This window comes from Streptomyces hokutonensis (assembly GCF_000376565.1).
GTDB classification, from domain to species: domain Bacteria; phylum Actinomycetota; class Actinomycetes; order Streptomycetales; family Streptomycetaceae; genus Streptomyces; species Streptomyces hokutonensis.
The window spans coordinates 55,933-110,485 of sequence record NZ_BARG01000027.1 but is presented as its reverse complement, the minus strand read 5'-3'; the positions used below and the strand labels follow the sequence as shown (position 1 = coordinate 110,485).

General features: G+C 71.2%; 54 protein-coding genes (2 of these 54 running past the window's edge). 30 read left to right on the top strand and 24 right to left on the bottom strand.

The genetic code is table 11. The features are described 5' to 3' along the window. Positions 1-141 carry the 3' end of a TetR/AcrR family transcriptional regulator gene (locus tag SSP08S_RS55355; RefSeq protein ID WP_019068569.1) on the top strand. It extends 537 nt beyond the left edge of the window, so only the last 141 of its 678 coding nucleotides appear in the window; the start codon falls outside the window, past its left edge; the stop codon is at positions 139-141. Here SSP08S_RS55355 and SSP08S_RS15675 read toward each other — a convergent pair. Further along, positions 135-977 (bottom strand): alpha/beta fold hydrolase, encoded by an 843-nt coding sequence (locus SSP08S_RS15675; RefSeq protein ID WP_019068568.1) that lies wholly within the window; start codon positions 975-977, stop codon positions 135-137. The genes SSP08S_RS55355 and SSP08S_RS15675 overlap by 7 nt on opposite strands. Positions 978-1,101: 124 nt before the next feature. On the opposite strand from SSP08S_RS15675, the gene SSP08S_RS15670 reads away from it, so the two are divergent. From SSP08S_RS15670 to SSP08S_RS15660, 3 genes are all read left to right on the top strand, one after another. Further along, positions 1,102-2,604 (top strand): MFS transporter, encoded by a 1,503-nt coding sequence (locus SSP08S_RS15670; protein WP_019068567.1) that lies wholly within the window; start codon positions 1,102-1,104, stop codon positions 2,602-2,604. Between the two features lie 104 nt (positions 2,605-2,708). Next, on the top strand, positions 2,709-3,215 hold the full coding sequence (locus SSP08S_RS15665; protein ID WP_019068566.1) for a methyltransferase family protein: 507 nt from the start codon (positions 2,709-2,711) through the stop codon (positions 3,213-3,215). A 136-nt stretch (positions 3,216-3,351) separates the two neighbouring features. After that, the gene (locus tag SSP08S_RS15660) at positions 3,352-3,729 is read left to right on the top strand and encodes an STAS domain-containing protein (RefSeq protein ID WP_019068565.1); all 378 of its coding nucleotides are present in this window, start codon (positions 3,352-3,354) and stop codon (positions 3,727-3,729) included. Positions 3,730-3,867: 138 nt separating this feature from the next. Here SSP08S_RS15660 and SSP08S_RS15655 read toward each other — a convergent pair whose 3' ends face one another. Next, a complete protein-coding gene (locus SSP08S_RS15655) occupies positions 3,868-4,305 on the bottom strand; it encodes a protease inhibitor (protein WP_019068564.1) in 438 nt (145 codons plus the stop codon). A 359-nt stretch (positions 4,306-4,664) separates the two neighbouring features. Here SSP08S_RS15655 and abmR point away from each other — a divergent pair, with 359 nt between their 5' ends. The 5 genes from abmR (at position 4,665) to SSP08S_RS15630 (ending at position 9,453) form a co-directional block, all read left to right on the top strand. Then, positions 4,665-5,216: an ATP-binding transcription factor AbmR gene (abmR, locus tag SSP08S_RS15650; protein WP_019068563.1), complete on the top strand. Its 552-nt coding sequence runs from the start codon at positions 4,665-4,667 to the stop codon at positions 5,214-5,216. Positions 5,217-5,425: 209 nt separating this feature from the next. Continuing rightward, positions 5,426-7,015, top strand: a complete 1,590-nt coding sequence (locus SSP08S_RS15645) for a purine-cytosine permease family protein (protein WP_019068562.1) — start codon at positions 5,426-5,428, stop codon at positions 7,013-7,015. After that, a complete protein-coding gene (locus tag SSP08S_RS15640; RefSeq protein ID WP_019068561.1) occupies positions 7,015-7,686 on the top strand; it encodes a cyclase family protein in 672 nt (223 codons plus the stop codon). Before SSP08S_RS15645 ends, SSP08S_RS15640 begins: the two co-directional genes overlap by 1 nt. Before the next feature lie 67 nt (positions 7,687-7,753). After that, entirely contained in the window at positions 7,754-8,449 is a 696-nt protein-coding gene (locus SSP08S_RS15635; RefSeq protein ID WP_026178520.1) for an alpha/beta fold hydrolase, read from the top strand. A 26-nt stretch (positions 8,450-8,475) separates the two neighbouring features. Continuing rightward, the gene (locus SSP08S_RS15630) at positions 8,476-9,453 is read left to right on the top strand and encodes a 2-hydroxyacid dehydrogenase (protein WP_019068559.1); all 978 of its coding nucleotides are present in this window, start codon (positions 8,476-8,478) and stop codon (positions 9,451-9,453) included. Here the strand turns inward: SSP08S_RS15630 and SSP08S_RS15625 are convergent. After that, on the bottom strand, positions 9,446-11,077 hold the full coding sequence (locus tag SSP08S_RS15625) for an RICIN domain-containing protein (protein WP_102133346.1): 1,632 nt from the start codon (positions 11,075-11,077) through the stop codon (positions 9,446-9,448). The genes SSP08S_RS15630 and SSP08S_RS15625 overlap by 8 nt on opposite strands. A 388-nt stretch (positions 11,078-11,465) precedes the next feature. Beyond that, complete coding sequence (locus SSP08S_RS15620) at positions 11,466-12,353, bottom strand: oxidoreductase (protein WP_019068557.1); 888 nt, start codon at positions 12,351-12,353, stop codon at positions 11,466-11,468. A gap of 134 nt (positions 12,354-12,487) precedes the next feature. Here SSP08S_RS15620 and SSP08S_RS15615 point away from each other — a divergent pair, with 134 nt between their 5' ends. Further along, the gene (locus tag SSP08S_RS15615; protein ID WP_019068556.1) at positions 12,488-13,360 is read left to right on the top strand and encodes a helix-turn-helix transcriptional regulator; all 873 of its coding nucleotides are present in this window, start codon (positions 12,488-12,490) and stop codon (positions 13,358-13,360) included. Between the two features lie 3 nt (positions 13,361-13,363). Here SSP08S_RS15615 and SSP08S_RS15610 read toward each other — a convergent pair whose 3' ends face one another. Further along, positions 13,364-13,738: a hypothetical protein gene (locus SSP08S_RS15610; RefSeq protein ID WP_019068555.1), complete on the bottom strand. Its 375-nt coding sequence runs from the start codon at positions 13,736-13,738 to the stop codon at positions 13,364-13,366. Positions 13,739-13,741: 3 nt separating this feature from the next. Beyond that, complete coding sequence (locus SSP08S_RS15605; RefSeq protein ID WP_019068554.1) at positions 13,742-13,987, bottom strand: hypothetical protein; 246 nt, start codon at positions 13,985-13,987, stop codon at positions 13,742-13,744. Between the two features lie 137 nt (positions 13,988-14,124). Here SSP08S_RS15605 and SSP08S_RS15600 point away from each other — a divergent pair, with 137 nt between their 5' ends. Both SSP08S_RS15600 and SSP08S_RS15595 read left to right on the top strand, forming a co-directional pair. Continuing rightward, complete coding sequence (locus tag SSP08S_RS15600) at positions 14,125-14,622, top strand: methylated-DNA--[protein]-cysteine S-methyltransferase (protein WP_026178518.1); 498 nt, start codon at positions 14,125-14,127, stop codon at positions 14,620-14,622. A gap of 17 nt (positions 14,623-14,639) precedes the next feature. Further along, positions 14,640-15,329: a 2OG-Fe(II) oxygenase gene (locus SSP08S_RS15595; protein WP_019068552.1), complete on the top strand. Its 690-nt coding sequence runs from the start codon at positions 14,640-14,642 to the stop codon at positions 15,327-15,329. Between the two features lie 71 nt (positions 15,330-15,400). Here SSP08S_RS15595 and SSP08S_RS55350 read toward each other — a convergent pair whose 3' ends face one another. Beyond that, the gene (locus SSP08S_RS55350; RefSeq protein ID WP_019068551.1) at positions 15,401-16,009 is read right to left on the bottom strand and encodes a hemerythrin domain-containing protein; all 609 of its coding nucleotides are present in this window, start codon (positions 16,007-16,009) and stop codon (positions 15,401-15,403) included. Continuing rightward, entirely contained in the window at positions 16,006-17,619 is a 1,614-nt protein-coding gene (locus SSP08S_RS15585; RefSeq protein WP_019068550.1) for a DHA2 family efflux MFS transporter permease subunit, read from the bottom strand. Before SSP08S_RS15585 ends, SSP08S_RS55350 begins: the two co-directional genes overlap by 4 nt. Before the next feature lie 167 nt (positions 17,620-17,786). On the opposite strand from SSP08S_RS15585, the gene sigJ reads away from it, so the two are divergent. Beyond that, on the top strand, positions 17,787-18,710 hold the full coding sequence (gene sigJ, locus SSP08S_RS15580; RefSeq protein ID WP_019068549.1) for an RNA polymerase sigma factor SigJ: 924 nt from the start codon (positions 17,787-17,789) through the stop codon (positions 18,708-18,710). Continuing rightward, positions 18,707-20,182: a cytochrome bc1 complex cytochrome b subunit gene (qcrB, locus tag SSP08S_RS15575; RefSeq protein WP_019068548.1), complete on the top strand. Its 1,476-nt coding sequence runs from the start codon at positions 18,707-18,709 to the stop codon at positions 20,180-20,182. Before sigJ ends, qcrB begins: the two co-directional genes overlap by 4 nt. A gap of 9 nt (positions 20,183-20,191) precedes the next feature. Here the strand turns inward: qcrB and SSP08S_RS15570 are convergent, their stop codons facing one another. From SSP08S_RS15570 to SSP08S_RS15560, 3 genes are all read right to left on the bottom strand, one after another. Then, positions 20,192-20,647, bottom strand: a complete 456-nt coding sequence (locus SSP08S_RS15570; protein ID WP_019068547.1) for a hypothetical protein — start codon at positions 20,645-20,647, stop codon at positions 20,192-20,194. Between the two features lie 7 nt (positions 20,648-20,654). Beyond that, positions 20,655-22,898 carry a glycoside hydrolase family 9 protein gene (locus tag SSP08S_RS15565; RefSeq protein WP_019068546.1) on the bottom strand — a complete coding sequence of 748 codons (2,244 nt, stop codon included), beginning with the start codon at positions 22,896-22,898 and terminating at the stop codon, positions 20,655-20,657. A 156-nt stretch (positions 22,899-23,054) separates the two neighbouring features. Then, entirely contained in the window at positions 23,055-26,153 is a 3,099-nt protein-coding gene (locus SSP08S_RS15560; protein WP_026178516.1) for a glycoside hydrolase family 2 TIM barrel-domain containing protein, read from the bottom strand. Between the two features lie 256 nt (positions 26,154-26,409). On the opposite strand from SSP08S_RS15560, the gene SSP08S_RS15555 reads away from it, so the two are divergent. Further along, positions 26,410-28,785, top strand: a complete 2,376-nt coding sequence (locus SSP08S_RS15555; protein ID WP_019068544.1) for a SpoIIE family protein phosphatase — start codon at positions 26,410-26,412, stop codon at positions 28,783-28,785. A gap of 6 nt (positions 28,786-28,791) precedes the next feature. On the opposite strand, the gene SSP08S_RS15550 is transcribed toward SSP08S_RS15555, so the two are convergent. Then, positions 28,792-29,343: an RNA polymerase sigma factor gene (locus tag SSP08S_RS15550; RefSeq protein ID WP_019068543.1), complete on the bottom strand. Its 552-nt coding sequence runs from the start codon at positions 29,341-29,343 to the stop codon at positions 28,792-28,794. Positions 29,344-29,389: 46 nt separating this feature from the next. Between SSP08S_RS15550 and SSP08S_RS15545 the strand changes: the two genes are divergently transcribed. The 4 genes from SSP08S_RS15545 (at position 29,390) to SSP08S_RS15530 (ending at position 33,420) form a co-directional block, all read left to right on the top strand. After that, the gene (locus SSP08S_RS15545; RefSeq protein ID WP_019068542.1) at positions 29,390-30,763 is read left to right on the top strand and encodes a serine/threonine-protein kinase; all 1,374 of its coding nucleotides are present in this window, start codon (positions 29,390-29,392) and stop codon (positions 30,761-30,763) included. Between the two features lie 123 nt (positions 30,764-30,886). Then, positions 30,887-31,588, top strand: coding sequence for a DUF4232 domain-containing protein (locus SSP08S_RS15540; RefSeq protein ID WP_019068541.1), 702 nt, complete (start codon positions 30,887-30,889; stop codon positions 31,586-31,588). Between the two features lie 166 nt (positions 31,589-31,754). Continuing rightward, a complete protein-coding gene (locus tag SSP08S_RS15535) occupies positions 31,755-32,909 on the top strand; it encodes an SLC13 family permease (protein WP_019068540.1) in 1,155 nt (384 codons plus the stop codon). A 16-nt stretch (positions 32,910-32,925) separates the two neighbouring features. Then, entirely contained in the window at positions 32,926-33,420 is a 495-nt protein-coding gene (locus SSP08S_RS15530) for a universal stress protein (RefSeq protein WP_019068539.1), read from the top strand. Positions 33,421-33,423: 3 nt separating this feature from the next. On the opposite strand, the gene SSP08S_RS15525 is transcribed toward SSP08S_RS15530, so the two are convergent. After that, positions 33,424-35,223, bottom strand: a complete 1,800-nt coding sequence (locus tag SSP08S_RS15525) for a ricin-type beta-trefoil lectin domain protein (RefSeq protein WP_043259472.1) — start codon at positions 35,221-35,223, stop codon at positions 33,424-33,426. Between the two features lie 576 nt (positions 35,224-35,799). On the opposite strand from SSP08S_RS15525, the gene SSP08S_RS15520 reads away from it, so the two are divergent. Further along, positions 35,800-36,579 carry a phytanoyl-CoA dioxygenase family protein gene (locus tag SSP08S_RS15520; RefSeq protein ID WP_019068537.1) on the top strand — a complete coding sequence of 260 codons (780 nt, stop codon included), beginning with the start codon at positions 35,800-35,802 and terminating at the stop codon, positions 36,577-36,579. A 45-nt stretch (positions 36,580-36,624) separates the two neighbouring features. Here SSP08S_RS15520 and SSP08S_RS15515 read toward each other — a convergent pair whose 3' ends face one another. After that, the gene (locus SSP08S_RS15515; RefSeq protein ID WP_019068536.1) at positions 36,625-37,596 is read right to left on the bottom strand and encodes an aldo/keto reductase; all 972 of its coding nucleotides are present in this window, start codon (positions 37,594-37,596) and stop codon (positions 36,625-36,627) included. A gap of 658 nt (positions 37,597-38,254) precedes the next feature. Here SSP08S_RS15515 and SSP08S_RS15510 point away from each other — a divergent pair. Next, positions 38,255-39,109, top strand: a complete 855-nt coding sequence (locus SSP08S_RS15510) for a hypothetical protein (protein WP_245607889.1) — start codon at positions 38,255-38,257, stop codon at positions 39,107-39,109. Here SSP08S_RS15510 and SSP08S_RS15505 read toward each other — a convergent pair. Then, positions 39,106-39,630, bottom strand: a complete 525-nt coding sequence (locus tag SSP08S_RS15505) for a flavoprotein (RefSeq protein WP_019068534.1) — start codon at positions 39,628-39,630, stop codon at positions 39,106-39,108. The genes SSP08S_RS15510 and SSP08S_RS15505 overlap by 4 nt on opposite strands. A gap of 9 nt (positions 39,631-39,639) precedes the next feature. Next, positions 39,640-40,098: a nuclear transport factor 2 family protein gene (locus SSP08S_RS15500; protein ID WP_019068533.1), complete on the bottom strand. Its 459-nt coding sequence runs from the start codon at positions 40,096-40,098 to the stop codon at positions 39,640-39,642. Positions 40,099-40,196: 98 nt separating this feature from the next. Between SSP08S_RS15500 and SSP08S_RS15495 the strand changes: the two genes are divergently transcribed. Continuing rightward, entirely contained in the window at positions 40,197-40,748 is a 552-nt protein-coding gene (locus tag SSP08S_RS15495; RefSeq protein WP_019068532.1) for a TetR/AcrR family transcriptional regulator, read from the top strand. A 2-nt stretch (positions 40,749-40,750) separates the two neighbouring features. On the opposite strand, the gene SSP08S_RS15490 is transcribed toward SSP08S_RS15495, so the two are convergent. Beyond that, a complete protein-coding gene (locus SSP08S_RS15490; RefSeq protein WP_019068531.1) occupies positions 40,751-41,413 on the bottom strand; it encodes an FMN-dependent NADH-azoreductase in 663 nt (220 codons plus the stop codon). 68 nt (positions 41,414-41,481) lie between these two features. Here SSP08S_RS15490 and SSP08S_RS15485 point away from each other — a divergent pair, with 68 nt between their 5' ends. After that, positions 41,482-42,360 (top strand): sigma-70 family RNA polymerase sigma factor, encoded by an 879-nt coding sequence (locus tag SSP08S_RS15485; protein WP_019068530.1) that lies wholly within the window; start codon positions 41,482-41,484, stop codon positions 42,358-42,360. A 60-nt stretch (positions 42,361-42,420) separates the two neighbouring features. Here SSP08S_RS15485 and SSP08S_RS15480 read toward each other — a convergent pair whose 3' ends face one another. Then, positions 42,421-42,630 carry a ferredoxin gene (locus SSP08S_RS15480; protein ID WP_019068529.1) on the bottom strand — a complete coding sequence of 70 codons (210 nt, stop codon included), beginning with the start codon at positions 42,628-42,630 and terminating at the stop codon, positions 42,421-42,423. 13 nt (positions 42,631-42,643) lie between these two features. After that, positions 42,644-43,867 carry a cytochrome P450 gene (locus SSP08S_RS15475; RefSeq protein WP_019068528.1) on the bottom strand — a complete coding sequence of 408 codons (1,224 nt, stop codon included), beginning with the start codon at positions 43,865-43,867 and terminating at the stop codon, positions 42,644-42,646. Positions 43,868-44,225: 358 nt separating this feature from the next. Here SSP08S_RS15475 and SSP08S_RS15470 point away from each other — a divergent pair, with 358 nt between their 5' ends. After that, positions 44,226-44,675 carry a nitroreductase family deazaflavin-dependent oxidoreductase gene (locus SSP08S_RS15470; protein WP_019068527.1) on the top strand — a complete coding sequence of 150 codons (450 nt, stop codon included), beginning with the start codon at positions 44,226-44,228 and terminating at the stop codon, positions 44,673-44,675. 79 nt (positions 44,676-44,754) lie between these two features. Here SSP08S_RS15470 and SSP08S_RS15465 read toward each other — a convergent pair whose 3' ends face one another. Then, entirely contained in the window at positions 44,755-45,750 is a 996-nt protein-coding gene (locus SSP08S_RS15465; RefSeq protein ID WP_019068526.1) for a cation diffusion facilitator family transporter, read from the bottom strand. 105 nt (positions 45,751-45,855) lie between these two features. On the opposite strand from SSP08S_RS15465, the gene SSP08S_RS15460 reads away from it, so the two are divergent. Next, positions 45,856-46,158, top strand: a complete 303-nt coding sequence (locus tag SSP08S_RS15460) for a DUF4235 domain-containing protein (protein ID WP_019068525.1) — start codon at positions 45,856-45,858, stop codon at positions 46,156-46,158. A 21-nt stretch (positions 46,159-46,179) separates the two neighbouring features. On the opposite strand, the gene SSP08S_RS15455 is transcribed toward SSP08S_RS15460, so the two are convergent. Next, positions 46,180-46,566, bottom strand: a complete 387-nt coding sequence (locus SSP08S_RS15455; protein WP_019068524.1) for a VOC family protein — start codon at positions 46,564-46,566, stop codon at positions 46,180-46,182. A 177-nt stretch (positions 46,567-46,743) separates the two neighbouring features. On the opposite strand from SSP08S_RS15455, the gene SSP08S_RS15450 reads away from it, so the two are divergent. Continuing rightward, positions 46,744-48,186 carry an FG-GAP repeat domain-containing protein gene (locus SSP08S_RS15450; protein WP_019068523.1) on the top strand — a complete coding sequence of 481 codons (1,443 nt, stop codon included), beginning with the start codon at positions 46,744-46,746 and terminating at the stop codon, positions 48,184-48,186. On the opposite strand, the gene SSP08S_RS15445 is transcribed toward SSP08S_RS15450, so the two are convergent. Continuing rightward, on the bottom strand, positions 48,152-48,907 hold the full coding sequence (locus SSP08S_RS15445; RefSeq protein WP_019068522.1) for a TetR/AcrR family transcriptional regulator: 756 nt from the start codon (positions 48,905-48,907) through the stop codon (positions 48,152-48,154). The genes SSP08S_RS15450 and SSP08S_RS15445 overlap by 35 nt on opposite strands. Before the next feature lie 134 nt (positions 48,908-49,041). Here SSP08S_RS15445 and SSP08S_RS15440 point away from each other — a divergent pair, with 134 nt between their 5' ends. The 4 genes from SSP08S_RS15440 to SSP08S_RS15425 all read left to right on the top strand — a co-directional run bounded on the left by SSP08S_RS15440 (position 49,042) and on the right by SSP08S_RS15425 (position 53,168). After that, entirely contained in the window at positions 49,042-50,532 is a 1,491-nt protein-coding gene (locus tag SSP08S_RS15440; RefSeq protein WP_019068521.1) for an APC family permease, read from the top strand. Positions 50,533-50,552: 20 nt separating this feature from the next. Continuing rightward, positions 50,553-52,175: an amidohydrolase gene (locus tag SSP08S_RS15435; RefSeq protein ID WP_019068520.1), complete on the top strand. Its 1,623-nt coding sequence runs from the start codon at positions 50,553-50,555 to the stop codon at positions 52,173-52,175. A 70-nt stretch (positions 52,176-52,245) separates the two neighbouring features. After that, positions 52,246-52,608, top strand: a complete 363-nt coding sequence (locus tag SSP08S_RS15430) for a DUF1304 domain-containing protein (protein WP_019068519.1) — start codon at positions 52,246-52,248, stop codon at positions 52,606-52,608. Beyond that, positions 52,605-53,168 carry a TetR/AcrR family transcriptional regulator gene (locus tag SSP08S_RS15425; protein WP_019068518.1) on the top strand — a complete coding sequence of 188 codons (564 nt, stop codon included), beginning with the start codon at positions 52,605-52,607 and terminating at the stop codon, positions 53,166-53,168. The genes SSP08S_RS15430 and SSP08S_RS15425 overlap by 4 nt, the downstream gene beginning before the upstream one ends. Before the next feature lie 7 nt (positions 53,169-53,175). Here SSP08S_RS15425 and SSP08S_RS15420 read toward each other — a convergent pair whose 3' ends face one another. Beyond that, positions 53,176-54,006, bottom strand: coding sequence for a hypothetical protein (locus SSP08S_RS15420; RefSeq protein ID WP_019068517.1), 831 nt, complete (start codon positions 54,004-54,006; stop codon positions 53,176-53,178). A 58-nt stretch (positions 54,007-54,064) separates the two neighbouring features. Further along, positions 54,065-54,553 carry the 3' portion of a GlxA family transcriptional regulator gene (locus tag SSP08S_RS15415; protein ID WP_019068516.1) on the bottom strand. The gene runs 459 nt beyond the window's last position, so only the last 489 of its 948 coding nucleotides appear in the window; the start codon falls outside the window, past its right edge; its stop codon occupies positions 54,065-54,067.

Sequence of the window (54,553 nt, the reverse complement as noted above, 5' to 3'; positions counted from 1 at the left end):
CGCACCGCCGCCGACACGCTCTACGCGCTCGCGTCACCGCACATGCATCAACTCCTGCGCAGACACCGGGGTTGGACGCGGGAGGCCTACCAGGCGTGGCTGCGGCGGCTGTTGGTCGCGGAGCTGCTCGGGTCTCACTGAGCCGCGCCCTTCCAGAGCGCGGGGACGTCGCCGTCGCGGCTGTGCAGCTGTGTCGCCAACACCCTTAGCGCCGCCGCGAATCGGGCCGGGTGGCGCAGGAACTCCATGTGGATGCCGGGGAATTCGGCCCACGGCGCCCCGATCCGACGGGCGATCTCGATCGACGGGCGGGCGTAGTACGTGCCCCGGTCCTCGGCTCCCGCGCCCAACACGATGGGAAACGGGGCCGACTTGAGGGCGGTCTCGTCGGGCCGGAAGCCGGCGAAGCCGGACCACTCCGTGCCGAAGAGGTGGTCCTGGTTTCCCAGGAACCGCTTCCAGAGGTCATCGGGCCAGCGGTACGTGCCCTCGCCGCGGGTGGTCTCGGCGAACCGGCGTCCCGCCGCCGGTGCCCCGCCCTGCGCGTACAGCGCGGCGAGTTCGGCGAAGAAGCCGCGCCCGGGGTCGCCGTCGGGCAGGACGTTCACGGCGGGCGGCTCATGGGCGATCAGGCCCGTCATCACCTCCGGGTGCAGTGCGGCCAGCGTGAGTCCGATGATCGCGCCCCCGCTGTTGCCGAACACCAGCGCCCGCCCGCCGGCCGGCCCGTCGATGAGCGCGCGGGCGTCGGCGGCCTGGACGGCGAGGTCCATCGGTGCCGCGGACCGGCCGGTGCTGCGCGAGTTGCCGCGCCGGTCGTAGGAGATCACCATGAATGCGTCGGAAAGGATCTCCGCGACGCCGTCGTAGTAGCCGGCGTCTCCCCCGGCCCCGCTGATCATCAACAGCGCCGGGCCGCTGCCGCGCACCTCGTAGTACAGCCCGGCCCCGTCGGCCTCGAACCTGCCCTTGCGCATGCCCGGATCCCCGTCCCCAGCGAAACGTTGCCGTTTCGCTGAAAGTGCTCTAGTGTCGATGTGTACGAAACCGTTTCGTTTACGTTTTGGTAAACCCCGAACGACTTCCCTGGAGTGGTTCCCGATGTCCCAGAAGACACTGACCGAAGACACCCAGTCGGGTGTCACGGAGGCGCAGCCCGCGTCCTCCTCGAAGCGGTGGTGGATCCTCGCGATCGTCGCCGTGGCTCAGCTGATGGTCGTCCTCGACGCCACCATCGTGAACATCGCCCTGCCGTCGGCCCAGAAGGACCTCGGCTTCTCCGACGGCAACCGGCAGTGGATCGTCACCGCGTACGCCCTGGCGTTCGCCTCCCTGCTCCTGCTCGGCGGCCGGATCGCCGACCTCTTCGGCCGCAAGACCGCCTTCCTCGTCGGCGTCGTCGGATTCGCCGGCGCCTCCGCCCTCGGCGGTGCCGCCAACAGCTTCGGCATGCTGGTCACCGCACGCGCCCTCCAGGGTGTCGCGGGCGCGCTGCTCGCACCGGCCGCCCTCTCCCTGCTGAACACGACGTTCACGGACGCCCGTGAGCGCGCCCGGGCCTTCAGCGTGTACGGCGCCATCGCGGGCGCCGGCGGTGCGGTGGGCCTGCTGCTCGGCGGTGTGCTGACCGACGCCTTCGACTGGCGCTGGACGCTCTACGTCAATGTCGCCATCGCCTTCGTCGCCTTCGCGGGCGGCTGGATGCTGCTCTCCAACCACCGCGACGCGGCGGGCTCCAAGCTGGACGTGCCCGGCACGGTACTGGTCGCGGGCGGTCTGTTCTCCCTCGTCTACGGCTTCTCCAACGCCGAGACGCACGACTGGAGTTCGCCGCAGACCTGGGGCTTCCTGATCGTGGGTGTCGTCCTGCTGGCGGCCTTCGTCTGGTGGCAGAACCGCGCCGAGCACCCGCTGCTGCCGCTGCGCATCCTGCTCGACCGCAACCGGGGCGCCTCGTTCCTCGCCGTGCTGATCACCGGTGCGGGCATGTTCGGTGTGTTCCTCTTCCTCACCTACTACCTCCAGCTGAACCTGGGCTTCAGCCCCACCAAGACCGGTGTCGCGTTCCTGCCGATGATCGGCGCGCTGATGGTGATGGCACAGGTGGGCACCACGGTCCTCGTGCCACGCCTGGGCCCGAAGGTCGTCATCCCGCTGGGCTTCGCCATCGCCATGGTCGGCATGGCCTGGCTGACCGGCATCGGGGTCGGCTCGTCCTACGCGACCCACGTGCTGCCTCAGCTGATCGTGATCGGCGCGGGCCTCGGCATGGTGATGCCGCCGGCGATGCAGCTCGCCACGGGCGGTGTGGCCGCCGAGGACGCGGGCGTCGCCTCGGCGACGGTCAACGCCATGCAGCAGGTGGGCGGTTCGATCGGTACGGCGCTGCTGAACACGCTGGCCGCGAGCGCCGCGACGGACTACCTGGCCGGGAAGGACGCGACCAGCAAGCTGGTCCAGGCGCAGGCCACGATCGAGAGCTACACCACCGCGTTCTGGTGGTCGGCGGGCCTGTTCGGCGCGGGCACGCTGATCGCGCTCGCGCTCTACCGCCGCGGGGTTCCGCACCAGGACGCGGACGCCGCACCGGTCGTCCACATGTGATCGGCTCCGCCGAGAGGTGAGCCGCAAGGACCGAGGGGTCGCCGTCCGCAGGGAGACGGCGGCCCCTCTTCTCTTCGGCTCCGCTTCGGCGGGATGGTGGCGGTATGCGTAAATCGGCGGCCGCCTACGGCAGTTCGCTCTTCCTGGCGCTAGCCCCGGGCACCGTGGCCGTCGCGCTGCCGTGGTGGCTGACCGGGTGGCGGGCCGGCGACTGGTGGCAGCCGCTACGGCTGCTGGGCCTCGTACCGCTCGCGGCCGGCGCGGCCGTACTGCTCATGGCCTTCGCACGGTTCGTGACCGAGGGGCTCGGCACTCCGGCACCGGTCGCGCCGACGGAGCGGCTGGTCGTGGGCGGCCTCTACCGCTACGTCCGCAACCCGATGTACGTGGCGGTGGACGCGACGATCGCCGGCCAGGCCCTGCTGCTCGCACGACCTGTGCTGTTCGTGTACGGCGGCTGCGCGGGGCTGTTGATGTGGGCGTTCGCGCGCTGGTACGAGGAGCCCGACCTGGGGCGCAGATTCGGCGCCGAGTACGACCGTTATCGCGAGGCGGTGCCCGGATGGTGGCCGCGATTGCGGCCTTGGGACCCCGACTCGGCCGCCTACTGACAGAAAGTCAACCTTTTCGACCGAAGTTCACCATGTCGAGTGAACCAGATCTTGCGGGCGGCGTGTCATGGATGCTGAGGGCCTCTCCGGGGTAACTACCGAGACCGAATGCGCCCCGTGCCGAGGTGGAGCGGCCATGACAGCGGAAGCGGACGAACGCGACAGTCCCGCGGCCAACTCCTGCGCCCTCACGCGGTCGTACGGCCCCTTCACGGTGGTCGAGGTCTCGGGGGAGATCGACATGGCGACCGCCGGTCTGGTCGTCGAGCACCTGGACGCCGCGACGGCGGTCGCGGAGCCCGACGTACTGGTGGATCTGCGGCCCGTCGAGTTCCTGGACTGTTCGGGGCTGCGCGTCCTGTGCCGGGCCGAGGGACGGGCGAGGGAACGCGGCGGGCGGCTGCGGATCGTCTCCGACGGGCCGCGCATCGACCGGCTGTTGCGCGCCTCGGGTCTGCTCGGCCGCTTTCCGCCGCTGCGCGCCATGCCCTCCGAGACGGAGAAGCCGCAATGAAAGCAGGGGCCGGCTCGGGCGACCCCACACCGCCCGGCCGACCCCTGGTGCGGGATCGCTGCACTCCGCGACAGGGGTGCGCACTCCCCAGCTACGGACCCTTCCTGATGCTCACGGAGACCGTGCGACCCCGGTCTCTCAGAACGTGAAGACACCTCCGTACCCGTAGGAGTCCTTCACGCACTCGTTGGAGAAGACGCGCTCGTAGGAGACGCGCTTGCCCTGCCAGACACCCTCGACGGTGACGACGACGGGACGGTAGAGCTTGTTGCAGAGCACATCGCTCCGGGCCGCCAGGGCGTCGAAGTCGCCCCCGATTCCGCGCAGTTCGGCGCAGGCCGCAGCAGCGGACGGGTGGGTGCCGGAGGAGGTGGGCGCGCAGGTGAGGGTCACTGCGCGTTCCGGTGTCGCGAGGGCGGCGTCGTCCCCGTGGCCCATGGTCAGCACGAGGGCCGACGGGGCGTAGAGCGCGGACGGGCCGGTGCCGTGGGCCGCGAGGGCGGTCCCGGTGAGGGGCCCGCAGACGGCGGTGGCCGTCAGGCCCAGAGTCGCTGCCCAGCGCGCGGTGTTCCGCATTGTGTGCATCCTTCCGCTCGATACGAACCGATCACGAACGGATCGGTTCGAAGAGATGCCGGTCCCGCTCGGTCGGTGCCGAACCGGCGGGCGCCACTCTGCCGAGTCCGCCGCGGGAACACACATCCGACCCACAGGTTTCAGTAACCTTGCGTGTTGAATCAGTGGCGTGAAGTCACAGAATTCGAACGCGCGAACCCCGGAACCATGGGCTTCGCGAGCGCCGAATCGGGCCGGTTGGCCGGTTTACCCGCCCTCGCCAATCGTCCTGAAACAGTCCCGAAACATTCCGCTTCAGCTCTCGGCGCACTCCCCCGCAGCCCCTTGCGTTCGCGATGGTCGCGAGTAATCGTCATTACATGATTACGACAGAGCAGCAGGAAAAGCTTCGCGGCTGGTTCACCGGTCGTCTGCCCGACGACCTCTTCGAGGAGCTGGTCGAGGTCACGGTCGACCGCGAGGAGGTCACGGTCATCGGCCGCATCCCCGCGCCACGGCTCGCCGAGGGCGTCTCGGGCGCCGAGAAGGAGGCGGCGGTCCAGGGCCGCGTCCAGGAGTTCCGCGAGCGCACCCGGGAGACCCGGATCGCGGTCGCCCGCGAGGCCGAGCACCGGTTCCGCAGGAAGGTCTCGTGGGGTGTCGAGTGCGCCGGGGAACGCTCCCTGTTCACCCACATCTCCGCACCCGTCATGACCCGGCTGCGCCAGCCCGAGCGCCAGGTGCTCGACACCCTCATCGCCGCCGGCGTGGCCCGCAGCCGCAGCGACGCCCTCGCCTGGTGCGTGCGCCTCGTCCAGCGCCACACCGACGACTGGCTCACCGAACTGCGCGACTCCCTCGAACACGTCCAGCGGGTCCGCGCCCAGGGCCCCGACACCGAACCGGAGAACACCCCGACCGACAGCGAGTGACATCAGGGTCCGAGGGTGGACGATTCCTCCACCCACGGCACGGAAGATGGATGAACCGTCCTCTGGCGCGGGTATCGCGGCCGACCGTAGCGTCGGCGGACACCCTGAGGACGGCATCCGCTCACCCCGCCCACCCCGCGCGCGTGAACCGCCGTCCCACCGCCACCGCGCCACCCCGCGCTCCACCGCCGTCCCCCGCTGGAGCCCCCTTGTCCTCGCAGCAGCCCGCCCCCTCCCCCGCCGCGCCGAGCCAGTCCCTGACCGAGGTCGAGACCTACGGCGTGGAGCGCATCCCCGACGCGGACCGCACCGCCACCCCGCTCGACCTGTTCCGGGTCGCGTTCGGTGGCGCCAACACCTTCTCCACCTGCGTCCTCGGCGCCTTCCCCATCCTGTTCGGCCTCTCCTTCTGGCAGGGCCTCGCGGCCACGCTCCTCGGAGTCGTCGTAGGCGCCCTGATCCTGTGCCCGATGGCGGTGTTCGGCCCGGTCAACGGCACGAACAACGCGGTCGCCTCCTCCGCGCACCTGGGCGTGCACGGCCGGGTCGTCGGCTCGTTCCTCTCCCTGCTCACCGCCGTCGCGTTCTTCTCCATCTCGGTGTGGAGCTCCGGCGACGCCCTGGTCGGCGGCGCGCACCGGCTGTTCGGCCTGGAGCAGAGCACGCTGTCGTACGTCGTCGCCTACGCGCTGTTCGCCGGACTGGTCCTCGCGGTCTGTGTCTACGGCTTCCGGTTCATGCTGTTCGTCAACAAGATCGCCGTAACGTCCGCGACGGTCCTGTTCCTGCTCGGCGCGATCGCGTTCGCCGGTGACTTCGACCCGTCGTACGCCGGAGTCTTCACGTCCTCGGCGGACGCGGCGACCCAGTCGCTGTTCTGGCCGTCGTTCATCGGCGCGGCGCTGATCGTGCTCTCCAACCCGGTGTCGTTCGGCGCGTTCCTCGGCGACTGGTCGCGCTACATCCCGGCTAACACCCCGCGCCGCAAGGTGATCGGTGCCGCGTTCCTGTCCCAGATCGCGACGCTGCTGCCGTTCGTCTTCGGTCTGGCGACCGCGAGCATCATCGCCACGAAGGCCCCCAAGTACGTCGACCCGTCCGCCCCCGACTTCGTGGGCGGACTGCTCGCGATCTCGCCGAGCTGGTTCTTCCTGCCGGTGTGCCTGCTGGCCCTGATCGGCGGCATGTCGACGGGCACGACCTCGCTCTACGGAACCGGACTCGACTTCTCGTCGGTGTTCCCCCGGCTGTCGCGGGTGCAGGCGACGCTGCTGGTCGGCGTGCTGTCCATCGCGTTCATCTTCATCGGGCGCTTCGGCCTCGACCTCGTGCAGTCGATCTCCACCTTCGCCACGATGATCATCACGTGCACCACGCCGTGGATGGTCGTGATGATGCTGGGCTTCTACACCCGGCGCGGCTGGTACGACCCGGACGCGCTCCAGGTCTTCAACCGCCGTCAGCGCGGCGGGCGTTACTGGTTCGCGCACGGCTGGAACTGGCGCGGCATGACCGCCTGGTGGGTGGCCGCCGTGGTGGGTGTGCTGTTCACCAACATCCCGGGACAGTTCGTCGGCCCGCTCGGCGACCTGGCCAACGGCGTCGACATCAGCCTGCCGCTGTCGCTGGCCGTGGCCGCCGTGCTGTTCCTGTCGCTGCTCCGGCTGTTCCCCGAACCCCGCGCGGTGTACGGGCCGGAGGGGGCGCGGCTGGCCCGCACGGTCGAGGTACCGGTGCCGCCGATCACCGGCCCCGGAGCGTCGGCCGTGGCGCCCGCACTGGCCACCGAGGGCAGCTGATGCCGGCCTGGATCGACCTGTCGGTGCCCGTCGTCACCGGGATGCCCGTGTATCCGGGTGACCCGGCCGTCGAGGTCTCCCCCGCCCTGACCACGGCCCGCGACGGAGTCAACGTCCTTGACCTGCACCTGGGTTCGCAGTCGGGCACCCATGTCGACGCCCCCTACCACGTGGACGACAGCTGGCCACGCCTCGACGCACTGCCCCTGGAACGCTTCGCCGGGCACGCGGTGGTGGCGGACGTACGGGGGCTGCCGGCCAGGGCACCGATCACACCCGCCCTGCTGACACCCGCGCTCAACCAGCTGCGCCTGCGGCCCGGTTCGCTGCTGTTGCTCGCCACCGGCTGGTCGGCACACTGGGGCACCGACCACTACCTCGCCCACCCGTGGGTCACCCCGGAGGCCGCCGAAACCCTCGTCGACGCGGGCGTCCGTACGGTCGCGGTCGACGCGCTCAGTGTCGATCCGACGCCCGAACCCGGCGATGCGACGGCCGACTTCGGGCTGCCCGCCCACCGGGTGCTGTGCGGCGCGGGCGGGGTGATCGCCGAGAACCTCACGGGGCTCGAGCAGGTGGTGGACCTCCCGGACATGGAGTTGTTCCTGTTCCCGCTACGGCTGCCGGGGGCGGACGGCGCGCCGGTGCGGGCTGTCGCGCGGGCGGTCTGACCGCTGCCGCAGGCGGTCCGATCCGCCCCGGAAGGCCGCTGTCAGACCCGGCGGTTACGTTTGGACCATGACTCAATTCGTGGTGGTGGCAGGCGCGTGGCTCGGCGCGTGGGCGTGGGACGAGGTGGTGCCCGAGCTGCGTGAGGCAGGGCACGGAGTGCATGCGCTGACCCTGTCCGGGCTGGCGGAGAAGCAGGGCGTTCCGGCCGGACAGCAGACCCATGTCCAGGACATCGTCGACGAGGTCGAGCGCCTCGATCTCCGGGACGTCGTCCTGGTCGGGCACAGCTACTCCGGTGTCCCGGTCGGCCAGGCGGCGGAGCGGATCGGCGACCGGCTGGCCCGGGTGGTGTTCGTCGACGCGAACGTGCCGGTGGACGGGAGGTCGTTCCTGGACAGCTTCCCGAGCGACCACATCAGGAAGTCCCTCGACGAGAGCGGCGGGGCCTGGCCGCCCCTGGACCCGGACGACTACGCGGGCCAGGACCTCACGGACGAGCAGATCGTCCGCATCGTCACCGACGGGACTCCGCACCCTGGTGCCACCCTCACCGAACCGGCGGTCCTCGCCCGCCCGTTGGCCGATCTCCCGGCCACCTACGTCAAGTGCCTGCTCGACGGCGACGAGTTGCCGGCCCCGGCGGACGAACTGGTCGCGAGCGGGCGCTGGGAGCTGGTCCGCATGGAGACGGGCCACTGGCCGATGTTCTCCCGGCCCCGCGAACTGGCCCGCATCCTGGACGAGTCGACCGCCCGCTCCTGAGCCCCCCACCGCGACGAGGATTCCGCATGACCCCCACGAAGAACGTCCTGGCCGTCGTCCCACCCCACATCGGCGGTCGCACGGCGGGAGCCGGACTGGCGACACTGCTGCCCGACGACGTGCACGTCACCGTCGTGGAGGCGGTCGACGAGGACCCCGCGGCCCTGCGCGCGGCGCATGCCGTCATCACCGCGCTCTCCCCCGTGACCGCCGAACACCTCGCCGCCGCACCGGAGTTGGAGCTGGTGCAGTGCGCGAGCCACGGCTTCGACTACGTCGACCTGGACGCCGCGCGGGCCCAGGGCGTGCTCGTCTGCAACATCGGCTCCAGCGGCGCCGAGGAACAGAACGTGGCCGAGCAGACCTTCGCCCTGATGCTGGCGCTCGCCAAGCGGATCGTTCCCGCGCACACCGCGCTCGTCGACGGCGACTGGGCGCTGCCCCGGCTGCAGAGCTCGCTGACCGAGCTGTCCGGCAAGACCCTGGGCATCGTGGGACTGGGCGCCATCGGACAGCAAGTCGCCCGCAGGGCAGCCGCGTTCGACATGACCGTCGTCTACGCCGGCCGGCGCCCCGTGCCCGAGGAGACGACGGCGCGGCTCGGCGGCGCCCGTCATGTCCCGCTCGACGAACTGCTGCGCCTGTCCGACTACGTCACCCTGCACGCGCCGCTCACCGAGGAGACCCGGCATCTCCTGAACGCCGAGCGGCTCGCGCTGCTCAGGCCGACCGCGTTCGTGATCAACACCGCGCGGGGCGCCCTGATCGACCAGGACGCCCTGGCGGACGCCCTGGAAGCGGGCGCCCTGGCCGGTGCGGGACTCGACGTCTTCGACCCCGAACCGCCCACCCCCGCACTGCGGTTGCTCAAGGCCCCGAACGTGGTGCTCTCGCCGCACGTCGGCGGTGTGACCCGGGAGACCGTCGTCCGGATCGCGCTGGCCGCCGTACAGAACGCGGCCGGTTTCCTGACGGGTGAACGGCCGGGTGATGTCGTCAGCTGAGCCGGTCCGCGTTGTGCGCGGGGCGCGCGGACGGTGCTCCCGTGCCGGCGATCGACAGCGAACCGGGGCTGGCCGACACCGAGTCGGTCAGCCAGCGCTGGGCGGTGGAGCCGTCGCGGACCTTGAGGACGATGACGGCACCCGCGTCCTTGGTGGTCGAGGTGAGCGCGAGCCTGGAGTCCCAGCGGGGCAGCAACTCGCCCCGCACGGTGAGGTCGTAGCGGACATCGTTGCCGCGCTTGGCCTTGGCGTCCGCGCAGGTGCCGAGGACGACGACACCGGCGTCCGCGTGCGAGTCCAGGCACAGCCCGGAGTCCGCCGCGCTGCGCAACAGCCCGTCGGTCCCGTACGACCACTCCTGGGTCTCGGCCGAGGAGCAGGCCGCGAGCACGGTGTCGGCGCCGGCCTTCACGGTGCCCCGGATGTCCAGGCACAGGTCGGCGGCGGCGTTCCGCAGCCTCGTCTGCCCAGGTACGGCGGGAAGCCGGGCCGTGCCGGGCGCCGACGCTGACACGTGTCCGCTCCCGCTGGTGGAGGCGACCGGGTCGGCGGTGCCGCCGTGGTCCGGCCACAGGCTGACGGCGACGACGCTCGCGACGACTCCGGCGCCGATCAGTCCGGCACCGACGAAGAACGAGCGGGACGACCCCGACGACCTGGCCGACCTCGCCGCGTCCACGATGCGGCGGCCGGGCGCGGGGAACCGGGAGAGCAGACGGTGCCGCCCGGTGCCGCCGGCGCTGTGCCCGCCGTGCCGTCCGCCCGTCCGTGTCCGGGTGTCAGGCCGGCCTCGGCCGGGGCGCGAGGCGAGATAGGGGCGGGCTCCCCAGCCGAGGACCGCCTCCGCCAGCAGGACTCCGAGCCCGCCTTCGAAATAACTCAGTTGTTCGGCTGCGAATCGGCAGTAGCGGCACTGGGCGAGATGCTGCTGGACATCGGGCAGCAGTGCGCCGCCGCGTCGAATGGGGACGTCGAGGAGTCGGTTGTAGAAGCGGCAATCATTGGTCGGCGCGAGTTCCCGGTGGGCGCGTACACAGCCCTCACGGAATTTTTCGCGCGCCTCCTGGAGAGCGGCCGACGCGGTGTCGGTATCCATGCCGAGCAGTGCGGCCGGCACGGTTATCGTCTCCGCCTCGACCTCGGTGTGCCACAGCAGACACTGGGCGAACGGCTGAAGGGTCTGGAAAGACCGCTCGGCGAGCTTGCGATTTTCGGGTGTCATGGACTTGGCAGAACGCATCGCGCGGCCCCCGGAGGGTTTCTCCAGGTCCGGCAGAACACCGGATATTCGCTCCTCGGCCGACCACTCCCGGATCGTGTCGCGCACGGTCAGCAGCAGCCGGGGCCGCAGTGCCACGCCGTGTTCGCCGTACGTCAGCCGGTCGAACACCTGGTGGAAGGCGGCCGCGGCGGCCATGGCGGGGACACTGCCCGTGGCGGCGAGGCAGACTTCCGCGTAATCCTGGACCGGCTGCCAGTGCCGCGCCATCAGCAGCGCGACGGAATGCGCCGCCTCACCCTCCGGACGGCCCCGCAGCCGGGCGGCCAGGGTCTCGTCGGATTCCTCGGGAGCCCCGCCGTCCGGCGGAGGGTAAGGAGGACGAGGAGGGGGAGGGAGGGACACGGAGTGGATTCCTCGGGTTCGGTTCATCAACAGGTGAATGAGCCCCGGGCATTACCCTCGCGCGGGCGTTTCACCCTTGCACAACCCACTGAACCCAACAAGGCACTTGGGCAACATCCATACCTTTGAAAGAAAGTCAGATGTGTCGGCAACTCCGTTCACCGGCACCGGCTTTCGGCTTTCCATGCGCCCCGTGTGAACCACGCGCACACTCCGGTGCGTCGCGCACGCTCCCGGCGCACTGCGTCGCGCGGTCCACTGGAACCGGCCCTTCTCGGAGGCCACGCGCTGGACGGCGGCTCTCCCGCGCCAAACGGCCGCCGACCCTGCTCCTCCCGCCCTCGGTCGGCGGCCCCGAGGGCGGGGGCGGCCCACCCCCGCCCTCCCTTCACCGAGCCTCGGCCTCGGCCTCGCCGCCGATGGTGTCGAGTTCGGCGATCGCGTCGGCGGGCAGCACCAGGTCCGCGGCGGCGATGTTCTCGCGCAGATGGGCGCGGGACGAGGTGCCCGGGATCAGGACGGTGGTGGCCGAGCGCTGCAACAGCCAGGCCAGGGCGACCTGTTGGGGCGAGGCGTCCAGCCGGGCGGCGACCTCGGCGAGGGTCTTCGACTGCAGCGGGGTGAACCCGCCTAGCGGGAAATAGGCGGCGAACGCGATGTTCTCCGCCGCGCACCGCTCGACGAGGGCGTCGTCCTGCCGGTTGGCCAGGTTGTAGAGGTTCTGCACGGTGACGACCGGGGCGATGGCCTGCGCCTCGGCGAGTTGGGCGGCGGAGACCGTGCTGAGCCCGAGGTGCCGGATCAGCCCCGCCTTCCGCAGCTCGGCCAGGGCGCCGAACTTCTCGCCGATCGACTCCTCGTCGGCGGTGTCCTGGGCGCCGACCCGGAGGTTGACCACGTCCAGCGCGTCGAGCCCGAGGTTGCGGAGGTTGTCGTAGACCTGCGCCTTGAGGTCCTCGGGGTGGCGGGACATGATCCAGCTGCCGTCGGGGCCGCGCCGGGCGCCGACCTTGGTCACGATGTGCAGGTCGTCCGGGTAGGGGTGGAGGGCCTCCCTGATGATCTCGTTGACGACGACCGGGCCGTAGAAGTCGCTGGTGTCGATGTGGGTGATGCCCCGCTCGACGGCCTCGCGCAGGACGGCCACCGCTTCGGTGCGGTCCTTCGGCGGGCCGAAGACATGGGGGCCGGCCAGTTGCATGGCGCCGTATCCCATGCGGGTGAGGGTGAGGCCCTCGGCGGGGGTGAGGGTGCCGCCGGAGACGGTGTCGGCCATGGTGGCGCGCCTTTCGGTAGGTGGTGGGTCCTGGCATCGACTCTGCGTCCGTCGCGACCGGGCAGGCAGTACCCGGATGTTCCTGGTAGTGACGGGGACACCCACCTGCGGGGATTCGGATCTACGGTGGTGGTGTGGACGCCAAGAACGCGCTCGGTGAGTTTCTGCGGGCCCGCAGGGAGCGGGTCCGGCCCGAGGACGTGGGCCTGAGCGGTGGCGGGCTGCGCCGGGTGCCGGGGCTGCGCCGGGAGGAGGTCGCCCTGCTGGCCGGTATCAGCTCGGACTACTACCTGCGGCTTGAGCAGGGCCGGGACCGCAACCCGTCGGCGCAGGTGCTGGAGGCGCTGGCCCGGGTGCTGCGCCTGGACGCCGCCGCGAGCGCCCATCTGCTGAGCCTGGCGCAGCCGGAGCGGCCGGCCGCTCCGCGCAGACGGGCCAGAAAGCCGGAGGCGGTGCCTGCGAGCGTGCGCGAACTGCTGGACACCTGGTCGGGGCATCCGGCGTATGTGCAGAACCGGTTCACGGACTGTCTCGCGGCCAACGCGCTGTGCCGGGCGCTGTCCCCGAACTACGTGCCGGGCGTGAACCTGCTGCGGGCGGTGTTCCTCGACCCGGCCGAGCACGAACTGCGGCGCGACTGGGAGGAGTTGACCGCCGAGGGCGTGGCGACGCTGCGCGGCCACATCGGACCGGACGTCGACGATCCGCGGCTGGTGGAGCTGGTCGGAGAGCTGTCCGTGCGCAGCGAACGGTTCCGGCTGCTGTGGAGCCGGCACGAGGTACGGCCCATGGTCGGCCGGATCAGTCTCCTCAGCCATCCGCTGGTCGGCGACTTCGAGCTGCGGTCGAACAAGTTCGAGATCCCGGGTACGGACGCCCTGAGCGTGGTCGTCTTCCACGCCGAACCGGGCAGCCGCAGCGCGGAACTGCTGAGCCTGCTCGGCAGCCTCGCCGCGTCCGGAGAAGGCGTACCCGAGGAGACGTCACCGGCACACGAGGACCGGTGACGCTCAGATCTGCCAGGAACGCAGCCGCTCCGCCGCGCCGTACACATCCGTCTTCCCGGAGATCAGATCGCGGGTCAGGTCGACGAGTGCGCCGTACGGCGGGTCGATGCCGACGCCGCTGACGAACATGTAGGCGACCGCCGTGGCGCAGGCGAAGCGGGCGTTGGCGGACGGCAGGGGCTTGAGCAGGGCGAGGGTGTGCAGCAGGGCGGTGGCCCGCCAGGCCGGGTCGGAGTCGACACCTAGGCGGGGCGGGTCGACGCGGTGCCGGGCGACGGCCGCCACCAACGCCGAGAAGTCGTTGATGGTGGGCTGGTCCGGCAGGACTTCCTCATGGCGCTGGAGGAGCCACGGCACGTCGATATGGATGGCGGGCATGCGTCAGGCGACCCGCCCCTCGCCCTTGGCCGCCGGTTCGTCCTCGGGGAAGGCCGCGGCGAACTCGTCGGCGTGCGTCGCGAAGAACCGGCGGAAGGCCTCGGCCCCCTCCTGCAACGCCCGGTGCCGGGCGATGTCCGCGGCGGCGGCCTCCCGGACGAGGGCCTTCATCGACGTACCGCGCTCCTTGGCGATCTGCCGCAGGTCCTCTAGCTCGCGATCGCTGAACTCCACGTTGAGAGCTGGCATGACCTCACGGTACCGCTCGGGTACTTACCCGTAAATACCGCCAGGTCAGGAGGCACACCCGACGGTACCGAGCAGACCCCAACGCCATGTCCGAATACCGCCGGACCCGACCGTCGTCCCAGAGCAGACTCGACCGTATGAACACCATCCGCACATGCCTCGACAGTCCACTGGGTGAACTGCTCCTCACCGGCGAACAGTCGCCAGACGGTACGACACTCACCTCCCTCCGGATCGCGGACGGCCCGACCGCCGTCGCAGACGAGCACCGCGACGACCCGGCCTTCGCCGAGGCCGCCCGCCAGCTCTCGGCCTACTTCGCCGGACACCTCACCCGCTTCCGACTCCCGTTCACCCCCGAGGGAACGGAGTTCCAGCAGCGGGTGTGGCGGGCCCTCGACGAGATTCCCTACGGCACCACGACGACCTACGGCGCGCTCGCCGAGCGGCTGGGGGTGCCGCGCGCCGAGGTCCGGGCGGTGGGCGCGGCGATCGGCGCCAACCCGCTGCTGGTGGTACGCCCGTGCCATCGGGTGATCGGCGCGGACGGCTCGATGCGCGGCTACGCCGGCGGTGTCGAGCGCAAGGTGCGGCTGCTGACGCACGAGGGCGCGCTGCAACCGATGCTCGGCTGAGGGAGGACGTCGTACTCATGGACCGCACCAACTGGCCTGCGCTGACGGAGGAGTTGGACCTGTACGGCAGCGCGCCGACCGCGCAGCTGTTGACGCCCGCCGAGTGCCGCGACCTGTCCGCGCTGTACGAGAAACCGGAACTGTTCCGCACCACCGTGGACATGGCCCGCCACCGCTTCGGCTCCGGCGAGTACCGCTACTTCACCCACGACCTGCCCGCACCGGTGGCCGCGCTGCGCGCCGCGCTCTATCCGCGCCTGCTGCCGATCGCCCGCGACTGGGCGGCCCGCCTGGGCCGCCCGGCCCCCTGGCCGGACGACCTGGACGAGTGGCTGGCGCGCTGCCACGAGGCCGGTCAGGACCGCTCGGCGCAGATCCTGCTCCGCTACGGCGAGGGCGACTGGAACGCCCTCCACCGCGATGTCTTCGGCGAGTTGGTCTTCCCGCTCCAGGTGGTGATCGGCCTCGACGAGTACGGCACCGACTACACGGGCGGCGAGTTCCTCATGGTCGAACAGCGCCCCCGGGCCCAGTCCCGCGGCACCGCGACCCCACTACGGCAGGGCCACGGCCTGGTGTTCACCACGAGGGACCGCCCCGTACGGTCGAAGCGCGGGTGGTCGGCGGGGGCGATGCGCCACGGGGTCAGCACGGTGCGGTCTGGCAGGCGGTGCGCGTTGGGGTTGGTGTTCCACGACGCCGCCTGAGGTCTCCGGCTGGGTGAGCGCCTTCAGGGGCGCGGGGAACTGCGCGACCAGCCCCCACCGGCCCGCACTTTCTACACGCCCCAAAGTCCCCGCCGCCGATAACTCCCCTCCCAAAACAGCCTGTTCAGCACCCGCACCGGCGGCGGAAACGCCCCCAGGAACCGTTCCCGGTCCCCCGCCGACACCCCGTCCACGAGCCACGGCACGAACACCGCGGCCCCCCGCAGCCCCTGCGTCTCCCGCAGCCGCCCGGTGAAGGCGGCCCAGTCCGCATCGGTCAACACCTCCCCCATCAACGGCAGCGCACTGTCCTCCTCGTGCTTGAGGTGATCGTCGAGGGTCGCCCGCAACGCCCGTACCAGATCGGGGAGTTCAAAGGCCCGGTCGGCCAGCGCAGCGTCCACCGCGGCCAACAGCGGGTCGATACGGGCGTGTTCGGCCTCCATCTCGTCGAGCATCCCGAGGTCCCGCGTACGCCCTCCGACCCGCGTCCGGACCCGCGGCCACAGGTCGCTGTCCTCGGCGGTGTGATGGACGTGGAGTTGGTGCTTGAAGTTCTCCCACCCGGCGAGCACCGGCGCGGTGTGCGCCCTGCCGTCCGCGACCGCCCCGGCGAGCCGCTCCAGGTCGCGCCGGAAGGCGTCGTGCGAGGCGTACATGGGCGTGAAGTCGATGGTCATCGTGCGGCTTCCTCCAGTTCGGGCCCGGACACGGGCAGGGCGTGCGGGTCGGCGGACGGTCCCAGGTGCCGTCGTACGGCGAGACAGGCGAGCGCGCCGGTCAGCAGGACGGCTACGGCGACGTACACGGCGGGTCCCATGGCGTGGACGAAGCCGTGGCCGAAGACCTGGCCGCCGAGGGCGCGCATGCGCTCGGCGATGCCGTGCGGGACACCGGACGGGGCGCCGCCCTGCTGCCCGGCGCCGATGTCGGACTCGGACCTGGAGAACGCGGAGACGAAGGACTCCCGGTAGCCGGTGGGGAGTTGACCGGCCCGGGCCCGGGCCTGTTCGGTCAGGGAGGAGGCCAGCTGGGCCTGGAGGACCGCGCCGATGACGGCACCGGCGAGCACCGAACCGACCTGGCGCAGCGCGTTGGTGACGCCGGACGCGGCGCCGGCGAGCCGGGGCGGGACGCCGCGCATGACCTCGGTGGCCATGGGGGCGAAGGTGCAGCCGACGCCGAGGCCGGTGAGGAAGAGCGGGAGGGCGATGGTCGGCCAGCCGGTTCCGACGCCCGCGACGCCGACGATCCAGATCAGTCCGCCCGCCCAGGCGAGCAGCCCGCCCATCAGGATGAACTTGCCGCCGAGCCGGTCCGCGAGGGCTCCGGCGGGCCCCGCCATGACGAACGAGCCGAGGGCTACGGGCAGCAGGACCAGGCCCGCCTTCTGGGCACTGAAGCCGAGCACGGACTGCAGATAGATCGTCAGGGGCAGGAACATGCCGACCACGCCGAACGACACGGTGACGCCGACGAAGTTGATGAGCGTGAAGTTCCGGTCCCTGAACAGTGAGAAGGGGACCAGGGGTTCGCCGGCCTGCTGTCCGCGCTCGTGCAGCAGGAAGACCGCGAAGAACACGGCCGCCGCGCCCAACAGGCTCCAGATCCAGGCGTTCCAGTCGTAGCGCTGCCCCTCGGTCAGTCCAAAGGCCAGGCAGAACAGGGCAGTTGAGGCGAGGGTGACGCCGAGGGTGTCGAAGCGGCGCCGTACCGTGCGCTCGGCTCCCGGGATGATCGCCATGGTCAGCACGAGCACCAGCGCGCCGATCGGCAGGTTGACGAAGAAGATCCACCGCCAGGACAGATGGGTGATCAGCACCCCGCCGAGGATCGGGCCGAGCGCGCCGGACACGCCCGCGACGGCGCCCCAGATGCCCATCGCGACTCCGCGCCGGTCGGCCGGGAACACCTCGGTGATGATCGACAGGGTCTGCGGCATGAGCAGCGCCGCGCCCAGGCCCTGCACCGCGCGGAACCCGATGAGCTGCGCCGGGTCCTGTGCGAGCCCGCAGGCGAGGCTGGCCAGGGTGAACAGGGCGACTCCGGCGGCGAACAGGTTGCGTTTGCCGCGCAGGTCGCCGAGGCGGCCACCGGTGATCAGCAGGACGGCCAGCGCCAGGGTGTAGGCGTTGACGACCCAGAGGATCTCGTCCAGGGACGCCCCCAGGTCCTGGCCGAGTTGGGGGATCGCGATGTTCACGATCGTGAGGTCGAGGAGGGTCATGAAGAACCCGAGCGAGAGCGTGATGAGGATCGCCCAGGGATTGCCGTGCCATTTCTTGAACACGATGTCGGTCTCCTTGCGTAGGACTCGCGGTCAAGAGGCCGGGGCGGCCACCGGGTGTGACACGGCGCCGCTGCGCAGAGACGTACGTCACATTCGCGCCCTTGGCTGTCACATTCCGGCCCCCGGCACCCCTCGCAGTAGTGAGCACGCACTGGGGAGGCGCGGGTATGTCCGAGATCGCTGTCACCGAAGAGGCGACCGATGACTTCATGGACCATCGGGAGCTGTTGTTCAGCCTCGTCTACAACATGCTGGGCAGCGTCGCCGACACCGACGACGTCCTGCAGGAGACCTGGCTGTCCTGGACGGCGCGCGCCCGCCGTTCCCCGCTCGACACCATCACCAACCGGCGCGCCTATCTCGTCCGGATCGCCGTCAACCACGCGCTGCAGCGGCGCGCCACGATCAGCCGCCGCCGCGAGACGTATGTCGGCCCGTGGCTGCCGGAACCCCTGCTCGGCCCGGCCGACGACCCCGTCGACCCGGCCCTGCGCGCCGAGTCCGTCTCGCTGGCCATGCTGGTCGTCCTGGAGTCGCTGAGCCCGCTGGAGCGGGCGGTCTTCGTCCTCAACGAGGTGTTCGGGTACGCCCACACCGAGATCGCGGACATCATCGAGCGCACCCCGGCCGCCGTACGGCAGCTCGCGCACCGGGCGCGGGCCCATGTGCACGCGCGGCGGCCGTTGTACGAGGCGCATCCCCGGGTGCGGCGGGAGGCGACGGAACGGTTCGTGCGGGCCGCGATCGGCGGGGACATCGCCTCGCTGATGGAGATCCTCGCGCCCGACGTCACGGTCTGGACGGACAGCGGGGGCAACCGGAAACCGGCGGGACTGCGCCCGGTGCACGGCCGGGACAAGGCCGTCCGCCTCATCAACTCCTTCGCGGGCAGGCGCCGTCCGCAGGATCTGGAGCTGCGCTTCCGGCGCGTCAACGGCGACGACGCGGCCGTGCTGTTCGAGGGCGACGCGCCGTACGCGGTGATGGTCATGGACCTCACGCCCGAGGGCGACCAGGTGTCCGGGGTCTACATCGTGACCAACCCCGAGAAGCTCACGCACGTGCACAAGGACGAGGAGGAGGACCAGTGACCAGCCCATCCGGCCCTTCCGAGTCCTCGCGGGGCGAGCGCGTCGCCGACTGGTTCGACGGCCGGCTCGGCATCTACGCGCTGGGCAAGCAGTATCTGCGCAAGGTGTTCCCGGACCACTGGTCGTTCCTGCTCGGCGAGATCTGCCTCTACAGCTTCGTGGTCCTGATCCTCACGGGCGTGTATCTGACCCTGTTCTTCCACCCGTCCATGAACGAGGTGACGTACCACGGGAGTTACGTCCCCCTGAACGGCATCCGCATGTCCGACGCCTACGCCTCGACGCTGCACATCAGCTTCGACGTGCGCGGCGGGCTGCTGGTGCGGCAGTTGCACCACTGGGCGGCGCTGGTGTTCATCGCCGCGATGCTGACGCACATGATGCGGCACTTCTTCACGGGCTCGTTCCGCAAGCCGCGCGAGCTCAACTGGCTGTTCGGCTGGACGCTGTTGTTCCTCGGCCTCTTCGAGGGCCTCTTCGGCTACTCGCTCCCGGACGACCTGCTGTCGGGCACGGGCATGCGCTTCGTGGACGGCGCGTTGCTCTCGGTCCCGGTCGTCGGGACGTACCTGTCGATGTTCCTGTTCGGCGGCGAGTACCCCGGCCACGACATCGTGTCCCGCTTCTACTCCCTGCACGTACTGCTGATCCCAGGCATCATGGCGGCCCTCGTCGTCGTCCACCTCATCCTGGTCGTCTACCACAAGCACACCCAGTTCGCGGGCCCCGGCCGCACCGAACGCAACGTGGTCGGCTCCCCGTTCATGCCGGTCTACCTGGCCAAGGCGGGCGGCTTCTTCTTCCTGGTCTTCGGCGCGCTCACCGTCCTCGCGGCGGTCGCATCGATCAACCCCGTCTGGTCCTACGGCCCCTACCGCGCCGACCAGGTCTCCACGGGCGCCCAGCCCGACTGGTACCTGGGCTTCGCGGAGGGCCTGGTCCGCGTGATGCCGGGCTGGGAAGTCACCTTGTGGGGCCACACGTTGGTCCTCGGCGTACTGATCCCGATCGTGGTCTTCCCGCTCCTCCTCGTCCTCATCGGCGCGTACCCGTTCCTCGAGTCCTGGCGGACGGGCGACACACACGAACACCATCTCCTCGACCGCCCCCGCAACCGCCCCAGCCGCACCGGCCTCGGCGTCGCCTGGATCAGCCTCTACCTGATCCTCCTGGCAGGCGGCGGCAACGACATCGTGGCCACCCGCCTCCATCTCTCGATCAACACGGTGACATGGATGGTCCGGGTCGCGGTGTTCGCCGTCCCGGTCCTCGCGTTCGTCATCACCCGCCGCATCTGCCTGGGCCTCCAACTCCGCGACGCGGAACTGGTGTTGCACGGCCGCGAGACAGGCGTGATCAAGCGGCTGCCGCACGGCGAGTACGTGGAGATACACCGGCCGCTGGACCCAGCGGAACTGCACACGCTGACCGCGCACAAGCGCCCGAGGGAACTCATGGAACGCGAGCCCTGACCCGTCTCCCTACCAGGCCGGCCGCGGATCCCGGAGGTGTTCCGGGGTCTGCTCGGGCAGTTCGCGGTCCTGGTCCGTCCGCAGGAGACAGCCCGGATCGGGCGGGAACTCCTCGGTGGGCGGGGCCGGTTTGTGGAAGCGGCGGGTGTGCGGGAGCGTTACCTCCACGAGCTTTCCGTCATGGAGCATCCACAGTCCGAAGCAATCGTCGTCCTCGTCGTGGATCAGAACCTGGACGCTCCCCGGCCAGGGCCACGGGAGCGACTCCAGATGCTTCAGGAGCCCCTCCCGTGGGCGCATGCGCTCGAACTCGGTGGCCCATCCCGCGCCGAACGACGTCCCCCACTGGCTCTCGATCGGGACGAACCGGCCACGCCAGCTGCGCTCCGGCTCGTCCCGGGTCAGCGGTTCCATCACTTCGTCTGCGTGCAGGGCCAGCACGACGACCTCGGCGAATCGACTCATCCGGAGATCATCCCTGATCCGCCGCGAACGAAGCCATCCAGGCCAGCGCCGCGTTCCAGTTCACCGCCGTCTCGTTCGTCGACCAGGACTGGATGTCGTCGATGTAGCAGAACTGGCCGACGCAGCCGGTGAGTTTGCTCTGGGCGTAGGGGTCCTGGATGGAGGAGTTGGGGCCGCCGGCAAGGGTTCCGTTCGGTGGGTTCGGGAGGTTGGGGTCGAGTTCGTGGGCGTACCAACGGCTGTGCTCGTTGTGGGAGTTGGCCTCGCCGTAGCCGGTGACGTAGGACATGTTGAGGGCGTTGCGGCCGAGGATGTAGTCCATGCTCTGGAGCGCGCCGTCACGGTATTTCGTGGCGCCGGTGAGGTCGTACGCGGTGGCGATGACGTGCGCGTTGTTGAGGATCTGGCTGTTGGAACCCCAGTCGTAGAGGTTGCCGGGCGGTGCGTACGGCATGCCGTAGGGCTGCGTTCGTAGCGTGGCCAGGTAGGTGTCCGCGCCGTCGATCACCGAGCGGCGGAGCTTGTCGCGGCCGGGGAGGCGGCTGGGGACGGTGGCGAGGTCGAGGCGGCCGAGGGCGGCCGTCCGTGCCCAGTCGAAGCCGAGGCTGCCGAAGATGTCCGCCGTGTTGAGGGGGGAGTTGGTGACGTGGTCGGCGAACTGCCGTTCCCCCGTGGTGAGATACAGCTCGGCCGCCGCCCAGTAGAACTCGTCGGTGGCGTTGTCGTCGGGGTAGGCGCCGCCGCCCGTGCCGTCGTTCGGGTCCGGGTAGACCGTGGGGTGCGCGAGCGCCGCCGCCCAGGCTTTCCGCGCCGCCTTCAGCGCTTTCGCGGCGAACTCCCGGTCGTAGGGCCGGTACAGGCGGGCCGCCTGCGCCGCCGTGGCCGCGAGGTTGAGCGTCGCCTGCGTGGTCGGCGGGTGCAGTTCGCGTTTCTGCGGGTCCTGGCTCGGGAGCAGCGGGAGTCCGGTCCACTGCTCGTCGTGGACCTTGCCGTGGGCCATGCCCGCCAGCGGCTGTCCGTCCGGCACCTGCATCTTCAGCAGGAACTCCAGCTCCCAGCGCGCCTCGTCGAGCACGTCCGGCACCTTGTTGCCGCTCTCGGGGATGGCGAGCGTTCCGTCGCGCAGCTTGCCCGGCTGTCCGGTCCGGGCCAGCAGTGAGCGTTCGTAGGTGCTCAGCAACTCCCAGGTGGAGATACCGCCGTTGATGACGTACTTGCCGTGGTCGCCCGCGTCGTACCAGCCGCCGGTGACGTCAAGTGTGTAGTCGCACAGGCCGGGTTGGCAGGGCACGTTCGCGTCGCCCTGGTTGGGGGCGACGTTCAGGTGACCGGCCGGGCGGGCATAGCCGGGGCGCAGGTCGTCGCGGATCGCGATGCCGCTGCGCTGTGTGTAGTAGTACTTCAACGAGTCGAGCCGCAGCCGCTCATAGGCGGCGGTCCCGATGTCGAAGGGACGGCTCGCCTCCCCGTCCGCCACCAGCGTGAAGCCCTCGCCGCGCCCCCGGTACGCGCCGAAGTCGATGGACTGCACGTTCTGCCCGGACGCCGCGTCGGTGCCGCGCGGCACGGTCCGCCCGTGCGCGACCACCGCGCCCGCCGCGTTCCTCAACTCCCAGGGCAGCACGGCCGTCGAGGCGGTCACCAGCGTCGCGTTCTTCGGCCCGCCCGGCAGATAGGCGACCTGGTTCACCCGCACGCGCGGCCCGGTGTCCGGCTCGTACACCTCCGGCGGCACCCCGCCCAGCAGGGACACGTCGTCCATGCAGAAGTGCCACCCCTCCGCACTCCCGCCGACCTGGAAGGCGACCTGCCCCTGTGCGGTGTCGACGGGCGAAGTGAACGTGTAGGCATAGGAGTTGCCCGTCTCGCTCAGCTCGGGACTGAGCTCGTAGTAGGTGTCGTACGGCGACACGGAGAGCCCGACGATCGCCCGCACCACGTGCCCCGCCGGCGAACCCGACGCCGTGAACGCGAACTTGTACGACTCGCCCTTGACCAGCGTGATGTCGTTCTGGCCGACGGCGGCGTCCCAGCGGTTGGTCGTGCCGCCGGGAACGTCCGCGCAGAGCTGTCCGCCGGACAGGCCCGCGGTGACGTTGCTCGTCGTCCACCAGGGTGCGCTGGTGGTGTCGAAGGTGCCGTTCCTGACCTGTTCGATCTCGTCGGCTCCGGCCGGGCCCGCCGGCAGGGCGGTGAGGGCCGCCGCGAGGAGGGCCGTGGCGGCGAGCAGGGTCGTTCTGCGTCGTTTCACGTCTGGGCTCCCTCGGAGAGGCAGGGGCACTCCGGACACACGATGGGAGCGCTCCCAAATGCACGGGACGCTGGCCATGCTGTTCTAGACATGACATCCCGTCAACGGTCCGGACAGGCCAGATTCCCGTCCGGACCGTGACCGAGCGCCTCCCCGCTATCCGGCGGGAGCCTCCAACTTGCTGATCCGCACCGCCCCTTGGGCCACACCGGGACGGCCACTCGTCAAGGTCAGCCGCAGCCGGGAGCCGCGCACGGCGTCGAAGGTGACGACGGTAGGACTGTCCGAGGCCGTGGCCCAGTCGACGGCCGTCCCCTCGACCGGCACCCACCCATCGCCGCCCCACACGGCAACCGCGACCGCCGCGGGCAGACTGTGCGTCGCGTCCACGGTGAACGACACCTCCACCCGGTCGAAGGACCTGGCCCTCCCCCAGTCCACCGACACCCAGTCCTTCTCACGGGCACCGCTGAAGGCGGGCAGCAGCGCCGTGGCCGACTTGGCGAAGGCGTTGGACCAGCCGGTGGCCGGGTCACCGTCGAGCACGGCGGCCGGGAGGGTGTCGGGGCGGCCCGAGTAACTGGCGTCCGCCGCAGGGTAGTTCGGGGGTGCCGGGTGGTCGGCCGCGAAGTGCGGTGCCGGTGTCAGGGCCACGTCCCGGGCGGGTGTCGTACGCACAGTCGCCGTGCCGGTCCGCAGCCCTTCCGCCCGCGCCGTCACCTTCAGGGCGCCCGCCCGTGTCCCGGACCGCACGATCGCAAGTGCCTTGCCGTGGAAGGCGGTTCGGGTGCTCGCCTGGTAGCGCTCGGCGCTCTCCTCCCGCCCGTTGTCCACCCCGGCCAGGGAACCGCCCTTCACCGCAAAGGCGATCAGATCCTCGGCGTCCGGCACCACGACACCATGTGCGTCGACGATCTCCGCGGTCACGAAGACCAGTGAACGGCCGTCGGCGGCAAGGGACTTGCGGTCGGCCGTGAGACGCACGGCATGCGCGGCACCCGCCGTGCGCAGCACGTCCGTCGCCACCGTCCTGCCACCGCTGCTGGCCACCGCCTTCAACTCGCCCGGCTCGTACGGCACTTTCCAGCCGAGGTGGAGTTTGCCCGCGCTGCCGTTCGGGCTGGTGTAACTGCCCGGGTAGGGGCCGGTGGTGAAGGTCTTGTCGTCGCCGGTGGCCTCGGTGGTCTCCAGGTAGGTGCGGCCGTCGGTGGTCTTCTTGGTGTCGAACGTCCGGGTCCCCAGGGACTTTCCGTTGAGGAACAGCTCGACGGTGTCGACGCTGGCGTAGGCCCAGACCTCGACGGTGTCGCCCGGCTCGTGGTTCCAGCTCATCGGGACCAGATGGACCATGGGCTCGCTGGTCCACTGGCTGCGGAAGAGGTGGTACATGTCCTTCGGGAAGCCGGCCGTGTCGACCGCGCCGAAGAAGGACGCCTTGACCGGGAACACGTTGTACGGCGTGGGCTCGCCGATGTAGTCGATGCCGGACCACAGGAACTGGCCCGCGAACCACTTCCGGTCGCGGTCCTTCTTGTGGCCGTACTCGCCGCTCATCGTCCAGGACGCGAGGTTGTTGTCGTAGGACGAGGTCGCGCGTCTGCCGGGTGTGTAGTTCTCGCCGGTGTTGAGGTGTTCGGGCTCCTGGTAGGTGGACCGGGTCGAGGTCTCGGAGGAGGACTCCGACTCGAAGAGGAACAGGTGCGGATAGGCGGCGTGCAGGGCGTCGACGGACTTGGCGGTGTTGTAGTTGAGGCCCAGTCCGTCGAGCTTGGCGAGCATGAGGTCGGCCGCGGAGCCCTTGGCCGGTACGGAGTGGTACTTGTCGGAGCCGATGACGACGGGCCTGCTGTCGTCGGCCGCCTTGACGGCACCGATGATGCGGTCGGCCATGGCCAGCCCGGCGGTGGAGGTGGAGTCGGGGATCTCGTTGCCGATGGACCAGAGCACCACGGCGGGCGAGTTGCGGGCGGCGCGGACCATCTCGGTGGCGTCCGCCTCGCACCAGGTGTCGAAGAAGCGGTGGTAGTCGTAGGTCGTCTTGCCGGTGTGCCAGCAGTCGAAGGCCTCGACCATCATCACGATGCCCAACTCCTCGCAGGCCTCGATGATCTGCGGCGAGGGCGGGTTGTGGGAGGTGCGGAAGGCGTTGACGCCCATCGACTTCATGATGCTCAACTGCCTGCGTACGGCGTCGAGGCTGATCGCGGAGCCGAGGGCACCCTGGTCGTGGTGGAGGTCGACTCCCTTGATCTTGGTGGGAGTTCCGTTGAGGGAGAAGCCCTCGTCGGGGTCGAAGCGGTAGCTGCGGATGCCGAAGGTCGTGCGGTACGTGTCGACCGTCCGGCCGCCCACGCGCAGTTCGGTCTCCAGGGTGTAGCGGTGGTCCGGGGTCTCGATGTCCCACAACTTCGGCTTGGGGACGGTGAGTTCATGGGTCTCGGTGCTGCGGTCGGCGACACTCGCTGTGGAGGTGGCGCGGGCCACGGTCCGGCCGCCGGGGTCGACGATCCGCGATCCGATCTCGACCTCGCTCGCGGCCCCCGACTCATTGAGCACGGACGTCCGCACCCGTACGACGGCCCGCTCGGCAGTGATGTCCGGCGTCGTGACATATGTCCCCCAGCGTTCGACGTGCACCGGCTCGGTGATGACCAGCCGGGCCTCGCGGTAGATGCCGCTGCCCGAGTACCAGCGGCTGCTGGGCAGTTGGTTCTGCACCTTGACCGCGACGACGTTCTCCGTGCTGCCGTCGGTGTGCGCCAGGCCGGTGAGGTCGAAGGCGAACCCCGTGTATCCGTACGGGTGTTGGCCGACCTGCGTGCCGTTGCAGTAGACGTACGAGTCCATGTAGACGCCGTCGAACTCCACCGAGATCCGCTTGCCCGTGAAGGCCGGCGGCAGGGTGAAGGCGATCCGGTACCAGCCGAGGCCGCCGGGGAAGAAGCCGGTGCCGCTGGTGGTGCCGTACGCCGTGGTGGGGGTCTGCTCGATGCTCCAGTCGTGCGGGACCGCGACCTCGCGCCAGGCCGAGTCGTCGTAGTCCGGTGCGGCGGCGTCCGCGTAGGCGCCGGTCGGGTCGGTGATCCCGCCCGGATCGACCAGCGCGAAGCGCCAGCCGTCCCGCAGCGCGACGGTGTGGCGGCCGGACGCGCCCGCCGTGGCGCCGGCGGCGCGTGCGGCCGGGGTGGCCAGGAGTGACACGGCCGTCGGCGCGGCCGTAGAAGCGATCAAAACCGATCTGCGAGTGACCGTCATGGCGGCTCTCCCTCATCAGGGCCCAGAAGTACTCACAACTGATCGTGACCGAACAGATTCTGACGGGGTGCCATGCAGAAACGTCAAGGGTGCGGGGGCGGCCAGACGTCCCGGGCGCCATTTCGACCGGATTTCCCCCTTGACCGTCCGGTTTCCCGGGCCTGGGGGTTCTCGTCCGCGCTGGACTGTGACGCACTAGGCTGGAACACAAGTGGCCTGGTTGTTCACTGTGAGTGCGCGCGATGGAGTGGCGAGGATGAGTCCGGTCTACCCGTTCGACGATGCCGCGACGGCGCGGGTTGTCATCGACGATGCCGGAACTCTGGTGGAGTGGAACGAGGGGGCACAGCGGCTCCTCGGCCACACCGCGGGCGAGGTCGTGGGCCGCCCTGCCGTACGGCTGCTGGCCGGTGGCACCGGGGCCCTCCCGGTTCCCACCAGTGCCCGCTGGGACGGCACGGTCACGCTGTGGCACCGGGACGGCCGGGCCGTGCCGGTGTGGCTGCTGGCCCACCACCGGCGTCCCCGGGACGGCGGTCCGGGCGACTGGCTCGTCGTGACACCGCTGGAGGGCGGCGGCCCCCGCGCCGACGAGGACCCCCTCGCGACCGCCGCGCTGACCCAGTCGCCGTGCGCCATCGCGGTCTACGACGAGCACCTGCGGCTGAGCCGGGTCAACGACGCGATGGCCGAGGTGATCGGTCTGCCCGAGGAGCGCATCCAGGGTCTGCGGATCACCGAGATCGGCGGCAAGACGCAGAGCGCGGAGCTGGAGCAGTACATGCTGCGCGTGCTCACCTCCGGCACCGCCCAGGACTTCCAGATCTACATGCGCACCGGCGGCGAGGACGCCGCGCACGCCTGGCTGGCCCGGATGGCGCCGATCACCGACGCCGAGGGCCAGGTGCGGGGCGTGTGTCTGGCCGCGCACGACTTCACCGAGAACTACCTGGCGCGCGAGCGGCTGCAACTCGTCAACGAGGCGAGCGTGCGCATCGGCACCACCCTCGACGTCACCCGTACGGCCCAGGAGCTCGCGGATGTCTGCGTGCCGGCCCTGGCCGACTTCGTGAGCATCGACCTGCTGGACCCGCAGGAGCACGGCGGCGAGCTGCCGACGGCGATCGTCGCGCCGGTGCGGCTGCGCCGGACCGCGCACACCTCGGTGCAGCACGGCAGCCCCGAGGCCGTCGCCAAGCCGGGCCAGTCGGACCTGTACCCCGACCAGTCCCCGCAGGCCGACGCGCTGGTCGCGGGCCGCACCCTGGTGGCCTCGGGCCGGGACCTCGAACTCTGGCTGGCCTGGGACAGGACCCGCACCAGACGTGTCCAGGAGTACGGCATCCACTCCTCGATGGCGGTACCGATCCAGGCCCGGGGCGTGACCCTCGGCGTGGCGGTCCTGACCCGGTACCGGCGGATCGACCCGTTCACCGAGGACGACGTGCTGCTGGCCGAGGAGGTCACGGCCCGGGCCGCCGTCTGCATCGACAACGCCCGCCGTTTCTCCCGCGAACGCGAGACCGCGCTCGCCCTCCAGCGCAGCCTCCTCCCCCGCAAACTGCCGCGCACCGCAGCTCTGGAGGCCGCCTCGCGCTATCTGCCGGCGGCGCGTGCCGGGGTCGGCGGCGACTGGTTCGACGTGATCCCGCTGTCCGGGATGCGGGTCGCCATGGTCGTCGGGGACGTCGTGGGCCACGGCATCCAGGCCTCCGCCACCATGGGCCGGCTGCGCACGGCCGTCCGCACCCTGGCCGACATCGACCTGGCCCCGGACGAGCTGCTGACCCACCTGGACGACCTGGTCGTACGGCTGTCCGCGGAGGCCGGCGGCGAGGGCAGCCCCGGCGAGGTCGGCGCGACCTGCCTGTACGCGGTCTACGACCCGGTGTCCCGGCGCTGCACGCTGGCCCGCGCCGGACATCCGCCGCCGATCATGATCCGGCCCGGCGGCCCGCCCGAGCACATCGACCTGCCCGCGGGACCACCGCTGGGCCTCGGCGGACTGCCCTTCGAGTCGGCCGAGTTCGAGCTGCCCGAGGGCACCGTGCTCGCGCTGTACACCGACGGGCTGACCGAGAACCGCGAGCGGGACCTCGACGACAGTCACCGGCTGCTGTTCGACGCGCTGTACGCCTCCTCGGACTCCCTGGACGAGACCTGCGACCGGATTCTGCACGCCGTGCTCCCGCCGGGCGGTGCCGCCGACGACGTGGCGCTGCTGCTGGCCCGCACCCAGGGCCTGCCCGCCGAGCAGGTCTCCACCTGGGACATCCCGGCCGATCCCTCACTGGTCGCCCCGATCCGCAAGCAGGTCGTCGAGCAGCTCGACACCTGGAACCTCAGCGAGGCCGGGTTCACGGCCGAGCTGGTGGTGAGCGAGCTGGTCACCAACGCCATCCGCTACGGCGCGCACCCCATCCGGCTCCGCCTCATCCATGACGCGGCCACGCTGATCTGCGAGGTGTCCGACACCAACCACACGGCCCCGCATCTGCGCCGCGCCAAGACCTGGGACGAGGGCGGGCGCGGGCTGCTGCTGGTCGCCCAGCTCACCCAGCGCTGGGGCAGCCGGCACACGGCCGACGGCAAGACGATCTGGGCGGAGCTGTCGCTGTTCGACGAGGACTGAGCGGGGTCAGGAGAGGTCGGTCAGCCAGGGCCTGACCTGGCGGCGGGCCTCGTGCAGCCGGGACTTGAGCGTGCCGAGCGGGATGCCCAGGCGCTCGGCGATCTCGGCGTACTCCAGCTTGCAGATGTCCCGGTACACCAGCGGTTCGACCAGGTGCGGGGACTCCCGCTCGAGGCGCTCGATCGCCTCCAGGAGGTCGATCTTCGACCCGGCGATCACACTCGTGGTGCGCGGGTCGACGTGCTGCGACACGTCGATCACGGCCGGCTGCTCGGCGGCCCGCCGCTTCAGCTCGCGGTACTTCTGCCGGGCGCCGTTGGCGACGACCGTGTAGAGCCAGGTGCTGAAGAGGCTGCGGCCCTCGAAGGTGCCGATCTTCCGGGCGACTTGCAGCAGTACGTCCTGTGCGGCCTCCTCGGCGTCCTCCCGGCACGGAAGGAACCGCCCGCACCGCCGTACCACGTCGGGCTGGATCGTCCTGAGCAGCGCGTCGAGTGCGGCCGTGTCACCGGCTGCCGCGCGCCTGGCCAGCTCCTCGGTCGGCGCCGTGTCCTGCACTGGATCCACTCCTCCGCCTCGATCTCCGAGCAGGCATGATAGTCCCATGCACTACGTCGAACAGATCGGCCGCTACCGCCTTGAACGCCGCCTGGGCAGCGGTGCGTTCGGCACGGTCTGGCTCGCGCACGACGACGAGCTCGAAGCCCCGGTCGCCGTGAAGGTCCTCGCGGAGAACTGGGCGCACCGCATGGACATCCACGAGCGCTTCCTCTCCGAGGCCCGGCTGCTGCGCAGGGCCGGTTCGAACCGTGTGGTGCAGGTCTACGACATCGGTGAACTGCCCGACGGGCGGCCGTACTTCGTGATGGAGTACGCCGACGCCGGCACCTTCGCCGATCTGCTCGCCGCCGGTCCGCTGCCCGTGCCCGAGGTGCTGCGGCTGACCGCGCTGGCCGCCCGGGGTGCCGCCGCGCTGCACGAGGCGGGGATCGTGCACCGGGACATCAAGCCGACGAATGTGCTGCTGCGCACCGCCCCGGACGGCACCGCGCGGGTCCTGCTGGCCGACCTGGGCCTGGCGAAGAGCCTGGCGCAGGCCTCGGGTCTGACCCTGGCCGCTGGTTCGGCGGGCTATCAGCCGCCGGAGCAGGCGCAAGCCGGCTCGGGCATCGACGAGCGGGCCGATGTGTACAGCCTGGGCGCGCTGGGCTACGAGATGGTCACCGGCACGGTTCCGGGAGCGCCCGGTCAGGTCGTACGGCCGGACCGGCTGCGGCCCGACCTCTCCCCCGAGGTGCAGCGGGCCCTGCTGCGGGCGCTGGAGCCGGACCGTGAGCGGCGCTGGCCGACGGCGCGGGCGTTCGCGGCGGAGCTGGAGCGGCTGGCCGCCGAGGCCGCCCCGGTGCACAGGCCGCGGGGCCGGCACCGGGGGGTCGCGCTGATGGCGGGACTGTTCGTCGTCGTGGCCGCCGGGACGGCCGTCGCGGTGCTCAACCTGCCGTCGTCGTCCGGGAGTTCGGTACTGACGGTCAAGGACAGCACCGGGCGCGTGGTGGTCGAGGTGCCGGGCTCCTGGGGCCGTCAGCTGCGCGACTCGGGCTGGGATCCGCACGCGATCGGACTGACCGCCGGGCAGGAACCGGGGTTGGCCGTCGCCGACGACCTGGCGAAGTGGCCGGACCTCTCGGCTGACGTGAACGGCGTGTTCGTCGGCCTGAGCGAGCACGGCAGCGTGGCGACCAAGGTGGACGCCATCGCGCACTCCGGCTGCCACTACGACGGCAGCCGCGCCTACTCCAGCGCCACGTGGAGCGGCACGATCCGCACCTGGAGCGACTGCTCGGGCGGCACCGGCACCCTCTCGGAGACCGCGCTGCGCCTGGTCGGCGGCGCCGCGCAGCCCCAGGTGTACGTCCAGATACGACAGCACAGCGGCGACGCGACCGCGCGCATACTCCGCTCGCTCCGGGTCACCTGATCCACTGTCGTAGTCACTGTCGTAAAAAGTCGTCGATCCCGCGAACCTTTCGGTGCGCACGCGCATCGGACCCCTGTGACAGCGCGCGAGGCGCTGTGGGGTGAACTTCCAGGAGTGTTGAAGATGGCGAACACGTCCCAGTCCCTGCGCCGGGCGGCCCTGCTCGTGAGCGCGGTCGCCGTACTGGGCCTGACGACGGCCTGCGGCGACGGGAGCGGCACGGTGAGCAGCCCGCAGACCCAGTCGGGTACGGCCGCCCCCGCCGGCGGCGACGCCTCGGCCGACGGGTCCGGCACGCCGGTCACCTCGTCGAGCGGCTCCGACACCGCCACCGGTTCGAACTCGGCCTCCACCTCGTCGGGTTCCTCCACGTCCACCTCGTCCGGCTCCGGCGTCACCACCGGCAGCCGGTGCCACACCTCCGAGCTGACGGCCACGGTGGGCGGCAACGACCCGGGCGCCGGGCAGGAGAACTTCCCGATCGTCCTCACCAACTCCTCCGGCCGTACCTGCACGGTGCGCGGCTATCCCGGCGCCGCGTTCGTGAACGCGTCCGGCACCCAGCTGGGCCCGAACCCCGTGCGCGAGACGGGCAGCACCGCCACCACGGTCACGCTGAAGCCGGGGCAGAGCGCCTGGGCGGGGCTGACCTTCTCCAACCCGGAGATCAGCGGCGCGAAGACGGCGACCCCGACCACGCTGGTGGTGACCCCGCCCGACGAGAAGGACCCGCTGAAGGTGAAGTGGACGGCCGGCGCGGTGCCCGTGTCGGGCAACTCGTCCTCGGTGCGGCTGACGGTGTTCAGCGCGGGCACGGGCGCCTGAGCGCGGGCTTCGCGCCGGGGCCTGGTTACATGGGGCGGGCACCACTGCCCGCGTCCCGGAGGACCGTCCCCTGAACACCCCGCTCGCCGAAACCCTGTCCGTCGTCCTGCTCGTCGCCGTCCTGGTGTGGGCCGTCGTCCGTCCCTTCGGGTGGCCGGAGGCGGTGATGGCGGTCCCCGCCGCCGGGGTCGCCGTGGCCACCGGGGCGATCTCGCTCGACCACGCGCGGGCGGAGGCCGAGCAGCTCGGACCGGTGGTCGGGTTCCTCGCCGCGGTCCTGGTGCTCGCCCACTTCTGCGATGTGGAGGGCCTGTTCCGGGCCTGCGGGGCGTGGATGGCCGAGTGGGCGAAGGGCAGCCCGGGCCGGCTGCTGACGGCGGTGTTCGCGCTGGCCTCGGCGATCACGGCCGTACTCAGCCTCGACGCCACCATCGTGCTGCTGACACCGGTCGTGTTCGCGACGGCGTCCCGGATGGGTGTGCGCCCCAAGCCGCACGTCTACGCCTGTACGCATCTGTCGAACACCGCCTCGCTGCTGCTGCCGGTCTCCAACCTCACGAACCTCCTCGCGTTCGCGGCGAGCGGCCTGAGCTTCACCCGGTTCGCCGGGCTGATGGTGCTGCCCTGGCTGGTCGCGATCGGTGCCGAGTACCTGGTGTTCCGGAAATTCTTCGCCCGCGACCTCGCGGCAGCCGCGCCCTCACCCACCTCCGGCGACACGCCCGAGCTGCCGGTGTTCGCGCTGGCGACCGTCGGCTGCACGCTCGCCGGGTTCGTGCTGACCTCGGCGATCGGCATCGACCCGGCGTGGGCCGCGTTCGCGGGGGCGCTCGTCATGGCCGGCCGGGCGCTGCTACGGCGGCAGGCGACCCCGATGACGGTCGTACGGGCCGCCGCTCCGTCCTTCCTGGCGTTCGTGCTGGCGCTCGGGATCGTGGTGCGGGCGGTGGTGGACAACGGGCTCTCCGACGCGCTCGGGCACGTCCTGCCCGGCGGGACCGGGATCGCGGCCCTGCTCGGGATCGCCGCGCTGGCCGCCGTACTGGCGAATCTCATCAACAATCTGCCGGCCGTACTGGTCCTGCTGCCACTGACCGCGCAGTCCGGGCCGGGGGCCGTGCTCGCCGTGCTGCTCGGGGTGAACATCGGGCCGAACCTGACCTACGCCGGGTCGCTCGCGACGCTGCTGTGGCGGCGGATCGTGCATCAGCACGAACACGGCGTGGATCTCAAGGAGTTCACGAAGCTGGGGCTGCTCGCCGTGCCGTCGGCGCTCGTCCCGGCGACGGTGGCACTGTGGGTGTCGCTCCAGGTTCTCTGACACCGAGGGAGACCGAATGCGTGTGATCGCCTGGCTGGTCGAGGGCACCTGGCCCGCCTGTGTGGATGCCGTACGGACGCATGCGCCGGAGGATTCCGAGGTGGTGCTGCTGCATGTCAGCGGGCCCGATGTGCCCGGTCTCGCGCACGGGGCGTTCGCCGGGCTGCTCGGGCGGGGCGGTCCGGCGCGTGATCCCGGGACCCGGCTGGAGGATCTGGGCAGTACGTCGGCGGCGGAGCTGCTGGACGCGGCGGCCGAGCGGCTGGGGCGGCCGTGCGAACGGCTGGAGCGGGCCGGGCGGGTCGAGCGGGAAGTGGTGGCCGTCGCCGGGGACGCCGATCTGCTGGTGCTGGCCCGCGACGGCGACCGGGCCCGGCTGGGCCCGCACAGTCTCGGGCCCGCCGTCCGGTTCGCCGTCGATCACGCGCCCTGTCCGGTGCTGCTGGTGTGGCCGGAGGCGGCGCCGGGCATCTCGACCCTGCCGCCGCCACCGCCGCACCCTCCGCACTGAGGCTCAGTGGCCGTGCCCGCCACCGCCGTATCCGCCTCCGTACCCACCGCCGTATCCGCCGCCCCAGCCGCCCTGGCCGCCGCCCGAGCAGTAGGTCGGGTAGTAGTCGCAGTAGTCGGTCGGCGCGGAGGTCGTCGGCGTGGGCTGCGGGGTCGACGCGCTCGGCGTCGGCGTGGGCGTGGCCTTCGGGGTGGGCGTGGGCGTCGGAGTGGCCTTCTTGACGGTCGGCGAGTCGGTGCTGTCGGTGTCCCAGTTGACGACCTGCATCTGCGGGTCGGCCTTGGACGTGTCGAAGACCCAGCGCTGCGCCGTGCCGTCCGCGCGCGTCTTCAGGACGAGCGCGCCGCCGCCGTCGGTGGAGGCGGGGGTCAGCGCCTGGTCCTGGTTCCAGCGCGGTACGAGGATGCCCTGGAGGGTGAAGTCGTAGCGGATGTTCTTCGCGGTCGCCGAGGTCGCGCTCGTGCAGGGGGCGAGCGTCACCTCGTAGGCGAGGTGCGAGTCGAGGCAGAGGCCGGGGTCGGCGGTGCTGCGCAGTTGTCCGTCGGTCTCGTACGACCACTGCTGGCCGGCCGACGACGAGCAGGTCTGCAGTTCGGCCTCGGCGCCCTTGAGGGGCTTGTTGCCCTCGATGCCGATGCACAGGCCGGAGTCCACGTTGTGCAGGCGGCCGCTGAGCGTGCCCTGCGTGGTGTCGTTGGCGCCGACCCAGGAGGGGTTGGCGGACTCCTTGCCGGTGCCGGAGGCGCCGGTGGCCTGGTTCTCGGTGGTGCTCTTGGCGCCGCCGGAGCCGCCGGCGGACCACAGCACGAGCGGGAGGACGACCAGTCCGCTCACGGTGAGCACGGCCGCGGTGAGGTTGCGGCGGCGGACGCGGCGGGCCGCCTTGTGGGCCGATCTGAGTTCGCCGCGGCGCGGGCCGGAGCGCAGGGCGAGTTCGGTGGAGGCGGACGACATCTGGGCGGGCAGGTTGCGGCTGCCGGCCCTGACCTCCAGGTAGGCGCGTGCCCCCCAGCCGAGCACCGCTTCGGCGAGCGCCACGCCGAGTCCGGCGTTGAACTGGTTGAGCTGGTCGGCGGTGTGCCGGCAGTGCTTGCAGACCGTGAGGTGCATGCCGAGGTCCGGGTCGACCTCGGCGCCGCCGCGCCGGAAGGTGACGTCCAGCAGCCGTATGTAGAGCTGGCACTCGTCGTTGTGGGCGAGTTCGCGGTGGACCAGGAGGCATTCCTCGCGCAACCGGACGACGGCGCGGCCGAGTTCGATGCGGGCGCCCTCCTCGTCGAGGCCGACGAGTCCGGCGGCTGTCGCGGCCGGCTCGTTCTCGACCTCGAGGTGCCACAGCAGGGTGCGGGCGGTCTGGGGCAGCCGCTGGAACGCGCGGGAGAGCAGCCGACGTTCGGGCACGGGGAGCAGCCGGGCCGCGACGCGGTCGCCGTCGCCGGCCGCCGAGCGAAGGTCGGGGTGGAGCATTTCCTGCCGGCGGTCGGTGTCCCATTCCGCGGCGATACGGCGGACGGTCACCAGTACCTGGGGACGCCAGGCAGCGGTCGGTCCTGACTGCCGGAGGGATTCCCCGAAGAGCCGGGTGAAAGCGGCCGTGGTGAGCATTCCGGCGTGGTGCGGCCCGTCGGTGCACAGCCCCGCATAGGCGAAGGCGGCTTCCCAGTGCCGGTCCAGCAGTTCGCCGACCGGTTGCAGCGCTGGCGTCGTCCCCGTCCACTTCTTCAGCTCGGCGCTGAGCTGCTCGTCGGTCACTTCGAAGTGGTGAGCGGAAGTCGGGGAATTCGAGGGACCTGGGTCCGTCACGGCTGCATTCCTCCAGGTGAAACGCGGAATATAGTCCATACCGGCGGGTATGCGACTGTGCCGACGAGCCGACAGGGTCCGCCCGTCCGATTGACGGCAACTCCAACATCCGCCTGGGGCAGCTCTTTTGAAGCAAGGGGAGTGGCGTACGGGAGCGGCCTCGTGCGTGCAGAGGGGAATCATCCAATGTCCGCACGCCGACAGGCACACCTTTGCACAGGTCAGCGAGACGGAACAAGGTCTTCCGAGGTTTTGTGCATTGCGTTCCGGCACCCTTCATTTGACGATTCGTCAATGGGGTCCGTTATGGGATTGCCACCGTATCCACACGGGAAATCCCAAAACCATTGGCCGGTGGCAGCCGGGTGTGTCCGGCACACCGGTCGGGCACCTCGCCGCTCCTCCCGTCTTCCCAGGTCATGTTCGAGCCGCCGGGCCGATGGCCCGACCGCACGGCGCCACCACGGGAGTTGACACCTGCCACTCCCGCACCGATGAGAGCGTTCACGGCCAACCAATAGGCGGGCGCCCGGCCTCCTGACACTGTGGAGTGACACCACACCGAGGAGGTCCCGCATGACAGCCACGGACATCGGCGCGTTCGAGGAGGACGGGTTCACGGTCGCGCGCGGATTGTTCAGTCACGACGAAATCGACCGGCTCTGCGACCGGTTCACGGCGCTGCGCGCGGCGGGTCCGCTGCCCGGCCACTTCGCGCCGCGCGCCTCCGGCGATCCGCTGCTGGCATATCCGCGGGTGATGCACCCGCACGAGATCGACGACCTCGCCCTGCGCTTCCTGCTGGACCCGCGGTTGCGGGACGTCCTGGAAACCCTGTTCGGCGAGGAGGTGCTGGCCGCGCAGAGCATGTTCTACTTCAAGCCGCCGGGGGCCCGGGGGCAGGCGCTGCACCAGGACAACTTCTATCTGCGGGCCGAGCCGGGCACCTGTGTGGCCGCGTGGATCGCCTGCGACGAGATCGACCGGGAGAACGGCGGCCTGGAGGTCGTGCCCGGCACCCATCGCATGGACGTGTTCTGCCCGGAGGAGGCGGATCCCGGCGTGTCCTTCGCCCGCGAGTACGTTCCCCCGCCGCCCGGGCTCTTCGCCGTACCGGTCGACATGGCACCTGGAGACGTGCTGTTCTTCAACGGCAGCCTGGTGCACGGCTCGCAGCCCAATCGCAGCGCGGACCGCTTCCGGCGTTCGTTCATCGGTCACTACGTGGGCCGCTCGGCCGACCGGATCGGGAGTTTCTACCGCACGATCACGATGAGCGGCGAACGGGTGCCGCTGGATGAGAGCGCCGGAGCCGGGCCGTGCGGCACGGAGTTCGCACCGCACGGCCCCCACTGACGCCTCGCGTCAACTCGGCCTGAGAACAAGCCTGTTGACGATATGTCAGGAATGACCACTGATCGCGTGCGGAGTGTAGGGCTGCTCCAGCTCCTCGATCTCCTTGTCGCTCAGCTCCAGTTCGACGGCGGCGACGGCGTCCTCGATGTGCTGCGGCTTGGCCGCGCCGATGATCGGTGCGGCCACCGTGCCCTGGTGCAGCAGCCAGGCGAGGGCGACCTGGGCGCGCGGGACACCCCGGTCGCCGGCGATCCGGGTGACCGCCTCGACGATCGTCCGGTCGCCGTCCTGGTAGAGGCGGTTGCCGAAGTTGTCGGTGCTGCTGCGCTCGGTGGTGGTGCCCCAGTCGCGGGTGAGGCGGCCCCGGGCCAGCGGGCTCCAGGGCAGCACGCCGACGCCCTGGTCCGCGCAGAGCGGCAGCATCTCGCGCTCCTCCTCGCGGTAGAGGAGGTTGTAGTGGTTCTGCATGGACACGAACTTGGTCCAGCCGTGCCGCTCGGCGATGTGCTGGTGCTTGGCGAACTGCCAGGCGTACATCGAACTCGCCCCGATGTAGCGGACCTTGCCCGCCTTCACCAGGTCGTGCAGCGCCTCCATGGTCTCCTCGACGGGAGTGTGCGGGTCGGCGCGGTGGATCTGGTAGAGGTCGACGTAGTCGGTGCCGAGGCGTTCGAGGCTGTGGTCGATCTCCGCCATGATCGCCTTGCGGGAGAGTCCGGCGCCGTTGGGTCCCGGGTGCGTCCGGCCGTGCACCTTGGTGGCGAGCACGACCTCGTCACGGCGGGCGAAGTCGCGCAGCGCCCGGCCGGTGATCTCCTCGCTGGTGCCGTCGGAGTAGACGTTCGCGGTGTCGAGGAAGTTGATCCCGGCCTCCAGCGCCTGCCGGATCAGCGGGCGCGACGACTCCTCGTCGAGGGTCCACTCGTGGGTGCCGCGGTCCGGGAGTCCGTAGGTCATGCAGCCCAGAGAGATCCGCGAGACGTCCAGGCCGGTCGAACCGAGCTTCACGTACTGCATCGTTGCTGCTCCTGCCTTCGAGTTCGGTACCGCTTTGGAGCGTACGACTTCGTGAGTGCTCGAAGGCGGCCACGTACGCGGCCCTCGACGATGCCTGCGTCTCCGTCACCGGCCTAGGGCCTGTCCGGCGGATCATGCCGCAGACGCGGGGTGTGGCACGCACTCCCCCACTGCCTTAAAGGCGTGGGGGGACCCCCAGCGGCGTTGTCGTCGGTCGCCGACGCCCCCCCGGCCTTCGGCCGGGAGGTGCCCCCACCGCGTCGACTCCCTCCTCCGCCTTGCAGCTGCACGCACCACGCCCCGCTCCCCTGCGCTGATCAGTTGCCGCTTCTTTCCTGCGGCCTGATCCGCCGGACAGGCCCCTAGTGGTGCGCGCGGCCACGGACGGCTACCCGCGCCCCATCGGGCACGCGGCGACGGCGGCGCCGCCGGTCGAGCGGGTCCGGGACCTGCGCGCGACGACCTCGTACGGGCGCTTGGAGAGCGGCCGCAGCCGGAGCTGCGGGCGTCGTGCTCCACGGGCACCGGCCGGCGTCCGGCGTTGGTGTGACCGGCCCCGGACGCGCGGCGTGGGAGCGGTCGGGCGGGTTGCGGGGGTGCGCATCCTCGGTGCGGACGACCGGCGCCCGGCCGGTCGTGGCCGTACGGGAGGAACGCCGTGCCGAGACGTTGGACCGGACTGAGGACCCTGTTGGGGGCGGCCGTGCTGCCGCTGGCCCTGGTGTCGCCCGCGTGGGGCGACACGGATCCGGCGCCGCCCCCGCCCGAGCCGCCGTCGACGCTGTGCGCGCCCGCGGGCACCCTGCACGGCCCGCGCGGAGCGCATGCCATGGTCAGTCTCTGCGCGGGCAGCGGCACCCCGACCATGGCGGTCTCGGCGCCCGCGACCTGCCGGCAGCTCCGGGCGACCGTCCAGTACGCGTGCCGCAGCTCGGGCACCTGGACCGCGCGGCGCGCCGGCGAGACGGTCGCGTCCGGCACGCTGCCCGGGTCGGGGCAGTATCCGGGGCCGGGGACGTACGACTTCACGGCTACCGTGCGCGTCCGCTCGATGCCCGAGGGAGTGGATGTGGAGGGCACCGTCCGCGCGACGCTCACGCTGACCGCGCCCAGGCCCAAGGCGACGCACGGCATCGAGGTCGACCGGAGCACCCTGGCGCCGAACTCCGTGACGACGCTGACGTACACGGTTCAGCGGCACAGTGACGAGGGCGACGGCAGCGCGCGGTTCGGGCTCATCGCGGAGGAGGGCACCGGGGCGGAACTGACCACGGCCGACCCTCGCTGCGTCAATCCACTCATCGGCCGCCATCCCGCGCAGGACCGGCTCCCGCACGCCCTGGACTGCGCGCTCACCGATCTCCAGCCGGGGCACCCGGACACCGTGGTGGTGCGGGTCGCCCTCAAGTCCCGCTGTTCCACGGTGGTTTCGAAGCTGGGCTACTGGATGCCCCAGGGCCAGACGCTCTACACCGGGGGCATGCTGGCCGGTCCGACCGTGACCTGTTCCTAGAGCAGGTCCAGCGCCTTCGTCCAGCCGAACTCCGGCCGCCCGCCGCCTTCTTGGGCCGCGCCGGAGTACGGCTCACCGAAACGGACGCCCATCTCGCGCAGCCGTGCCAGGCTCGCCCGGTAGGCGGGGTGGGCGGCCAACGCGTCGGCCACACAAGGGAGTACGACGGTCGGGACACCGAGGCCGTACGCCTCGCAGAGGGTGCCGAGGGCGAGGGTGTCCGCCGTACCGGACGCCCATTTGTTGATCGTGTTGAAGGTGGCGGGCGCGACGATCACGGCGTCCGGGGGCGGAAAGGGGCGCGGGTCACCGGGAGTTCGCCACGCCGAACGGATCGGCCGGCCGGTCTGCGCCTCGACGGCGGCCGTGTCGAAGAAGCCGCTCATCGCGACCGGGGTCGCGATGACCCCTACCTCCCAGTCCCGCTCCCGCGCGGCGGCTATCAGCCTGCCGACGTCCACGGCGACACCGGCGGCGCAGACGACGACGTAGAGGAAGGGTTTCCCGTCCGGTTCGGTCATCCGGGAACCCTACTGAAGCGGGAACGACCGCCCGCGTTCGGCTTCCGGGCGCGCCCCGAACAGACGCCGTTCCTTCTCCTCGATCCGCGTGTCGTTGATGCTCGCCTCGCGCCGGGTCATCAGCCCGTGCTCGTCGAACTCCCACAGTTCGTTGCCGTACGACCGCCACCACTGTCCGTCGGCGTCCCGGCACTCGTACTGGAAGCGGACCGCGATGCGGTTGCCGTCGTAGGCCCAGAGGTCCTTGCGCAGGGCGTACTCGTGCTCGCGCTCCCATTTGGCGGTGAGGAAGTCGACGATCTCGGCGCGGCCGGTGACGAAGGTGTCGCGGTTGCGCCAGACGGAGTCCTCCGAGTAGGCGAGCGCGACGCGCAGCGGGTCACGGGTGTTCCAGGCGTCCTCGGCGGCCTGCACCTTCTGGGCGGCGGTCTCGCGGGTGAAGGGCGGGAGGGGCGGGCGGTCGGCCATGGTCGTCTCCAGAGTGGGGAGCAGTGTGAGAACGAGCGTTCTCCGGACGACTGCTAACGTAGAGAACGGTCGTTCTCACGTCAAGGAGAGGTCGTTTCATGGACAGTGCGGTCGCCCGGGAACAGGCGCTGGACGCCGCCGAGAAGCTGTTCTACGGCCGGGGCGTACAGGCCGTCGGCATGGACGCCGTCCGCACCGCCTCCGGGCTCTCCCTCAAGCGGCTCTACCAACTCTTCCCGGCGAAGGACCAGTTGGTGGAGGCGTATCTCGAACGGCGTGACCTGCGCTGGCGCGGGCGCCTCGCCGAGCACGTCGAGCGGCACGATGATCCGCGGGAACGAATTCCGGCCGTCTTCGACTGGCTGGAGGAGTGGTTCGGCGAGGCCGACTTCCGGGGCTGCGCGTGGATCAACTCCTACGGCGAGCTGGGCGCGAGCTCGGAGCGGGTGGTGGCCCAAGTCCGGGCGCACAAGCGGGCGTTCCGCGACTATCTGGCCGGTCTCGTGGCGGACGCCGGACTGCCCGCCGTACTGACCGGGCAGGTGTTCCTGCTGGCCGAGGGGGCCATGGTCACGGCGGGCATCACCGGGAGCGCGGAGCCGGCGGCGGAGGCGCGCGAGGCGGTGCGGTCGCTGCTGGGGGCCGTCTGAGGTCAGACGGCGGCGAGTGCCGTCAGCGTGGCGCGGGCCCGGGCGAGGGAGGCCGCCGCCAGGTTCTCCAGGCCTGCCAAGTGGGGCATGACGTCGACCCGGGTCAGGTCGGCGGCGACGAGGTGGAGGTGCTCCGGCGGTACGCCCAGGTTGCCGAAGTAGGCCTTCAGATAAGGCGTTTGGAAGTCGAAGTGCTCGCGCGGGGTGCCGGGGCCGTAACCGCCGCCGCGGGCCATGACCACGACCACCCGAGTGTCGCGCAGCAGGCTCTCGCCGGTGTCCGGATCGGTGAGCGCGCCGGGGAAGGTGACACGGTCGATCCACGCCTTCAGGCTCGCGGGGATCGAGAAGTTGTACATCGGGATCCCGAGCAACACCGTGTCGGCGGCGAGGAGTTCGGAGACCAACGGCAGCGTCAGGTCCCACTCGCGCTGCTCGGCGGCGGTCTCGATCAGCGCGGGGACCTTGGCCGGCGGGACGAAGCCCTCGCGTTCCACGCGGCGGCCGAGGGTCGTGTAGGCGGGGGTGATCGGCTCCACCGGTTCGGCGGACAGGTCGCGGTGACGGTGGTCCGCCGTGCCGTGGGTTCGCGCGAAGGTCTCGGTGAGTTGCCTGGTCACGGAGTCGGCGGTGGTGTCGGCGCTGGAGTCGATGTGCAGCAGCATGGTGTGGTCACCTCGGTCGGTTCGGGTGCGTCGGAGAGGTGACGGAGCACGACGAGGAAAGGTGACCCATGCACGGGCACGACGAACTGGCCGAGCGGTTCGAGGCGGAGCGCGGGCGGCTGCGGGCCGTCGCCCACCGCATGCTGGGCTCGCTCGCCGAGGCGGACGACGCGGTCCAGGAGACCTGGCTGCGGCTGAGCCGCGCGGGCGGCGACGGCATCGACAACCTCGCCGCCTGGCTGACGACGGTCGTCTCCCGTATCTGCCTCGACATGCTGCGCGCCCGCGCCTCCCGGCGGGAGGACCCCTACGGCGACGGGCTGCCCGAGCCGGGCGCCGGTGAGCTGCCCGAGGACGAGGCCGTGCTCGCGGACTCGGTGGGGCTGGCGCTGCTGGTGGTGCTGGACGCGCTGGGGCCGGCCGAGCGGGTCGCGTTTGTGCTGCACGATCTGTTCGCGGTGCCGTTCGACCGGATCGCGGCGGTGCTGGACCGCTCACTGCCCGCCGCGAAGAAGCTCGCCAGCCGGGCCCGGCACAAGGTGCGGGGCACACCCGTGGTGCCGGGCGCGGAGCTGGACCGGCACCGGGAGGTCGTCGCGGCCTTCCTCACCGCCGCGCGGGGCGGCGACCTGGGCGCGCTGCTCGACGTCCTGGCCCCGGACGTGGTGCGGCACGCCGAACCGGCCGCGCTGCCGCCCGGCGTACCGGCCGAGCTGCGCGGGGCCCGGGCGGTCGCCGAGGGGACGGTACTGCTGCGCGCCCGGACCCGGTTCGCCGCGCTCGCCCTTGTCGACGGGGACGTGGGCATCGTGGTCGCCCCGGGCGGGCGGCTGCTGCTCGCCCTGCGGGTGACCGTCGAGGGCGGGCGGGTCGCGGCGTACGAGGTGATCGCGGATCGGGGGCGGTTGCGGGGTGTCGAGGTGGCGGTGCTGGGGGTCGCGGGCTGACCGAGCCGTACGGCGGTGCCGCGCGGCCCGGCGGCCTGCTGCTCCGCCGACGACCCCCGCTCAGCCCGCCGTCGGTTCGGTCACCGTGATCGCGGTGACCGGGCAGGCGCGGGCCGCCTCGCGGAGCATCGGGTCGCCGTCGCCGTCCTCCTTGCCGGGCAGCACCGTGCTGTAGCCGTCGTCGTCCTGGGTGAAGACGCCCGGGGCGGCCAGGGCGCACTGGCCCGCCCCGATGCAGAGGTCCTTGTCGATGTGGATTTCGGTGTGCATGGAACGCAGCCTCTTACCAGGTCACGGGGAGTTCCAGCATCCCCTGGATCGTGTCGCCCGGTTTGAAGGGGATCTCCTCCGCCGGTGCGGCCAGGCGCAGCGTGGGCAGCCGGTCGAAGAGACTGCGCAGGGCGATCTCCAGTTCGGCGCGGGCCAGGTTCTGGCCGAGGCACTGGTGGATGCCGAAGCCGAACGAGACGTGATGACGGGTGGGCCGGTGCCAGTCCAGGGTGTCCGGGGCGGTGTAGACGGCCTCGTCGCGATTGATGACGGCGGTCGAGAAGAGGACGCCCTCGCCGGCCCGGATCGTCGTACCCTCCACCTCGATGTCCGCCACGGCGAGCCGCATCAGACCGTCCACGATGGAGAGCGACCGCATCAGTTCCTCGACCGCGTCCGGCAACAGCCCCGGATCGTCGCGGAGTTCGGCCAGTCGCTCGGGGTGTTGCAGCAGGGTGAAGGTGCCCAGGGAGATCATGTTGGCGGTCGTCTCGTGGCCCGCGACGAGGAGGATGACCGCGAAGGAGGTCAACTCGGCTCGGTCCAGGGCCCCTTCGTTCAACTGCTCGCGGACGAGGTCGTCCAGCAGCCCCTCGCCCGGATCCTGTTGCTTACGGTCGATCAACTCACCGAGATACGCGTCCAGTTGGTCGCGGGCGTCCTGGCTGTCCTCGGCCTTCGGGCCGCGCAGCAGCCGCCGGGACTGGGCCTCGAAGAACTCGTGGTCGGCGTACGGGACGCCGAGCAGTGCGCAGATCACCATCGACGGCACGGGCAGTGCGAACGCGGACACCAGGTCGGCGGTGGGGCCCTGGGCGATCATCGCGTCTAGCAGGTCGTCGACGATCCGCTGGATACCGGGCCGCATTTCGTTGGCGCGCTTGACGGTGAAGCCGGGGATCATCATCCGCCGCTGGGTGCGGTGCTTGGGGTCGTTCTCACCCAGCAGGGCGATCCTCCGGTCGCGGACCGCCGCGAAGCGTTCGTTGATCACGGGGAAGTCGGGGTGGGTGCGGTCCGTGGACAGCCGCTGGTCGGCCAACAGGGCGCGGGCGGCGGTGTGTCCGGTGACGAGCCATACGGTACGGCCGTCGTACAGCGTGACGCGGGTCAGCGGACGGTCGGCGCGCAGGGGGTCGTAGCCGGTGGGCGGGTGGTAGGGGCAGGTGCGGTTCTGGGGGAAGGCGACGGGTTCGGTCAGGTCGGTCGGAGCTGTCAGATCCGTCAGATCCGTCATGGAAGACCTCGCAGACGAAGGGTGCGTCGTGCCGATCTTCATTAGATGCCCGAGGCACCTATGGAGCCACCTCAAGTTCGGCCAGATCGGTGGTCCCTACAATCTGGCTGAACCTGACGGTCCGGTTCGCGCGGCTCCCGTCCTCGTACACGCGATGGCCGGCAGTCGGCCCCTCCCGGGCGGTGCGGCACGGCGCGAATCTGGCGCGATACGGCCGTCCGGTGGAGCCGACGGTCAGCCGGATCCCGCCGAACACGAACGCGTGGCCGAAGAGAGTCGCGGTGTGGATGAATCGCGGGTCGGCTGGTGTTGAATCTCGGTGCGAGACAGCCGTAGAACGCGAGATGGGACGGATGCCATGCCTCTTGAGGGCGAGTACGAACCCAGTCCGGCGCAGTGGGTGCGCGACCAGGTGGAGCTGTACGAGAGCTCCGGTGGCACCAAGGGGACGACCCTGATGGACACGGGTATGCCCGTCATCCTGCTGACGACCGTGGGCGCCAAGAGCGGGAAGATCCGGAAGACCCCGCTGATGCGGGTCGAGCACGACGGACGGTATGCCGTGGTCGCCTCGCAGGGCGGCGCGCCCAAGCACCCGGTCTGGTACTTCAACATCCAGGCCGACCCCCGGGTGGAGCTTCAGGACGGCCCGCAGAAGTGGGACCTGACGGCCCGCGAGGTCACCGGCGAGGAGAAGGCCGAGTGGTGGGAGCGGGCGGTCGCCGCGTATCCCCCGTACGCCGAGTACCAGACGAAGACGGACCGGCAGATCCCCGTCTTCGTCCTCGAACCGGCCGACGGCAGCTGACGCCGGGAGCCGTTCCGCGCCCGCGAGGAATTTTCTTGTTCCGAGGCGCATGAACCGGTGCCCGCCGGGCACCCGCCCTTCAGGCCCCGCCGCGCTCCCCCGTCGCGGCGGGGCTTTCCGCTGCCTCCCGCGCGGGCCGGTCGGTGATGTCGAGGAAGATCTCGCCGGTCTCGGACACGGCCCGGCCGAGCGAGCGCTTGATGCGCATGGACACCTCCTCGACCCGTTCGCTGTCCATGCCGGGCACCAGGTCGATCCGGGCGGCGACCATCGTCGAGTCGAGCCCCATCCGCATGGTGAACAGCGCTTCCACGCTGTCGATCTCGGGCTCCGCCGCCAGCAGGGAGCGGATCCTGTCGCTCAGCTCCGGGTCGACGGCCTCCCCGATGAGCTGGTCGCGGGCGTCACGTCCGAGGCGGTAGGCGACGTAGCCGAGCAGGAGGCCGATGGCGAGCGAGGCGGACGCCTCCCACACCACCTGGCCGGTGATCATGTGCAGCGCCATGCCGATGATCGCGAGGGTCACACCGAGCACGGCCGTGCCGTCCTCGGCGACGACCGTCCGCAGCGCGGGGTCGCGCAGCGCGTCCATGCCGCCGCCCTGGGCGCGTACCTGGTGCAGGGCCCGCAGCAGCGAGACGCCCTCCACGACGAGGGCCACGACGAGCACGACCAGGCCGACCGCATAGCCGGTGGACGTCTCCTCCGCGCCGTTGCGGAGGGCCTCGACCCCCTGGAAAACGGAGAAGCAGCCGCCCATGACGAAGATCCCGACGGCCGCGAGCAGTGACCAGAAGAACCGCTCCTTGCCGTACCCGAAGGGGTGGCGCCGGTCGGCGGGGCGGCGGCTGCGGCGCAGGGCGGCGAGGAGGAAGACCTCGTTGAGGCTGTCGGCCACCGAGTGCGCGGCCTCCGAGAGCAGCGCGGGCGACCCCGCGACCAGACCGCCGACGGCCTTGGCGGCCGCGATCACCAGGTTGGCGGCGAGGGCGACGAGGACGGTGACCCGGGTCTTCCGGTCCGTGGCACCGTCGGATTCCCGCTCTGTCGTACGGTCGGACGCTGTGTCGCTCATCTACGCCGACTGCCCCTGAGGGGGCTGCTCACACCCTCTACCGAACCCCCGGTTTCAATGGCACCGTCAGGGTGCCGACCGGCACGTGCGCAGAAGGAGACCCCCGTGGCCAAGAGCAAGAAGAAGAAACTCCCCCTCGTCTACCAGCCCGTCGGTCTCGTCCTGGGCATCGTGAGCGGCGCCCTCGCGGGGCGTGCCTTCCGGGCCACGTGGAAGGCGATACGGCATGAGGAGGACGCCCCCGATCCGCTGGACCGGGACCGCGGCTGGGGCGAGATCCTGTTCGCCGCCGCGCTCCAGGGCGCCCTGTTCGCGGTGGCGCGCAGCGCGGCGGACCGTACCGGCGCGAAGGCCATCGAGCGTTCGACCGGTGTCTGGCCGGCGAAGGACAAGGGCGGCCGGGAGTAAGGGAGTTGAGGGGCCCCAGCGCTATTCGGACGTCGTGGACGGTACCGGGCGCAGGGTGAAGGAGTGGCCGGCCGGGTCCGCGTACACGCGCTCCTCGTACGGGCCCGGCATGTCCTTGGTCTCCAGCGCGCGTCCGCCGAGGCCGATGATCCTGCGCTCCGCCTCGTCCAGGTCCTCCACCAGGAAGTCCAGGTGGACCTGCTGGTTGTTCTCGGCGCGGGGCCAGCTCGGCGGGATGGCTCCGGCGTCGCGGCGGAACGCCAGCCGGGTGCCGTCGGCGCCCCTGATCTCCACCTGGTCGAGCGAGATGTCCGTCTGTTCGCCGTCGAGCAACTCCGTGTAGAACACGGCGAGTTTCTCCGGCTCGACCGCGTCGAGCACGACGAAGCTTGCGTTGACGAGTGCCATGGTTCCTCCGAGAATTCAGGCGCGCAAGCGTCGAGTCCGGTTGCCACGCACCCAACGGGTATCCCCGTTCGGCCAGTTGATGCCGACGAGGCGGACGGTCTGCCGCGATCAACGAAAGCGCACCGACCGCACGGCTCCCCTGGTTCGGGTGTGACGGGGGATGCGAGAGTGGGGCGGATGAAGCCGCGTATCGCCGTAGTGACCCTCGCCGTCTGCACCGCGCTCGCTCCGCTGAGCGGCTGCGGGAGCGGTGAGGGCACCGCCGCCCGTGAACCGTCGGCCTCCTCCGACGGCGGCCCGAGCACGGCCGCCGCGAGCCGAACTCCCGCTCCGGGCAAGGGTTCCAAGGATCCCGACGACATCAACGGCGACGGATACCGCGACCTGGTGGTGCCGGTCGCGGTCGATGGTGGCGGGGCGGACGCCCCCGACGAACGGGTCGGTGTGGTCTACGGGTCGGCGAAGGGGCTCGACCCGTCGAAGCGCACGGTCCTGGGGCGCGGCGACCTGGGCCTGCCGGCGCCGGCCAAACAGCTGTTGACGCCGAAGGACTCGGTGTCCGCCGCGGACGTCACGACCGCCGATCTGGACGGCGACGGTTTCCCCGACTTCGTCACGTCCGTCCAGGGCTCGATGGTGTCGGACGGCAACGTTGTCGCGGCGCGTACCGTCCCGTACGTCACCTGGGGCGGGGCCACCGCGAAGGCCTCCGCCACGCCGGTTCAACTGCCGCAGAGCGCAAGCAAGTTGGGCATACGGTCCCTGGTGCGCGGGGACTTCGACGGGGACGGGCACCACGACCTCGCCGGCCTCGCGTACAACCACTCGTCGATGGTGGTGCTGTACGGCCCCTTCACCCGCTCGGGCAAGTCCGCCCGCACCGACACGAGCCTTCCCTGGGCCGACGGCGAACTGATCGCCGACGCCGTCGACCCGTCCGGCACTCCCCGCGCGACCTCGCTGCTGCTGCACGCGGTGAGCGACGGCGAGCAGTCCGGCAACACGCTCTACACGGCCCGGCGCGGTGTCCAACTGTCCGCTTCGACCAGGCAGTTGAGGAGCGGCAACGCTCACGCGTTCGGCGACTTCGACGGCGACGGACAGCGCGATGTGGCCGTGGGCGACGACGGCAGCCGTAACGACGAACCCGGTTACGAGACCGAGCCCGCCGAGGTCGACGGCTCGCTCGCCGTGTATCCCGGCGACGGCGGCGCCCCGGTGACATACCGACTGCCCGAGCCACCCGAGTCGGCGCGCACCGACTACGGGCCGGGCGGCTACGCGTCCGCCGATCCGGACGGCGACGGCCGGGACGGCATCCTGGTCGCCACGTACGAGGGCGCCACGCTCATCGACGGCACCCGGCGGACCACGGTCCTGCGCAACGGGCCGGCCACGGCGGACGGCACGCGGATCCCCGCGAAGTGGCGGCACGCCCGGCCCGTGGGGGCCGCCGACTTCGACGGGGACGGCAAGGACGAACTGATCCTGAACTGGGGTGCCGACGCCAAGTTCGGCTTCTACGGCGAGCCCGCCACCCGCTGGTGGATCACGGACGGCACGACGTCCGGGGACCGCGCCACGTTCACGACGACGGACTTCGCCCCGCGCTCCTCGTAGGCAGCGCCCGCTCCCCGGCCCGGATCTCGGCGAGCCGCGCAGCCGCCGCGCTCAGCAGCAGGTCCTGGGCCGCCGGGTAGGAGCTGTGCCGCATGGTGGCCACGAGATGGCGGGCCGTGGCCGCGATGTGCGGGTGCGTGTCCGCGGGCAACTGGGCGTACATCGCCTGCCATACGGCGGCCTCCGCGTCGCGGGCCGGCTTCGGCAGCGCCGTGTTCGCGGAGTCGAGGGCGCCGAAGGCGAGGGCCTGGTCGACGTAGGCGTGATAGATCCGCACCGCCTCGGTGTCGGGGAAACCGGCCCCGCGCAGCACTCCGAGGATCGTCTCCACGGCCTGGATCTCGTACACCCGCCCGGTCACCCGGTAGGAGCTGAGCATCGCCGCCCTCGGGTGCGCGAGGGCGCCCGCGTGCATGCGCAGGCCCAGGTCCCGCAGGTCGGCCAGCCAGTCGCCGGTGGGCCGCCAGGTGCGCAGTGTGCGGCCGATCAGCTCGTCGGCGACGGCCAGCATCAGGTCGTCGGTGTGCCGGAAGTAGCGGTAGAGGGAGCTGGGGTCGGCGCCGAGGGCGCGGCCGAGCCGGCGTACGGAGAGGGCCTCGGCGCCGTGCTCCTCGATCAGCCTCAGCGCGGTCTCGACGATCAGTTCCTCGGACAGGACCACGCCCTGCTTGGTGGGGCGTCTGCGTCGCCGGTCGGCGGCCGGGACGACACGGTCGCTCATCCGGCACCTCCTCGCTGCTCGGTTCCCGGTGTCCGCACCTTATGACAACACCGTTGACCTGTTAAGGGCCCGCGCAGTTTCATGTGCGTTCACCGGGGCCGTTCGGGCCCCCCGGTGCGAGCGGAGAGCACGCCATGATCGACACGCCACCCCCGTCGGGGCCCGCACTGCGCAAGTCCCTCGGTCTGCTGGACGGCGTCGCCATCGCCGCGTCCAGCACCGCCGCGACCACCAGCATCGGCATCGGTCTCGGCGTGACCGCCGGGGTGGTCGGGCTGCATCTGCCGGCCATCATGCTGCTCGCGTTCCTGCCGATCCTGGGCATCGCGGGCGCCTACTCCCGCCTCAACAAGGTCGAGCCGAACGCGGGCAACGGCTATGTGTGGGTGGGCCGTTCACTCACTCCGTGGCTCGGCTTCCTGGTCGGCTGGGTGAACATCGTCGCGACGATCGCGTTCCTCGCGTACACCACGGCGGTCACCGGCTCGGCCATGATCCAGCTCGCCGGAGAGGCCGGACTGCACCGGCTGGCCGGGCTCGCCCTCGACCCCGGCTCGACGGCGCAGACGACCGCCGTGGGCATCGTGGTCCTGGTCGCCGTCACCCTGACCGCCGTCACCGGCGTCCGCACCGCCGCCCGCCTCCAGACCGGACTGCTGATCTTCGAGTACGTCGTCCTGCTCGGCTTCTGCGGCTACGGCATCGTCACCGGCCCGCACTCCTTCAGCCTGAGCTGGTTCGACCCCTTCGCGATCCCCTCGGCGTCGGCGCTCGCGCAGGGCCTGCTGCTGTCGGTGTTCTGCTACTGGGGATTCGAGGCCGCGTTCACCGTGAACGAGGAGGTGCGCGACCCGCGCGACGCGTCCCGGGCCGGGCTGATCACCCTGGTGACGATGCTGGGGCTGTTCCTGCTCGGCTCGATCGCCTTCCAACGGGTGCTGTCCGAGGGCGAGTTGGCGGGCCACGGCGCCCAGGGCCTGGCCTACTTCGGCGACCGCCTCGCCTCCCAGCCACTGGCCGCACTCCCCCTGGTCGCCCTGATGTTCTCGGCGGTCGCCTCCCTCCAGGCCGGCGTGATCCCCACCGCCCGCGGCATGTTCGCCATGAGCCGCGACCGCACGCTCGGACCCGTCTGGTCCAAGGTCAGTTCGCGCTACGGCACTCCGGCGCTCGGCACCCTGCTGATCGGCGCGCTGGCGACGGCAGTTGCGGCCCTTGCGCTGGTGATCCCCCGCCTCGCCGACATGATCATGGCGACGGTGAACGCCGTGGGCATCGTCGTCGCCCTCTCCTACGCGCTCACCGCCCTCGCCGCCGCCGTACGCTTCCGCTCCCTCCTCCAGGAGGACTGGCGGCAGGGAATCCGCGCGGTGGTGCTGCCCACGCTGAGCGCGCTGGCCCTGCTGGGTCTCGGCGGCTACCTCGCCTGGTCCTTCTACACCTCGACCGACCACCTCGAAGTCAGCGCGGACAACGGCTGGTTCCTGCTGCTCACCCCGGCAGTGATGATCGCGTCGGGTTTCGTGGCCGCCGCCTGGGCCAAGTGGATACGCAAGTCGCCCTACTTCCAGTCCGGTCGGGGCACCGACGCCGACGCCCCGCAGTTGCTCGCCACCTCTTCATGACCCCCGCAAGGAAACGGACCATGCACGCAGACCTCCTCTTCACCAACGGCCCCGTCCTCACCCCCGAGGGCCGCACGGCGACCGCCGTGGCCGTCACCGGCGACCGCATCACGGCCGTAGGACATGACGAGGTGCACGACCTCGCCGGGCCGGGCACTCAAGTCGTCGATCTGGCGGGGCGGTTGCTGTTGCCCGGGTTCCAGGACGCGCATGTGCATCCGGTGCCGGCGGGGCTCGAGCTGACGCAGTGCGATCTGACGGGGGCGAAGACCGCGGCGGACACCCTCGCCGCCGTGCGCGCCTACGCGGACGCGCATCCGGGGCGGGAGTGGATCACCGGGGGCGGGTGGTCGATGGAGGCGTTCGAGGGCGGTACGCCGACGAAGGAGCTGCTGGACTCCGTCGTACCGGACCGGCCGGTGTATCTGCCCAACCGGGACCATCACGGCGCGTGGGTCAACAGCCGGGCCCTGGAGCTGGCCGGCATCACGCGGGACACACCCGATCCGGCGGACGGGCGGATCGAGCGGGACGCGTCGGGTGAGCCTGCTGGAACGCTCCAGGAAGGCGCGATGCAGCTCGTCGGCAGGCTCACACCACCGACCACACCCGCCGACCGGCTGGCCGCCCTGTTGCACGCCCAGCGGCATCTGCACGCGCTCGGCATCACAGCCTGGCAGGACGCGATCGTCGGGAAGTTCGCGGGGATGGCCGATCCGTCGGACGCCTATCTGACCGCCGCCCGCGACGGCTCGCTCACCGCGCGCGTGGTCGGCGCGCTGTGGTGGGACCGGGAGCGCGGGGCCGAGCAGATCCCCGAACTCGCGGAGCGGCGGGCCGCGTTGAGCCACGGCCGGTTCCGGGCGGGCAGTGTGAAGCTGATGCTGGACGGGGTCGCCGAGACCGGCACCGCCGCCCTCCTCGACCCGTACCTCGACAAGTGCGGCTGCGTCACGGGCAATCGGGGCACCAGCTTCATCGACCCGGACCAACTACCCAAGTACGTCACCGAGTTGGACGCGCTCGGCTTCCAGTGCCACTTCCACGCGCTGGGCGACCGGGCCGTACGGAACGCGCTGGACGCGGTCGAGGCGGCGCGGGAGGCGAACGGGCCGAGTGACACCCGGCCGCATCTGGCGCACCTTCAGGTGGTGCACCCGGACGACGTGGCGCGGTTCGCGCGACTCGGCGCGGTCGCGAACATCCAGCCGCTGTGGGCCGCGCACGAACCGCAGATGGACGAGCTGACGATTCCGTTCCTCGGACCCGAACGCGCCTTGTGGCAGTACCCGTTCGGGGCGCTGCTGCGGTCCGGGGCCACGCTCGCGGCGGGCAGCGACTGGCCGGTGAGCAGTCCCGATCCGTTGCAGGGCATCCATGTCGCGGTCAACCGGGTCGAGCCCGGAAGCACCGGGCCGGTGTTCCTGTCCGGCGAGCGGATCGGGCTCGCCGAGGCGCTCACGGCGTACACGGCCGGTTCGGCGTACGCGAACCATCTGGACGGCACCGGCCGGGTGGCGGCGGGCGCGCTGGCGGATCTGGTGGTTCTGGACCGTGATCCGTTCGCCGCTCCTCCGGAGGAGATCGCACAGACGCGGGTGGCGCTCACCTACGTGGGAGGCGCGGAGGTGTACGCGGCCTGAAGCGGTCACTGATGGACAGGTGTCCAGCTATAGTGGACACCTGTCCAATACGACGAGGGGTCGGCTGATCGTGGAAACGCTCGCGAACGTGCTGGTGGGCCTGGTGGCCGCGCTGCATCTGTACATCCTGGTGCTGGAGATGTTCCTGTGGCAGAAGAAGCCCGGGCGCGGCCTGCACGGCTTCGACCCCGAGATGGCGAGAGCCACCGCGCCGATGGCCGCCAACCAGGGGTTGTACAACGGCTTTCTCGCCGCGGGTCTGGTCTGGGGCCTGATCGCCGCCGACCCGACCGGCTTCCGCGCCCAGGTGTTCTTCCTGAGCTGTGTCGTGGTCGCGGGCGTCTACGGCGCGGTGACGGCGAACCGGCGCATCCTGTTCGCGCAGGCGCTGCCCGGCGCGCTGGCCCTGGCCGCCGTACTGATCGCCCGGTGAGCCGCGCCGAGCCCGAGGACCCGCGGGCCGCCCGCACCCGGGCACGGCTGCGCCAGGCCCTCCTCGACGAGTGCGCCGAACACCCCCTGGAGGAGGTCGGCGTCGCCGCCCTGGTGCGCCGGGCCGGGGTCGGCCGGGCCACGTTCTACGTCCACTACGACAGCCTGGAGGCGCTGGCGGTCGACGCCTGCGCGGACGTCGTACGGGACGCGGTGGAGGCACTGCACGCCTGGCGCGGCCGGCCCGACCCGGTGCACGCGCCGCCCGCGCTGCCGGAGTTCTTCGCCGGCCTCCTCCCCCACGCGGCCCTGTACCGCGCCCTGTTGAGCCCGGGCGGCGGTGGCCCGCTCGGCCGGGTCCTGCACCGGGACCTGCGCGCCTACAGCCTCCGGGAGCGCGAACTCGCGGGCGCGGCGGACGCCCCGCTGGTCGCCTCGGCCGTCGCCGGGACCTTCGGCGGGGTCCTGGCCGACTGGCTGCACGGGCTGTTGGAGGGCACGGCGGAGGAAATCGCCGACCAGGTATGGCAGTTGCTGGTCGCCCTGCACATGAGCCGGTGACAGCGGCTCACAGACAACCCTGACCGTCCTTCACCGACGGCCAGGCCTCCACGCCGTCCGGGGTGCGGACGTACGCCTTCGACGCGTCGGGCGTGAGCCACAACTGCCAGTCGTGGTACCGGTATCCGGTGTCGCGGGCGCTGGCCGGCATACGGACGTCACCGTCGTAGGGGGCGGTGAGCATCTCGGACGGGAGCACCTTATCCGGATCGCGGGCGTACAGCGTGCCCTTCCGGCCTTCGCCGGTCTGGAGGAAGTGCGCCTTCTGCCAGTCGCAGTGCGCGGCCCCGACCGAGCTGCTCACCACCGTGGTCGGCACGCGACGGCCGTCCCGGTCGGTCCAGATCTCGTATCCGCGCGCCTCGGCGAAGCCCGCCGGGAGTTCGGCCGGATCGCAGGAGGCGCTGCTCTCCGGGCCCCAACCCGGCCTGTTCTCACGGTCCTTGGCGACGACGACCGCGACCTTCGTGCGGCCGTCGACGTCGTAGGAGAACAGCACGCGCCCGTCCGACCTGCGCTCGACGCGGTAGCCCGTGCGCGGCACGTCCGGTTGCTCCATGTCGAAGTACGCCCGCAGGCCGCCCTCGGGAGTCTTGCCGCCGTCGCCCTTGCTCCAGGCGTCGGCGCCCCCGCTCTCGTACATCTTCCCGTCGCATTCCAGCGCCCGGCCGGCGGCACCCGACTTGTCGGAGCCGGTGGCCGGTACGTACAGCGGTCCCTTGTAGGGCGTGGCCGGCGGGGTGCCCGCGACCACCACGTCCTTCCCGTCCCCGCCGTCACCGCACCCCACCGCCGTCACGGCCGCCAGCACGGCGACCGCCGTGAGCCCTCTGCGCATGCCCTACCCCCTCGTGTGTCGTTCCTACGACGCACGGGCGGGCCGAAACGTTGGGGGTTCAGCGGGCTTCCTGGAACGTACGCCGGTAGGCCTGCGGGGAGACGCCGATCGCCGCGTGCAGATGCTGGCGCAGGGAGGCGCCGGTCGCGAAGCCGACACGGCCGGCGATCTGGTCGACCGACAGGTCGCTGGCCTCCAGCAGATCACGGGCGCGGGCCACCCGCTGCTGGATCAGCCAGCGGCCGGGGCTGAGGCCGACCTCGTCGTTGAAGCGGCGGGCGAAGGTGCGCAGGCTCATGCCGGCGTGGCGGGCCAGGTCGTTCAGGGCGAGGGGTTCGTCGAGGTGGCCGAGGGCCCAGTCGCGGGTGGCGGCGGTGCTGGTGGCGCTGGAGTCCGGGACCGGCTGCTGGATGAACTGGGCCTGGCCGCCGTCGCGGAAGGGCGGGACGACACAGCGGCGGGCGACCGTGTTGGCGAGTTCGCTGCCGTGGTCCGTGCGCACGATGTGCAGGCAGATGTCGACTCCGGAGGCCGCGCCCGCGGAGGT

Bases quoted from the DNA above. Each gene is read 5' to 3' on its own strand.
- SSP08S_RS15675 (WP_019068568.1), bottom strand. From the start codon at position 977: ATGCGCAAGGGCAGGTTCGAGGCCGACGGGGCCGGGCTGTACTACGAG.
- SSP08S_RS15670 (WP_019068567.1), top strand. From the start codon at position 1,102: ATGTCCCAGAAGACACTGACCGAAGACACCCAGTCGGGTGTCACGGAG.
- SSP08S_RS15665 (WP_019068566.1), top strand. From the start codon at position 2,709: ATGCGTAAATCGGCGGCCGCCTACGGCAGTTCGCTCTTCCTGGCGCTA.
- SSP08S_RS15660 (WP_019068565.1), top strand. From the start codon at position 3,352: ATGACAGCGGAAGCGGACGAACGCGACAGTCCCGCGGCCAACTCCTGC.
- SSP08S_RS15655 (WP_019068564.1), bottom strand. From the start codon at position 4,305: ATGCGGAACACCGCGCGCTGGGCAGCGACTCTGGGCCTGACGGCCACC.
- abmR (WP_019068563.1), top strand. From the start codon at position 4,665: ATGATTACGACAGAGCAGCAGGAAAAGCTTCGCGGCTGGTTCACCGGT.
- SSP08S_RS15640 (WP_019068561.1), top strand. From the start codon at position 7,015: ATGCCGGCCTGGATCGACCTGTCGGTGCCCGTCGTCACCGGGATGCCC.
- SSP08S_RS15635 (WP_026178520.1), top strand. From the start codon at position 7,754: ATGACTCAATTCGTGGTGGTGGCAGGCGCGTGGCTCGGCGCGTGGGCG.
- SSP08S_RS15630 (WP_019068559.1), top strand. From the start codon at position 8,476: ATGACCCCCACGAAGAACGTCCTGGCCGTCGTCCCACCCCACATCGGC.
- SSP08S_RS15620 (WP_019068557.1), bottom strand. From the start codon at position 12,353: ATGGCCGACACCGTCTCCGGCGGCACCCTCACCCCCGCCGAGGGCCTC.
- SSP08S_RS15610 (WP_019068555.1), bottom strand. From the start codon at position 13,738: ATGCCCGCCATCCATATCGACGTGCCGTGGCTCCTCCAGCGCCATGAG.
- SSP08S_RS15605 (WP_019068554.1), bottom strand. From the start codon at position 13,987: ATGCCAGCTCTCAACGTGGAGTTCAGCGATCGCGAGCTAGAGGACCTG.
- SSP08S_RS15600 (WP_026178518.1), top strand. From the start codon at position 14,125: ATGAACACCATCCGCACATGCCTCGACAGTCCACTGGGTGAACTGCTC.
- SSP08S_RS15595 (WP_019068552.1), top strand. From the start codon at position 14,640: ATGGACCGCACCAACTGGCCTGCGCTGACGGAGGAGTTGGACCTGTAC.
- SSP08S_RS55350 (WP_019068551.1), bottom strand. From the start codon at position 16,009: ATGACCATCGACTTCACGCCCATGTACGCCTCGCACGACGCCTTCCGG.
- sigJ (WP_019068549.1), top strand. From the start codon at position 17,787: ATGTCCGAGATCGCTGTCACCGAAGAGGCGACCGATGACTTCATGGAC.
- SSP08S_RS15570 (WP_019068547.1), bottom strand. From the start codon at position 20,647: ATGAGTCGATTCGCCGAGGTCGTCGTGCTGGCCCTGCACGCAGACGAA.
- SSP08S_RS15560 (WP_026178516.1), bottom strand. From the start codon at position 26,153: ATGACGGTCACTCGCAGATCGGTTTTGATCGCTTCTACGGCCGCGCCG.
- SSP08S_RS15555 (WP_019068544.1), top strand. From the start codon at position 26,410: ATGAGTCCGGTCTACCCGTTCGACGATGCCGCGACGGCGCGGGTTGTC.
- SSP08S_RS15545 (WP_019068542.1), top strand. From the start codon at position 29,390: ATGCACTACGTCGAACAGATCGGCCGCTACCGCCTTGAACGCCGCCTG.
- SSP08S_RS15540 (WP_019068541.1), top strand. From the start codon at position 30,887: ATGGCGAACACGTCCCAGTCCCTGCGCCGGGCGGCCCTGCTCGTGAGC.
- SSP08S_RS15535 (WP_019068540.1), top strand. From the start codon at position 31,755: ATGGCGGTCCCCGCCGCCGGGGTCGCCGTGGCCACCGGGGCGATCTCG.
- SSP08S_RS15530 (WP_019068539.1), top strand. From the start codon at position 32,926: ATGCGTGTGATCGCCTGGCTGGTCGAGGGCACCTGGCCCGCCTGTGTG.
- SSP08S_RS15520 (WP_019068537.1), top strand. From the start codon at position 35,800: ATGACAGCCACGGACATCGGCGCGTTCGAGGAGGACGGGTTCACGGTC.
- SSP08S_RS15515 (WP_019068536.1), bottom strand. From the start codon at position 37,596: ATGCAGTACGTGAAGCTCGGTTCGACCGGCCTGGACGTCTCGCGGATC.
- SSP08S_RS15505 (WP_019068534.1), bottom strand. From the start codon at position 39,630: ATGACCGAACCGGACGGGAAACCCTTCCTCTACGTCGTCGTCTGCGCC.
- SSP08S_RS15500 (WP_019068533.1), bottom strand. From the start codon at position 40,098: ATGGCCGACCGCCCGCCCCTCCCGCCCTTCACCCGCGAGACCGCCGCC.
- SSP08S_RS15495 (WP_019068532.1), top strand. From the start codon at position 40,197: ATGGACAGTGCGGTCGCCCGGGAACAGGCGCTGGACGCCGCCGAGAAG.
- SSP08S_RS15490 (WP_019068531.1), bottom strand. From the start codon at position 41,413: ATGCTGCTGCACATCGACTCCAGCGCCGACACCACCGCCGACTCCGTG.
- SSP08S_RS15485 (WP_019068530.1), top strand. From the start codon at position 41,482: ATGCACGGGCACGACGAACTGGCCGAGCGGTTCGAGGCGGAGCGCGGG.
- SSP08S_RS15480 (WP_019068529.1), bottom strand. From the start codon at position 42,630: ATGCACACCGAAATCCACATCGACAAGGACCTCTGCATCGGGGCGGGC.
- SSP08S_RS15475 (WP_019068528.1), bottom strand. From the start codon at position 43,867: ATGACGGATCTGACGGATCTGACAGCTCCGACCGACCTGACCGAACCC.
- SSP08S_RS15470 (WP_019068527.1), top strand. From the start codon at position 44,226: ATGCCTCTTGAGGGCGAGTACGAACCCAGTCCGGCGCAGTGGGTGCGC.
- SSP08S_RS15465 (WP_019068526.1), bottom strand. From the start codon at position 45,750: ATGAGCGACACAGCGTCCGACCGTACGACAGAGCGGGAATCCGACGGT.
- SSP08S_RS15455 (WP_019068524.1), bottom strand. From the start codon at position 46,566: ATGGCACTCGTCAACGCAAGCTTCGTCGTGCTCGACGCGGTCGAGCCG.
- SSP08S_RS15450 (WP_019068523.1), top strand. From the start codon at position 46,744: ATGAAGCCGCGTATCGCCGTAGTGACCCTCGCCGTCTGCACCGCGCTC.
- SSP08S_RS15445 (WP_019068522.1), bottom strand. From the start codon at position 48,907: ATGAGCGACCGTGTCGTCCCGGCCGCCGACCGGCGACGCAGACGCCCC.
- SSP08S_RS15440 (WP_019068521.1), top strand. From the start codon at position 49,042: ATGATCGACACGCCACCCCCGTCGGGGCCCGCACTGCGCAAGTCCCTC.
- SSP08S_RS15435 (WP_019068520.1), top strand. From the start codon at position 50,553: ATGCACGCAGACCTCCTCTTCACCAACGGCCCCGTCCTCACCCCCGAG.
- SSP08S_RS15420 (WP_019068517.1), bottom strand. From the start codon at position 54,006: ATGCGCAGAGGGCTCACGGCGGTCGCCGTGCTGGCGGCCGTGACGGCG.